Here is a 54,657-nt window from a genome sequence, read left to right as displayed (position 1 = left end):
TGGACGGCGTCGAGGTCCGGATCGATGGCGGAGGCCGCATCCTGCTGGGCGGCAGCACGGTCGCCGCCGGCTACCTCGACGCCCCCGACGCGGCCGACTTCTTCGAAGAAGACGACGTCCGCTGGTACCGCACCGGGGACCTCGGCGAGCTCTCCGCAGACAGCAAGCTCACCGTCCTGGGCCGGGCCGACGACGTCGTCATCACCGGCGGCGTCAAAGTTTCGGCCGCGTACGTGCAGGCCGAGCTGGAAAAGCTCGACGGCGTGAGGGCGGCCTTCGTCACCGGCGTGCCCTCCGCCGAATGGGGCCAGGCCGTGGCCGCCTACCTGGCGGTGGACGACCCGGCGGGCGGCCCGGAAGGACTCCTTGCGGCTGCCCACGCGGCCCTCGGAGCACTGGCGCCCAAGACCGTCATCACGGCATCCGCGTTGCCGATGCTGCCCAACGGCAAACCGGACCGGCTCGCCATGGGCGCGCTGCTCGGCGAGCGGCATCAGGCAGAATAGACAAGTTCACCGCATTTCATTGCCGGTCCCCTCCGGCTCCACCGCGAATCACACGAGGTACAACCGTGGCAACAGCTGCACAATGGATCCAAGGCGCCCGGCCGCGCACCCTGCCGGCGGCGATCGCCCCGGTGCTCATCGGCACCGCGGCGGCCTACGAACTGCAGTCGTTCCGCCTCGCCAACGCGATCCTGGCCGCGCTGGTGGCGCTGCTGCTGCAGATCGGCGTCAATTACGCCAACGACTACTCCGACGGGATCCGCGGAACCGACGAGGACCGCGTGGGCCCGTTGCGCCTGGTGGGCTCCGGGGCTGCCCGCGCCCAGCACGTGAAATGGGCTGCGTTCGGTGCGTTCGGCCTCGCCATGCTGGTGGGCTTGGTACTGGTGATCATCACGCAGGCTTGGTGGCTGATCCTGGTCGGCCTGGGCTGTGTGCTCTCCGCATGGGGCTACACGGGCGGTAAGAATCCCTATGGGTACATGGGCCTCGGCGACGTCTTCGTTTTCGTGTTCTTCGGCCTCGTGGCCACCCTCGGCACCACGTACACCCAGGCCGGGCAGGTCAGCCTTCCCGCGGTCATCGGCGCGATCGGCACCGGATTGATTGCCTGCGCCCTGCTGATGGCCAACAACGTGCGCGACATCCCCACGGACACCGTTGCCGGCAAGAAGACCCTGGCGGTCCGCCTGGGCGACCGGCACGCCCGCGAAAGCTACGTGCTGATGCTGGCCCTGGCCATCCTGCTGGTGGTGGTCCTGGCGCCCACCAAGCCCTGGATGCTCATTGTCCTGCTTCTGGTCCCGGCCTGTTTGACGCCTGCGTGGCTCATGGTCAACGGCAAGCGCAAGAACCTCATCCCTGTGCTCAAGCAGACCGGCCTGATCAACCTCGGCTACAGCCTGCTGTTCTCCCTTGGCCTGGTGCTGAGCGCCGGCTTGTGAGGACGGCTCCCCCGCCCGGACGCGCCGGCTTCTGAGGCACGGACGCGAAAAATCCCCGGTCAACGGAACTCTTCACCGCCGCGTTCGGCGGGTTCCGTTGGCCGGGGATTCTTGTGCGAGCTCAGCCTTCTTTCGGGCGCCGGTCGTTCTCGACCCGGACTGCAGGGTTCTCGTCAACCAGGCGGTCCTCGGCGTCGGCGTCGGCGACCTCGCCGGCCGAACGCAGCGGCTTGGCCCGCCCGGAGAAGCGTTCACGCATGGCTGCCGTGGCGGCGTCGCGCTGTTTCTGGAAGAAGAGGTAGCTGACGGCGAAGGCGATCAGCCCGGCGAAGACCACCGCCAGCAGGGCACCGGTCTGCAGGAAAAGGAACAGCACGAACAACGGCACGAACAGTGCCAGACGGATCAGTGAGTACTTGAGGAAGGCCACGCATCAAGTTTACCGTCCGGAGAAGGGCCGGCCGTCCCCGGGATCGGGGGCAGGGTCCCTGGGCGTTCCGGTGCCGGTACACGGTCCTTCCGCGGTGGCTAGACTGAAGGTATGCCCCGCGTAGTTGGAACCATCCTCGTCCTGCTGGTCTTCGTTTATGGCTTAGTGGATGTGATCCGCACGGACCGCCGTTACGTCCGGGGCATCTCCAAGCCGTCCTGGATCGTGGTCATGCTGGTGCTTCCCGTCCTTGGGGCCATCCTGTGGTTCATCTTCGGACGCCCGTACGGCGGGCGCGCCCCCCAGCAAGCCTTCCCTGCCCACCCGACGGCTCCCGACGACGACCCGGACTTCCTGCGCAACCTGGAGATCCGCCGCCGCAACCAGAGTGAAGCCGAGCGGCTGAAGAAGCTGCAGAAGGAACTCGAGGAGCGGGAACGCAGGCTCAGGGGCGAATCAACGTCCGACGGCACCGACGGCAACGCCTGAAGCAGCAGGGTGCCGGTTCCCCCGGAAGCCCCTAGCTCAGGCCAGAGTATGAGTGCAGGCCGTTGAAGAACTGGTTCACGATCGTGAAGTTGAAGATCACGCACAGGTAGCCCACGAGCGACAGCCAGGCTGCGCGGGTGCCGGTCCAGCCGCGGGTGGCGCGGGCGTGCAGGTAGCCTGCGTAGACCACCCAGATCACGAACGTCCAGACTTCCTTGGTGTCCCAGCCCCAGAAGCGGCCCCAGGCCTTCTCTGCCCAGATGGCACCGAACATCAGCGTGAAGGTCCAGCCCACGAAGGCCACGGTGTTGATCCGGTAGGACAGGTTCTCCAGGCTCAGGGCGTCCGGAACCAAGCGCATGAAGCCCAGCTTGTCGGCACCGCCGGCAGCGAGGGTCTTTTGCCGGTGCGACTGGACCAGCTGCAGGGCGGACATGGCGGACGTCAGCGTGAAGAGCGCCGAGGACAGCACCGCAATGGACACGTGGATCACCAGCCAGTAGCTCTGCAGTGCGGGCACCAGGTGGCCCACAGGGGTCCAGTAGGCCACGGAGGCCGCCACCAGCATGATCACGGCCAGGCCGATCACGAAGGTTCCCAGGAAGCGCAGGTCGCGGCGGATCAGGGCCAGCAGGAAGACCGCCACGGCAACAAAGGCACCGGTGGTGAGGAACTCGTACATGTTGCCCCACGGCACGCGGCCGGCGCCGAGGGCACGGGTGACCACGCCGGCGGCATGGATCAGGACACCGAGGATGGTCAGGGCCACCGCCACGCGGGCGGGTGCGCGCCGCTCGGCGGCGTAGCGCATGTCGGAGCCGGCCGTACGGCCTCCGGCGGGCTCAACTGCCGGGATGGTTTCCGAACCGGCCCTGCCGACGGCGACCGGAACCTTGGCAGCTGCGGCCGCCTTCAGGTCCACGGCACGCAGCGTCTTGCTGCTCTTGGCCAGGTCCCAGGCGAAGGCGACGAACGCCACCGTGTAGGTGCCTGCGGCCAGCAGCATGAAGAGCTCGCTGTACTGGCCCATGGTCTCGTTGATGGAGAACAACATTACTGGTCCTTAGTGGTTGTCGAAGCGACGGTGTCGGAAGTGTCTGATGAGTCCGGCGTCAGCTGCCATTCACGCTGCAGCAGTTCCCGGATGGCGGCGGATTCGCCGGCCAGGCGGTGGTCCTCGCCGCGGGCCAGCAGGCCGTACTCCACCATGGTGCGTCCGTCGTCGTGGGTTCCTGTGCGGACCCACACGCGGCGGCGGTTCAGGTAGAGGGAGACAACCAGGCCGGCGACGGCGAGCAGCGCGAAGAACAGGGCGCTCACCTGGCCCGGGTTGTGGTGGATGTCCACGCCCACGTACTTCTTGACGCCGTCGAAGCTGATGCTGCCCTTGCCGTCCGGCAGCGTGTAGCTCTTCCCCGGCACCAGGGTGATGCCCTTGGCGGGAAGGTCGCGGCCGTTGAGCTGTGTGAGGTTCTTGACGTCGAGCTCGAACACGTTCTGCGGGGAGCCCTTGTCCAGGCCGAGGTCGCCGTAGTACGAGTTCAGGCTGAGCTGCGGGTTGATGAGTTCGGGGTCACCGCTGAAGGACACCCCTTTGTCGGTGACGAACGCGGTGGGCAGGAAGAAGCCTGCAAAGCCCAGCTGATCGGGCTTGGCATCGGGAACCTTGATGACCACCGAGGAGTAGTAGTTATCGCCCTGCAGCTTGGCCACCACGGGGCCCTGCAAGGCGATGTTGCCCTTGCCGTCGCGGACGGTGACCACAGGGGCGTAGCCGTTCCCGGTGAGGTAGATGCTGGTGTCGCCCAGGGTCACGGGGTCGTTGACCTTCAGGATCTTCTTTTCGGCAGGCGCGCCGGGGTTTTCCTTGGTGGTGACCTGCGCAGTGAAGTCGATCGGCTGGCCGAAGTGGGCGGGCGATTCACGGTCGAACGTCGCATCGAACTTGTCCAGCTGGATTGAGTAGGGCTGCAGCCAGCTGCTCTGGAAGTTGGTGCCGGGGTTGAACTGGTCGTAGCCCACCAGGGTGTTCACGAAGGTGTCGCCCTCCACCAGGATGCGCTGTCCGCTGTAGCCGAACAGCCCGCCGATGGCCACGGAGACCAGCACGCCGATCAGCGAGGTGTGGAAGACCAGGTTGCCCACTTCCTTGACGAAGCCGCGCTCGGCACCCAGGGAGGGCCGCTCGCCGTCGGCGTCCCTGACCTCCACCCGGTAGCCGCGCTTCTTGAGCAGCGCGGCGGCATCGGTGATGGCGCGCGACGCCGGGACCCCGGCGTCGGCGGGAACTACCAGGGTGCCGTACTCGGGGAGGCGGGACAGCCGCTTGGGCGTACGCGGCGGCTGGGAGCGCATCGCCTTGTAATGCGCGGTGGCGCGCGGCACGACGCAGCCGATCAGCGAGATGAACAGCAGCAGGTAGATTGCCGAGAACCAGGCGGACGAGTAGACATCGTAGAGCTGGAGGGCATCCAGGATCTTGCCGTAGTCAGGGTGGTCCTTGATGTACTGCGTGACGACGGAAGGGTTGGCCGGGCGCTGCGGGAACAGCGAGCCCGGGACGGCGGCCACGGCCAGCAGGAGCAGCAGGAAGAGCGCGGTGCGCATGCTGGTCAGCTGCGTCCAGGCCCAGCGGAGCATGCCTTTGAGGCCAAGCGCGGGCAGGGCGGCCCCGGTCTTGGCTTCCTCGATCGTCTTGGGCTTGTTCTTCGATTCCACGGGCTCGCTCATCAGATTGGCAACTTCACATCGGTCTGGAACCAGTACTGCAACCCGGTGACCCAGGCACCCCACACTCCGCTGGCCATCAGGATTCCGAGGAGGATCAGGATGGCCCCGCCGGCCCGCTGGATCGCCAGGCGGTGCTTGCGGAAGAAGGACATGACGCCGGCACCCCGGCGCACGGCGAGGGCGATCAGCAGGAACGGCACCCCCAGGCCAAGGCTGTACACGAAGGCAAGCAGGGCCCCCTTGGCTGCGGAGGATCCGCCGGACAGGCTCAGCAGCTGGACGGCCGAGTAGGTGGGTCCGATGCAGGGCGCCCAGCCCAGGCCGAAGGTGATCCCCAGCAGCGGTGCGCCCCACAGCCCGGCCGGAGGCTTTGCATGGATCTTGGCGTCGCGCTGCAGCCAGCCGAAGCCGCCCATGAAGACGATGCCCATGACGATCACCAGGACGCCGAGCAGCTGGGTGATCCAGGCGTTCTGCGGGCCGGCCAGCAGCGTGCCCAGCTGGCCGAAGGCGCCGCCGAGCAGGACGAAAATCACCGAGAAGCCGAGCACGAACAGCCCGATTCCGGCGAACATGCGGCCACGCCGCTGCTTCTGCAGGTCGACGCCGGTCAGCCCGGTGACGTAGCCCAGGTACCCGGGTACGAGGGGCAGCACGCATGGCGACAGGAAGGAGACGAGTCCCGCCAGCAGGGCCACGGGGATGGCCAGCAGCAGGGAACCGTTGAGGATGGTTTCCGCGAAGGGACTGTTCACGTTCGTCGGGCCGCCTACTCGGCTGCCGCGGCTGTGATGAGGGCCTTCAAGGTGCCCTTCTCGATTTCGCCCAGGACGCGGGAGGCAACCCTGCCTTGCTTGTCCAGGACCAGCGTGGTGGGCACGGCGTTCGGCGGAACCAGGCCGGAAACGGAGAGCAGCACGGCGCCGTTCTTGTCGTTGAAGCTCGGGTACGTCAGCTTGAAGGATTTCTCGAAGGCCTCGGCGGTGGCTTTCTCATCCCGCAGGTTGACGCCGAAGAACTGTACGCCCTTGGCCTTGAAGTCCTGGTGCAGTTCCTCGAGGAGCGGCGCCTCGACCCGGCACGGAGCGCAGGCAGCGAACCAGAAGTTCAGCACCGTGACCTTGCCGCGGAGGTCCGCAGCCCTAACGGGGGTGCCGTCGAACAGGACCCCGTCAATCTGCAGCGGGGCCGAGCGGTCGGTCTTGGCGAATTCGGTGACCGAGCCGTCTCCCGCTATGTAGTTTTTGTTGTCGCCGACGTTCGCCTGCTTGGCGAGGTTGTCTTCCTGCGGGGCGCAGGCGGACAGGCCCACGGTCAGGGCGGCGAGCGCCGCTCCCCCGGTAGCGAGGAAGCGTCGGCGCGAGGTATTGCTGTACTTTTCCAATGTCATGCTCCGGGAGTGCTCGCGGCGCCGGGCAGCAGGGCTGCCGCGGGCTCGCTGTAGTCGACCCGCACGAGGGCGCCGTCGGCGTCGAACACCAGCGACGTCAGGGACGTCAGGGTGCATTCGCGCTTGCGCGGGTCATGCCACAGCCGGCGGCCTTCGGCGCTGCGGCGGGTGGCGTAGATGGGCAGCTGGTGGCTCACCAGGATCGCTTCGGCGCCGTCGCCCCCGAGCTCGACGGCGCGCTGCCGGGCGTCCTCAATGGCCGCGCGCATGCGCACAACCTGCTGGCTGTACGGCTCGCCCCAGGAGGGGCGGAGGGGGTTCCGGAACTGGATCCAATGCTTGGGCTTCAGGAACTCCGAGGGCCGGGCGTGCAGCCCCTCGAAGTGGTTCTCGGCCTCGATGATCCGGGGATCCGTGTGGATCTGAAGGCCCAGGGCCTCCGAGCTTGGCTGGGCGGTTTCCTGGGCGCGCGTAAGCGGCGAGGCCACCAGGTGGACGATCTTTGCCCCGGCCGCGGCGCGCGCTTCGAAGTGCTCGGCGAGCACGCGCGCCATCGCCTGTCCGCGCTCGGACAGGTGGAATTCGGGCAGTCTGCCATACAGGACGCCGTCGGGGTTGTATACCTCGCCATGGCGGAGCAGATGGACAGTTGCTTGGGGCATGTCTACCAGTTTCTCAAAGACGGGGGGCAATCAGAAATCTTCTACGCCATGTAGAACTGAGGCCCGGGAAAAAATGTTCCCGAAGATGGAACAAAAGATGCATTTGCATGTTTATACTGGATGCAAGATCGGTTGATGGTTCAAGTAACTGTCCTCCGAGCGGAGATTTCCACCCACACCTACTCCAAGGAGCACGCCATGACCCTCCCCGCCAACGTCACCACCGGTACCTGGACCCTCGACAGCTCGCACAGCGAAATCGGCTTCACCGTCCGCCACGCAGGAATCAGCAAGGTCCGCGGCCAGTTCACCGAGGCCGACGCGACCCTGGAACTGGCGGAGCACCTGGCTGACTCCAAGGTCAACGCCACCATCCAGACCGCCAGCTTCGACTCCGGCGACGTCAACCGCGACGGCCACGTCAAGGGTGAGGACTTCTTCGACGTCGAGAAGTTCCCTGAGATCAACTTCGTCTCCCGCCACATCAAGGCCAACGGCGACAGCTTCGACTTGGTGGGCGACCTCACCATCAAGGGCGTCACCAAGGAGGTCGCGATCGAGACCGAATTCAACGGCGTGGCAGTCGACCCCTTCGGCAACACCCGCGCCGGCCTCTCCGGTGAGACCACCATCAGCCGCAAGGAATTCGGCCTGACCTGGAACGCAGTGCTGGAAGCCGGCGGCGTGCTGGTCAGCGACAAGGTTGTCATCAACCTCGAACTCGCCTTCATCGCTCCCGCCGCCTGACGCGGCCGCAATTTGCGGAAGGGGCGCTTCCCGGAAGGTTTGCGGATTTCCGCGGCCACCGGGCGGCGCCGCTTTTCGTTTCCGCCCTCCAGGCGGGCATCCCTGCTGTGGATCCACCCGCTGGAGTATTCACCACGATGCCGCGCGGAGCCCGGGAATTCGCCGAAAATTTCCTAGGAAACCTTCAACCCCAGGTCTACAGTGATGCCATGAGTAACCCAAACGAAGTTCCTCAACAGCCAGGCTCACAGCCAGAACCGTCCGGCGATGTTCCTCCGGCCGGCTACCAGCCTCCACAGGGCGCACCGCAGCCGCCCAACTACCAGGCACCCGGGTATCAAGCCCCGCCCCCTGGTTACCAGGCGCCGGCACCCGGTTACCAGGCACCCGGCTATCAGGCACCGCCTCCGGGGTACGGCATGCCTGCTGCCGGAGCGAACAATGCTCCGCCGGCCGGCCTGGGTTACGCGGCTCCTGCCCGGAACACCTTCGGCCTCGATTTCAACAACATCGCCCAACGTTTCCGCGACACCACGGGTGTCCCACAGCAACTGACTTTGTCCTACTGGCTCTGGGTCGGCGCCGCCGCCCTTGGCGTTCTCGCAAGCCTGATCAACATCTTCCTTCTCCGCGGCTACTTCGGTGAACTCCTCATCGGTCCCGGCATCATTGGATTCGTCTTCAGCCTGATCTTCGCCGCCCTCTACATATTCATCGCGATCCGGCTCAAGGAAGGCGCCCGGTGGGCTCGCCTGGTGTTGAGCATTTTGGCCGGGCTTGCAGTGATTTCGCTGTTGCTCCAGCTCGTCACGCTGAACCTGGGCTTCATCGGCTCCGCCGTCGCGGTGGCGGCCGGTGTATTGATGTGGCTCCCGGAGTCGCAGAAGCATTTCGTATAGCCACAGCGCGGGTTCCTCAACGCGTAACAGGCGTCAGGAAAGTCTGGCCGAAGGCCGCGGTGTCCACCGGACACCGCGGCCTCTCCCTTGCTGGAAATCCGCGGGGAAATCGGGTCCCGCAGCCCAGCGCCGGGGTACGGTGGACATAAGCCAAGCTGGGGGCAGGGGTAATTGCTGGCCCGTCAGCCGAACCCGCAGTCGAACATGCAAAGGAATGCCATGAGCAACCTTCCGTACCCACCCGCCAACTCCGGCGAGAACGCCGGTTCCGGACAGGGCCAGCCCGAACAGCCCCAGTACGGGCAGCAGGCCCAGCCGCAGTACGGGCAGAACGCGCCCCAGTATGGTCAACAGCCTTCGGCGCCCCAGTACGGGCAGAATGCGCCCCAGTACGGGCAGAATGCGCCCCAGTACGGGCAATTCGGGCAACAGCCTTCGGCACCCCAGTACGGGCAGTCTCCCTATGGCCAGTCTCCGTACGGCCAGTCCCCGTATGGCCAAGCTCCATGGCCCAGCCAGCAGCCCTCCACGACGTCGGACGTTCCGCAGCTGGTGAACACGGCGTTCCTGATGATTGTGGGCGCCGGTATCCTCTCTGCCATCAGCAGCCTTGTCTTCGCGTTCACAGGGCAGGACTACATCATGACCGTGATGGAGCAGGCCGCCCGCCAACAGGGCCAGGCCCTGCCACCTGGGACGACCCAAAGCCTCAACGGGCTCCTGGCTGTCAGCGGCATCATCGGCGCGGTCATCAATCTTGGCTTGTATGCCCTGGTCGCGTTCCCGGTCCGCAAGGGAAAGAACTGGGCACGGATCCTTGGCACAGTGTTCGCCGCAGTGTCGATCTTCGGGCTCTTCGGGCTCTTCGAGCTGGGGCCGCTCTTCGGAATCCTTCAGCTCCTCACCATCCTGCTCGGCATCGCTGCGATCGTGATGCTCTACCTGCCGGCTTCGGCTCCGTACTTCCGCAAGGCACAGCCTTTCGCCAATCCCTACAGCCAGGGTCCGTACGGCCGCTAGGCAGGAACCGATCAACAACAGCGGGCGCAGTCCCGACCGCCGTCGGGCAATATCAGACGGCTTGGCCCGGGGTCTGCGCCCGTTGTGCGTGGTAGGCGAGGATCTGCAGCTCGGTGGCCATGTCCACCTTCCGCAAGTTGACGTGCGGAGGTACCTGCAGCAGCACAGGCGCGAAACTGAGGATGCTGCGGATCCCGGCCTTGATCACGCGGTCGCACACATCCTGTGCCACGGCAGCGGGCAGGGCCAGGACCACCATGTTGGTGCCGGTCCGTTGCAGGACCTGCTCGAGGTTCGCGGCATCGCTGACCCGCAGCCAGCCGACTTCGTTGCCGACCACCATGGGGTCGGCGTCGAGGATGGCCACCACGTCAAAGCCGCGCGACTGGAAACCGCCGTACCTGGCCAGTGCCTTGCCAAGGTTTCCGGCCCCGACAATCGCCACTTTCCAGTCGTGGGTCAGGCCCAGTGCGGCCGCGATATGGCGGCTCAGGTACTGGACTTCGTAACCCACGCCCCGGGTGCCGTAGGAACCGACATAGGAAAGGTCCTTGCGCAGGGTGGAGGAACTGACCCCTGAGGCCTCGGCCAGCGCTTCGGAGGAAACCCGCTCCACGCCTTCACCAAGGAGGGAGTTGAGCGCGCGCAGGTAGAGCGTCATCCGGGCCACGGCTGCGGGCGGGATCTGCTTGGCAGCAGAATCCTGCTCGCCCGGCGCGGGCTCGGCGGATGGTTCCAGCGCAGTCACGGTCTTCTCCATTGTGTTGCTTTGTTGTCCCACTCTATTGCGGGGTTCCCGGAGTCAACAAAGCCACCGGGGCCGCAGTCAGGACGCGATGGCCTTCTGCAGGACCCTGGTGAGCCGTGCTTCGTCGATCTTCCAGAAATCCCGCTGGATGCCGTCCACCAGGACCACCGGGATCTCCTCTGCGTAACGTTCGCGCAGTTCGGCATCGCCTTCGATGGACATTTCCCGCCACGGCAGCCCCAGCCCGGAGGCAACGCGCTCGACGGCGTCCCGCGCCGCAGCGCAGAGGTGGCAGTCGGATTTGGTGAGGAGGACGACGTCGGGAATCGGCATGTTCCAACGGTAGCCCGAGCCGCGGGGCGTCGTCGAAGCGCGCACGACGCGGGTTCACGCGGAAGGCGCGGCACGGCGTCCGGCAGGGCAATTGACTAGACTCATGGCATGCCCGACGAGAAGAACGCCGCTGTGGCCACCGCGCCGGCTGTGAAGCAGCAATACGGCGAAGCCGCATTCTTCGACGTCGACAACACCTTGATGCGGGGCGCAAGCCTCTTCCATGTGGCGCGGAAAATGTACGAACGCAAGGCCTTCACCCTGTCCCAGGCCGCGGGCTTCGCGTGGAAGCAGTTCAAGTTTGTGCTCCGCGGCGAAAACATGGATGACGTCCACGCAGTCCGCGATTCCGCCCTGACCCTGGCCGCAGGAATCAAGGTCTCCGAGGTCGAGGAACTGGGCGAAGAAGTCTACGACGAGATGATCGAGTCCCGGATCTGGCCCGGCACGAAGGCACTGGCCGAACAGCATCTGCGGGTCGGCCGGAAGGTCTGGCTGGTGACCGCGACGCCCGTCGAGGTCGCAAAAGTGATTGCTACCCGGCTGGGCCTGACCGGCGCACTGGGCACGGTGGGCGAAATCGAGGACGGCTCCTACACCGGCAGGCTCGTGGGTGACATCCTGCACGGACCGGCGAAAGCCGTTGCCGTTCAGCAGGTCGCTGACGAGGAAGGCCTGGACCTGCAACGCTGCTGGGCGTACAGCGACTCACACAACGACATCCCGCTGCTCACCCTGGTGGGCCATCCGGTGTGCATCAACCCCGACGCCTCCCTGCGCCGCCACGCCCGCGAAAACAACTGGCCGGTCTACGACTTCCGTTCCGGACGCCGCGCCGCCACCTTGGGCCTGAAGGCAGCCACGGTCGGCGGTGCCGTGTATGGCCTGTGGCGCGGCTTCAGCAAGTTCCGCGGCCCCCGGGTCTGACGCCTCCATATCTGACGCCTCCGGGCGCTGTGCTCCCCAGGGCGCAAAAATGCCCGCCGCCTCGAAAGGCAACGGGCATTCACGCACTGCGAAGTATTTCTACTTCTTATTGCGACGCTGGTGGCGGGTCTTGCGAAGCAACTTGCGGTGCTTCTTCTTGGCCATACGCTTGCGGCGCTTCTTGATAACTGAACCCACGAAAGTTCCTTACAAATAAGTGAAGTTCCCGCCTGCCGGACGGGGCCGGTGAAGGCCCCGCAACAGACGGATTCTTACAGTGACGTAAAACGTTCCTTAACAGGGTACCGCCTCGCAGCGGCACCCAATGACCGTGGACCCGCGAGGGCCCTTTGGCGTCAGGCGCTCTCCGAGCGGCCGTCCACCACGGCACCCTTGAGGTACTGGGCAACGGCTTCCTCGGGGACCCGGAATGACCGGCCGAACCGGACGGCCGGCATTTCACCGGAGTGGACCAGACGGTACACGGTCATTTTGGAAACCCGGAGAACCTCGGCCACTTCGGCCACGGTCATGAATCGCGCATTCGAGAAGTTGGTCTCTGCGGACATTCTCCATATTCCTTTGCTCTCAGCTGACAAGGACAACCCCAGCGCGCATGACTGCGGCGTTCCGATGCTGAGCCATCACAACCATGTGCTAGATACTTTAGAGGCTGCTGAGGCCAATGTGAAAGTCCCGGCCGCTACATTCATGTTCACACGGCGGCCGCCTGGCGGCGCTTGCGGGACGACGCCGCAAGCTGCTCCAGCACGGACGCCGTGACGTCCCATTCCATGCAGGCATCCGTGACGCTCTGGCCGTAGACCAGTTCCTGCTCCCCCGCCAGCTGAAGCCCGACATCCAGGTTCTGGGCGCCGCCCACCAGGAAGCTCTCCAGCATGACGCCGGCAACCGGCGAGGCGGGATCGGCCTCCAGCTGGGCGCCGATTTCCAGCGCAACCTCGGCCTGACGGTGGTGGCTCTTGCCGCTGTTGGCGTGGCTTGCATCGACGATCAGCCGCGGGTTCAGGCCTTTGGCTGACAGCTTTTCCGAGGCTGCCGCCACGTCGTCGGCAGAGTAGTTGGGCCCCTTGCGTCCGCCGCGCAGGATCACGTGCGTATCAGGGTTCCCCGCGGTCGCCACGAGTGCCGCGCGGCCGTCGCCGTCAATGCCGAGGAACGCCTGCCGGACGGCAGCTGCACCGCAGGCGTCGATGGCCACCTGGAGGTCGCCATCGGTGCCGTTCTTGAAGCCGATCGGCATGGAAAGGCCGGAAGCAAGCTGGCGGTGGATCTGGCTTTCGGTGGTGCGGGCGCCGATCGCGCCCCAGGCAACCAGGTCCGCCATGTACTGCGGGCTGATCGGCTCCAGGAATTCCGTAGCCGTGGGCAAGCCGAGCTCGGTGACCTGCTGCAGGAAGCCGCGGGCAGCGCGCAGGCCCGCCGCGATGTCGTGGCTGCCGTCCAGGTGCGGATCGTTGATGAGTCCCTTCCAGCCCACCGTGGTGCGCGGCTTTTCGAAGTAGGCCCGCATGACCACCAGGAGGTCTTCCTTGTGCTTTTCGGCCTGGCTGACCAGCCGGCGGGCGTATTCCAGCCCGGCCTTGGGGTCGTGGATGGAACAGGGACCGACGATCACCAGCAGGCGGTCGTCGACGCCGTCCATGATGGCCCGGATCTCGTCACGGCCGCGTTCGACGACGGCCGCGGCCTCCGCGCCGAGCGGCAGTTCCGCGATCACTTCCTGCGGGGCGGGCAGCGGTTCGAAGCGGCTGACCCGCAGGTTCGACGTCGAACGGCCGGACGGGATGCCGGCGCTGGAGCGGGAGTCCTGGCCGGCGTCGAGTGCGGCGGGGTTTTCGGCAATGCTGGTCATTTTTCGGGTCCTGTCCGGAAGCGGAGCGGGCCCTCAACAGAACCCGCCGGATATGGCGAAGGGCAGAGAATGATCTCTGCCCTGTTGGCTCTGAAGGTTAGTTGGATGCGTGTCAGTCAGACGCGGGCCCCTCCAGAGCCAACGAAAAATACGCATACCAACGCTTAGTCATGGACACACCATAGCCACGTAGGAGCTCCGGCCGCAAAACCGCGCCCGGTCTCATGCCGTAACAGTCACCGTCCGTATGGGCCTGCGCAATGGAAGGACATGCAGAGAAAGCGTTTCCCAAAAGTCGCTAGACTCAGCGCCAGGAGAACCAACCGGCCGCCGGGTGCGGCACGGCGGACAGGCAGCACCAAGAAGGAAGCCATGGCAGATCGGAGCAAACGGCGCCGCGTGGGAATCGGGGACGTCGCGGCAAAGGCGGGAGTTTCGCATGCCACCGTCTCGCGGGTCATGAACGGCAACACCACGGTCAATGCCGCCATCGCCGCGCGGGTCCAGGCTGCCGCTGCCGAGCTGAAGTACAAGCCGAATCCGGCTGGTCGCAGCCTCGCCTTGGGCAAAACCGAAACGATCGGCATCGTGGTGCCGGACTTGTCGAACCCCACGTTCCAATCCATCCTCCGGGATGTCAGCGTCGCCGCTGCCCGCGACGGCTACCGAGTGCTGATAGCGGACTCGTCCGAAGTCTCCAGCGAAGAAGCCATCCTCGCCGGAGAGGCACGGCGGCGATGCGACGGCGTCGTACTTTGTGCGCCCCGCATGAGCCAGGACGAACTCGAAGAGCTGGCTCCCACCCTCCATCCCCTGGTGCTGATCAACCGCACCACCGAATCCTCGTCGACCCCAAGCCTGGTGGTGGATTACGGTCACGGAATCCAGAAGCTCGGAGCACACCTGGTGGAACTGGGCCACCGCCGGATCGCCTATCTGACCGGCCCGGAGCGCAGCGCCTCCAACGTGCAGCGGCTGCGCGGGCTGGAAAAATTCGTCCAGGACTACCCCGAGGTCGAGCTGCAGTTCATCCCCGGGGGAAACACCTACGACGCCGGGAACGAAGCAAGCGACGCCGTCGCCTCATGCGGGGCCACCGGCATCCTGGTCTTCAACGATGTTGCGGCCATGGGCCTGCTGCACGGACTGAGCGAACGGGGTATCCGGGTGCCGGAAGACCTGTCGATCACGGGCTACGACGACATGCCGTTCGCGCGCTACACGATGCCGGGCCTGACCACCGCGGCTGTCCCGATCGCCCAGCTGGGCAGCCTTGCGTGGCGCCGGATGCGCGAACACATCAAGCACGCCGACGCCGAATCTCCGACCGACCACTTCGAGCCGCTCCTGGAAATCCGCGGCAGCACCGCACCCCCGAAGGCCTGACCATCCTCAGTGCGGCCAGGCCGGCTCGCTCAGTGCGGCCCAGTCGTCGAGGAAGCCCCGGCAACGCGCCAGGGCTACCGCATCCTGCTTCCGCAAGGCGGCCTCGCTGCCCAGATCTAGGCCGTCCTGGGCGTCGATGAACGGCTTGAGCGAGGCGCCCATGGCGGCCTGAAGGGCAGGGTACGCATCGCGGGCAAAATCGGTGGCGGTCCTGGTCAATACCTCCGGTCCGCTCCGGCTCAGGCCGTGGACCCCGTCGACCAATCCGGCCAGGTCCTGGTCCAAGGCCACCTCGAATGTGAATTCCGCCGGGAAGGCGATCTGCTTCAGGGGGCTGCGGGCCGTGGTTCGGGCGAAATCCCTGATGGCCTCGAAGCTCGAGGCGCGCGATGGGTGTTCGGGCAGCGCTTCGCCCCGGCTGGTGGCCGTTTTGACCGCGAGGAATGGCGTCCCGGCAAGGAAGCCATCCAGCTGCGGCCCGAGGGCGGCGTCACCGGCGACACCAAGGATCGGAATGCCGTCCAGCCACGCCCAGATGTGGCTCTCGGTGAGGGGCGCGCCGTCGGACGCGACCTTGAGTCCGGGCACCATCGTGTGGCTCATGAACCCGCCGGGCGTGCCCGCCCGGGCATGGAACCCCACTTGGAAGGCCGCGTCGAATCCCTTCGAGAAGGCTTCGTCGTCTGCCCGGGCAGCGCCGTCGGGAAGGTCCTCCCAAAGGATGTTCGGCCAGCCGAGTCCGTGGGCGTTGACGACGTAGACCTGGTTGCGTCCGCCGTCGATCAGGCCGGTGGCCGCGGCGATCACTTCGTCGGTGAAGTCCCGCCGGCCGGAGGTCCAATATTCTTCGAAGGCGGGCCAGCATTCATGGTGGTCCTGCACCCGGGACATGCCTTCCATGTCTGCCCACAATGCGATGCGCATGGTTGCCTCCTGCCTTTTGGGTTCGATCATAGGAGGACCGCAACCATTGGGGAATGCCCGGAAGCCGAGTTCCTCAGGCCGGGGCGTCGAGTCCGGCCTCGTGGTAGTAGCCCTCGATATGGGCGGCCACAAGCCCTGCCGCTTTGCCGCCGTCGCCGTCGTTGACGGCGTCCAGGATGGCGCGATGCTCGGCCCGGAGCCGGCGGGCGGTGGCGTCCCAGTCGGGCAGGTTCCCCGTCAGTTCGGCGGCGTACCCTTCGATGGCCTCGCGGAGGGATGCCATCATGGCGCTCACGACGGCGTTGCCGGCCGCCTCGGCCAGCGCAAGGTGGAATCGGACGTCCAGGGCCAGGAAGTCTCCGGTGCCCGGGCCGGCATCCATCTCCTCGAGGAGGGCGGCGGCCTCGGCCAGGGCGGGCGATTCCGGCCGTGCCTTGGACACGGCCCAGGATTCGAGGAGCACCCTGGTCTCCACGATGTCGGCCACCGGAAAGTGCCGGGTGGCGGCATGCAGCCGCAGTGCGGAACTGAGGGCAGTTGCCGGATCGGCGATGACCACGGTTCCGGCATCCTTTCCCGACCCGACGCCGGCCCGGACCACGCCCATCGCCTCCAGGATCCGGATCGCTTCGCGCACCGAGGTCCGCGAAACCGCGAGTTGTTCGGCAAGGGCGCGTTCAGCAGGCAGGCGGCCGCCGAGCAGGAGTTTGCCCTCGGAGAACTGCTTTTCGATCCAGCCCAGGACGAGTTCGTGGGTTCGCATGCCGGAATTCTACTTGATGTGGTCCAACCACATGGAATAGAGTGTGGTCCAACCACATCAGCGAGCCCGGAGACCCACCATGACGCAGACCGTCCAGCCCGCCACCAATGGCACCGCGGCACCGAAAAGCAGCGCCGCCGTCGTGATTCCGCCGGCCCTCAGGCGACGGATCCCCAAGTACGCGGATCTCGCTCCGCTGATGCAGTTCAAGAAACCGGAGTTCAGCAACGCTGCACGCCTCAAGCGTGCCTCCACCATCTGGGAGCTCCGGGACATCGCCAAGCGCCGCACCCCGCAGGCACCCTTCGATTACACGGACGGCGCTGCCGAAGCCGAAATCACCCTGCGCCGGGCACGGCAGGCTTTCCAGGACATCGAATTCCGGCCCGGCATCCTGCGCGATGTGTCCAGCATCGACCTCAGCACGGACATCCTGGGCAAGCCGTCCCGCCTCCCCTTAGGCATCGCCCCCACCGGTTTCACCCGGATGATGCAGTCCGAGGGCGAATACGCCGGATCGCAGGCGGCCCAGGCCGCGGGCATCCCCTACACCCTTTCCACCATGGGTACCGCCTCGATTGAGGACGTTGCGGCCGCGGCGCCGGGGGGCCGCAACTGGTTCCAGCTGTACCTGTGGACGGACCGGGAGCGTTCGCTCGAACTGATCGAACGCGCCGCCGCGGCCGGAAACGACACCCTGATGGTCACGGTGGACACCGCCGTCGCCGGAGCACGGCTGCGGGACGTACGCAACGGCATGACCATTCCCCCGGCCCTGACCCTGAAGACAGTGCTCGACGCCTCCTACCGGCCGGCCTGGTGGTTCAACTTCCTCACCCACGAACCGCTGACCTTCGCCTCACTCTCCCGTTACACCGGCACCGTGGCGGATCTGATCAACTCGATGTTCGATCCCACCCTGACCTTCGATGACCTCGACTGGCTCCGCGAAACCTGGAAGGGCAAGCTGGTGGTCAAGGGCATCCAGACCGTCGAGGACGCCGTGAAGGTGGTGGACCACGGGGCCGACGGCGTGGTGGTCTCCAACCACGGCGGCCGGCAGCTGGACCGCGCGCCGATTCCGCTGCACCTGCTGCCCGGGGTTTCCGCTGCCGTCAAGGAACGTAACCCGGAGGCCGCGGTCATCCTGGACACCGGCATCATGGGCGGGGCGGACATCATCGCAGCCCTGGCGCTGGGCGCGGACTTCACGCTGATCGGCCGGGCCTACCTCTACGGACTCATGGCCGGCGGGCGGGCCGGCGTGGACCGGACCATCGAGATCCTTGAGAAGGACATGGCCCGCACCATGGCCCTGCTGGGCGTCACGAAGGTCTCCGAACTGACCCCCGATCACGTGCGGCTGCTGCAGGACTGACGCACGCTTTCCACCCGGGCTGTTTCTTCCGGCCGAACTACCTCTTCCGGCCGAACTTCGGCAGGTTGGGCAGGTCCGGCAGCTTGGCCAGCAGGTCAGCGGCCTTCGTGGCGGCGCGGCCCACTGTGCGGCCGATCTGCTGGGGAACGGTATCGTCCGCCGCAGCCGGTGCAGGAACAACAGCGTCCTGTGCCGGCTGTGCTGCGTTAACGGGCCGCGCGGTTCCCACAGGAGCCTCGGACGTCCCGACGGCGGCCGGCTGGGCCGCCTGCCCCGCGCTCCGGGCGGTGGCCTCGCGGCGCTGGGCCGGCGCGGCGGCGGATGCAGACGCAGCGGGGCCGACGTCGAACGTTTCAAGCCAGCTGGCGATCCCGGCGAGGGGCTTCGGATTCAGGGCGTAATAGCGCTTCTGCCCCTGGGCGCGCATGCTGACGAGGTCCGCCTCGCGGAGCACTTTCAAATGCTTGGAAATGGTGGGTTGGCTGGCGTCGAGCTCCTGAACCAATTCCCCCACAGCTTTGTCCCCAGAGCGGAGGGAAACCAGGATGTCACGCCGGGTAGCCTCAGCAATGACGGCAAATACGTCGTCAGTCACCATGCCTCCCACCCTAGCGACATATACGTCAAAAGGCATCAACTATTTCACCATGACAGGGTCGGCAGGATCGTTGACCGGCCCCACCCCCGGTGGTACAACGAACTCACGGTCCAGGCGGCCATCCAGCCGCGGCCGGAGCGGGGCGGGGTGCGTGGCCATGACTGACTATCTCCGGCGGCAGATGTTCAACATCATCGCGGCAGTGTTCCTCATCTTGTTCGTTCTCGTGTGGCTGGCCGTCTTGCTGCGGGTGGGGACGTGGGTGCCGGTCGCCGGGCTCACTGCCCCGGCGCTGAACGGCGCCCTGGTGACCGCTGCCGGAGTCATGGCTACCTCGCTGGGTTCGCTGACGGCGTCGGCCCTGGGCTTCACGATCGCCGAGGTCAAACGCGAGCAGTCCGAAGCGCCGCCCGGCTCCCCGGGCGCTTCCTTCCGGCAGAGGTCGCCGCCCGGCTTTCCGGCCGGATCGTCGCCGCAATCATGGTCTACATGGCCGTGGGCCTGCTGGTCCTGATCATCTGGCTCGTGAAGGGATCTGCCTCGACCGACCTCATTGGGGCGTTCGCGCTGTCCCTGCTCGGCTGGCTGGTCGGCGCCGCCGGCGTCGTGTTCCAGACGGAGAAGACTTCGTAAAGTCAGTCGAACCAAGGATCCAGGCCGTGCAGCGGGAAGATCTCCTTGCGGGTGGCGATGATGCTGCGGTCCACGGCATCGCCCGGATCGTAGCCAACCTCCCAGGAACGCCACCAGATGTCCACGTCGTCGCCCATGCGTTCGGGGGCGTTGCGGCCGAACTTCTCACGGACGTATTCGAGCCAGTCCTCCGGCACCCGCGTGTTCAGGGGCACCGGGTTCTGCGCCACGATGCCGATCAGGTGGGACCAGGTCCGCGGGACCACCCCGGTAATGTCGTACCCGCCTCCGCCGGTGGCGATCCAACGATTGCCGCAGTATCTGGCAGCCAAGCCGGCGACGGCGGTGGCGGCCTCGCGCTGGCCGTCGACGCTGAGGTTGAGGTTCGTGAGGGGGTCGTTGGCGTGCGAGTCGCAGCCGTGCTGGCTGACGATCACCTCGGGTTCGAACGCGCCCACCAGCTGCGGCACGACCGCGTGGAAGGCGCGCAACCAGCCGGCGTCGCCCGTGTAGGCCGGCAGGGCGACGTTGACGGCGGTCCCCGGGGCGTGCGGCCCGCCGATCTCGTTGGCGAAGCCCGTTCCGGGGAACAAGGTCAGCCCCGACTCGTGCAGTGAAATGGTGAGGACCCTTGGGTCGTCCCAGAAGATGCTCTGCGTCCCGTCCCCGTGGTGGGCGTCGACATCGATGTACGCGATCTTCGCCACACCGCCGTCGAGCAAGCGCTGCACGGCCAGTGCCGCATCGTTGTAGATGCAGAAGCCGCTGGCGCGTTCCCGGGAGGCGTGGTGCAGTCCGCCGCCGAAATTCACCGCGCGCACCGCTTCGCCGGAGAGGACGGCCTCGGCGCAGAGCAGCGAGGCCGCGGCCAAGCGCGCGCTGGCCTCGTGCATTCCGGCGAAGGCGGGATCGTCGTCGGTTCCCAGCCCGCGTTCCGGGTCCGACGCCGTCGGGTCCTCGCTCGCGCGCCGTACCGCGGCAATATAGTCCGCACTGTGCACCTGCTGGAGTTCGACGTCGGACGCCACCCCAGGTGCCTCCAGCGAGACGTGCGGCAGCTCGAACAGACCGAGGGACTCTGCCAGCCGTGCCGTGAGTTCGAGGCGTGCCGGCGCCATGGGGTGGCCGGGGCCGAAGTCATACGCAGTCATGGCGGGACTCCACGCCACCGTCGTTGGCAGCGCGGACGGACGGAGGCCGGGCCGGGAAGTCATCAAAGACAGGCTAGCCTGTTCCCCCGGCTCCCGCGGGCGATTAGTGGTTTACTACTCAAGACAGCCGATCCGTCAACAAGAAGCGAAAAGCACTGCCATGACCCAGAGCCAGTCGAGGTCTCCGAGCCCGGCCAGCTGGCACCCCGACCAGCCCGAGCGGGAAGGCCTGTGGATCTTCACCGGCCTCCGGGACTTCATCGACAACATCGCCAACACCTCCCCGGCCCGGCTGGCGCTGACGGCGTTCTCCGTAGTGATCCTGCTCTTCACCGGCCTGCTGTCCCTTCCCGCAGCTTCAGCCGATGGGGTTGTCACTCCCCTTCATGACGCGATGTTCACGGCCGCCTCCGCGGTCTGCGTCACCGGACTCACGGTGGTCTCGACGGCGGCCCACTGGTCGTTCTTCGGGCAGCTGGTGATCCTGGTGGGCATCTTCGTGGGCGGCTTGGGAACGCTGACCCTGGCCTCGCTGCTCGCGCTCATGGTGAGCAAGCGACTGGGCGTGCGCGGAAAGCTCATCGCCCAGGAAGCCATGAACAACGCCGGGCGCCTCGGCGAGGTCGGAACCCTGCTGCGGATCGTCATCACCACCTCCGTGGTCATCGAAGGCACCTTGGCGCTGGCCATGATCCCGCGCTTCATGATCCTCGGAGAGGACTTCTGGCAGTCGGTCTGGCATGGCGTGTTCTACTCGATTTCGGCCTTCAACAACGCCGGGTTCACCCCGCACTCGGACGGCATCGTCCCCTATGAAACGGACCTCTGGATCCTCGTTCCGCTGATGCTGGGCGTTTTCCTGGGCAGCCTCGGCTTCCCCGTGGTGATGGTGCTGCAGCAGAACGGGCTCAACTGGCGGAAGTGGAACCTGCACACGAAGCTGACCATCCAGGTCTCCTTCATCCTGCTGGCAGCCGGTACCGTCCTCTGGGCCCTGATGGAGTGGGACAACACCCGGACGATCGCCCACATGAACCTTGGCGACAAGATCATCCACTCCCTTTTCGCCTCCGTGATGACCCGTTCCGGCGGTTTCAACCTGGTGGACCAGAACCACATGGAGTCCACCACCATGCTGCTCACCGACGCCCTGATGTTCGCCGGTGGCGGGTCGGCGTCGACGGCGGGCGGCATCAAGGTGACCACCATCGCCGTCATGTTCCTCGCCATCGCTGCCGAGGCCCGCGGTGACGCGGACGTGAAGGTGTACGGCCGCACCATCCCCCAAGGCACCATGCGCGTGGCCATCTCGGTGATCGTGGCAGGCGCCACGCTGGTGTCCGTGTCTTCGTTCCTGCTCCTGCAGATCAGCGGGGCCACCCTGGACCGGGTGCTCTTCGAAACGATCTCCGCCTTCGCCACGGTGGGGCTCAGCACCAACCTCAGTGCCGAGCTGCCGCCGTCGGGCGTCTATGTCCTCACCGCGCTCATGTTCATGGGGCGCGTCGGCACAGTCACCCTCGCCGCCGCACTGGCCCTGCGCCAGCGCAGCCAGCTGTACCACTACCCCGAAGAAAGGCCGATCATTGGCTAACACCTCAGGCGCCCCCAACCGTCCGGCGCACAATGCTCCCGTGCTGGTCATCGGCCTGGGCCGCTTCGGCTCCGCAACCGCCGAGCAGCTGGTCAAGCAGGGCCGCGAAGTCCTGGCGATCGAACGGGACCGGGCCCTCGTGCAGAAATGGGCCCCCGTCCTCACCCATGTGGTGGAGGCCGACGCCACGAACATCGATGCCCTCCGCCAGCTCGGCGCCCAGGAATTCAGCTCCGCCGTGGTGGGTGTGGGCACCTCGATCGAGTCCTCGGTGCTCATCACCGTGAACCTCGTGGACCTGGGCATCGAGCATCTCTGGGTCAAGGCCATCACGCCCTCGCACGGCAAGATCCTGAGCCGGATCGGCGCCAACCACGTGATCTATCCGGAGGCCGACGCCGGCGTCCGGGCCGCGCACCTGGTGTCAGGGCGCATGCTGGACTTCATCGAGTTCGACGACGACTACGCCATCGTGAAGATGTACCCGCCCAAGGAAACCGTGGGCTTCACCCTGGAGGAATCCAAGGTGCGCTCCAAGTACGGCATCACGATCGTGGGGGTGAAATCCCCCGGCGAGGACTTCACCTATGCCCGGCCCGAAACCAAGGTCTCAGGCCATGACATGCTCATCGTCTCCGGCCACGTGGACCTGCTGGAACGCTTCGCGGCCCGGCCGTAAGGTTCGGGCCGGCGGGGCCGCCGGCCCCTCCGTTGGGTGCGGTAACGTCAGTCGAGCTGCTGGGTGATTTCGGCGGCGCGGGCCGCCGCTGCACGGGCGCCGTCCGCGATGATCGCCGGGATCCCGCCGTCGTTGAACGCGGCGATCGCGCGCTCGGTGGTCCCGTTGGGGCTCGTCACGGCCACGCGCAGGGCGGTGGGGTCCGCACCGGGCTCGGCGAGCATGTAGCCCGCCCCGGCCACGGTTTCGCGGGAGATCCGCAGTGACAGTTCCGGATCCAGTCCGAGTTCGACGCCGGCGGCCGCCATGGCCTCGGCAAGGTAGAAAGCGTACGCCGGGCCCGAGCCGCTGATGGCCGAGAGCGCGTCCACCTGTTCTTCGGGGATTTCCACCACAGTGCCTGCGGCGGACAGGAGTGCGGTGACCAGCTGCTGCTGCTCGGGCGTGGCATTGCTGCCGGGCGAAACGGAGATCACGCCGCGGCCCAGCCTTGCGGGGGTGTTCGGCATGGTGCGGATGACCGGCTGGCCGGGCGGAAGGGCGGCTTCCAGCATCGCGATGGAGACGGCGGCGGCCACGCTGACCACGATCGTGTCCGGGGCCAGTACCGGCGAAATTTCGCGGGCGAGCTCGGTGACGCCGACCGGCTTGACGCCCAGAATGACAACCCCGGCCCCCTTGGCGGCGACTTTGTTGTTGTCCGGGTCTTCGGAACCGGCAATCGCCATGATGCCGTGGCGGTGGGCCAGTTCGTCCGCCCGTTCGGCGCGGCGCACGGTAGCGACAACATCGGATGGGTCGGTGCCGGCGGCGAGCAGGCCGGCCAAGATGGCCTCGTTCATGGATCCACAGCCAAGGAATGCGATTCGAGTCATGGCTCCATCATGCCAGTTCGCCGTTCCGCTGCCGAAGCTGCCAGGATTCCCAGCTAACTCCCAAGGTTATTGCAGCTTGCGCCCAACGTTGCTTCGTAACCTAGTAACTACCTCATTGAGGGTGCGAGTGATGAGGCGGGCATGGGGATGTCCGCCAAAAGCACCGGTGGCTTGAACGGGTTTCCCCCCATTTTCCCGATCAGCCGCCGGTGCTTTCTCGTTTAAGCCTGCTTCTCAAACCTCGTAGGCGCCCACAAGCGGCGCCCCCAGGTGCTGGCGGGCAAACTGCAAAGTTTCGGCAAGCCACTCTTCGCGCTCCCCCGCCACTTTGGCCTTGCGGGTGGAAATCTCGGCCACGATGCTTCCGCGGAATCCGTTGCCGGCCAGGTGCTGCAGCACCTCGGCGCACTGCTGCGTGCCGCGGCCGGGAATGAGGTGCTCATCCCTCCCGGAACCTGAGCCGTCGGTCAGGTGCACGTGCCGCAGCTTGCTTCCGAGCGCCTGGACAGCGTCCAGGCTGTTGACCCCGGCGGTGGCGGCGTGCGAGAAGTCCCAGGTGACGTCGTCGTAATCCTGGCCCACCGGGTCCCAGTGCGGCAGGTACGCCAGGGCTTCGCGGCCGCGGACCCGCCACGGGTACATGTTCTCGACCGCGATGTGCACCTGGTAGAGCGCCGCGATTTCCCGGACCCCGATGGCGAAACTCTCCGCATAGTTGGACTGCCAGCGGAACGGCGGATGGACCACCACCGTGCTGCAGCCCAAGTCGCGGGCCATCCTGCAGGACATTTCGATCTTGTTCCACGCCGATCCCCAGACCTGTTGGGTCAGCAGCAGCGTGGGGGCGTGGATGGAGACGATCGGCTGTGCGTATCGCTGGCTGAGCTGGTCGAGCGCGGCGGCGTCCTGGCTGGTGGCATTGTTGGTGACCATCACCTCGACGCCGTCGTAGCCCAGGTCCTGTGCCACCGCGAAGGCATCATGGACGCTCAGCGGATAGACGGAGGCGCTGGAGAGCGCCACCGGGATCGGCTGCGTTTCCTCCCCGGGCTGGCTCTCACTGGATTGCCCTGACTGCCCTGGTTCCCTGAACTGCCCGACGCCGTCGCCCATGTCAGCCTGCCTGCCCGCCTGCTGCGGCGGCCGGGACCGGGACGGCCGGGCCGCCGTCGTCCGCTGCCTTTTTCCTGGAAACGGACGCGGCTCCGACATGCGGTGCCGGCTGCAGCGGGCCGTCGAAGACCAGTTGGTCGAGCCGGCGCAGGATGAGGCCTTCCCGGAGGGCCCAGGGGCAGATCTCCATGCTCGGGAACTCGAAGAGTTCCAGCGCGGTCTCGGCCACCAGGGCACCGGCCAGGATCTGCCGCGCCCGGGCCTCGGAGACTCCGGGCAGGTAGAGCCGGTCCGCCACCGTCATGGCCGAGATCCGCTGCGCCCACAGGCCCAGGTCCGTTGCGTGCAGCTCGCGCTTGACGTACGGGCCGGCGCCGCTGGGGGCGGCACCGGCGATGCGGGCCAAGGAGCGGAAAGTCTTCGAGGTGCCGGCCACCAGGTTGGCCCGCCCCAGTGCCTTGAACTCCCGCACCACCGGCTTCAGCGTGGAGCGGATATATCGCCGCAGTTCCTTGACGCTCTTGGCCGTGGGCGGGTCGTCGTGCAGCCAGTCGCGGGTGAGGCGGCTGGCGCCGAGCGGCACGGACATGGCCAGCTCCGGGAGCTCGTCCTGGCCGAAGGCCATTTCGAAGGAGCCTCCGCCGATGTCCAGGTCCAGGATGGGCCCGGCGCCCCAGCCATACCAGCGGCGGACGGCGAAGAAGGTCATGGAGGCTTCTTCGTCGCCGGTAAGTTCCTGGAGGGTCACGGTGGTTTCGTGCTTGACCCTGGCCAGGACCTCCGGGCCGTTGGTGGCTTCGCGGATGGCGGAAGTACAGAAGGCCAGGAGGTCCTCGGCTTTGTGCTTGGCCGCGAACTCCCAGGCTTCGAGCACGAACTCGATCAGCTCGTGCTGCCCGGCCTCGTTGATGTTCCCCTCCGGATCCAGGAACTGGACCAAGGACAGCGGCCGCTTGTGTGACGCGAACGCCACGGGCCGTGCGCCCGGATGGGCATCCACCAGAAGCAAATGGACGGTGTTCGAACCGATGTCTAGGACGCCAAGACGCATGCTGACATTATTCCGCGTTTGGAACTGTGTGAAGCAACTGCGACGGCGGCCGGTTGCGTGCTACTCCCCGGCGCGCTTGAAGTCGCGGCGGACGTTGGCGATGCCCTCCGGGCCCATTTCGAAGCCGTGCTCGCTGCCCGGGTTGATGACCAGGCCGATCTCGTCGCCGATGCTGTCCAGGATGGCCGAGCCGTGCGTGGCCAGCACGTTGGGTGCGGCTTCGAGGAAGTGGGAGTCGACGCGGCTGGGGTGGCTGAAGACCGCGAGGACAGGCTGGCCGTCCACGTTGGCCAGGACGAGGGGTTCCACGGCGGCGTCGGGCGTGTCCAGGGCGTCGGTGCTGAGGATGTAGACCTCGTTGTTGAGGAAGGACAGGATGACCTCAACCGGGTTGGCATCGGCCTGCCCGGCCTTTGCGAGGTTTTCCTCAAGCTCGTTCAGGGGGCTGTTGTCAATGGTTCCGGGCTGCTCACTCATGTACCTAGCCGATCACATCCGGGGGCCCGCTGTCGAAATCGTGGGGTTTCATGGGTGCTCCGACGCCGGGCTCGCGGGTTCCGGCTCAGCTAGCGGTTTCCATTCCACGAGTCGGCGAGAAACCCGCGATCGCGCGAATTCACAGCTCCAACAAGCGCCTGACTCGCGCCCGCAGCTCCTGTTCACGAAACAGGTCCTTCCATTCGATCCTGAGAATCCGCCAACCAAGTTCCATGAGTGCCTTCTCTCTTTGGCGCTCCTCGAAGACGGCCTGTTCCGTCGGACGATAATCGAAGTACTTGGCCTTTCCGTCGAATTCCAAGGCGGCCTTGCGGTCCGGCCAGCCGAAATCGAGCCGTGCCAGACCCCGGGGTGTGCGCACTTCAAGCTGCAGCACGGGCTTGGGAACCCGAAGTTTCCGAAGCAGGTCTCTGGTCAAGGTCTCCCCCGGCGACTCGGACAGGGCGTCGGCTGCCGCCAATACTCTTCTCAGGTTCACGACCCCCTGTCGTCCAGCCATGGCAAGTTCATACTCACCGAGCCTGACAATGTTGGCGCCTTTTCGCAGTGCATGGTCGGCAAGTATCAATGACTGCTTGTAGTTCAGCAATCCACAACAATCCACCATCGTTCGTTCCAGCGACGTCACGGGGAGGCCATCGACGTGCACGAGTTCCTCGCCGGATACGGACTTGGTGTGTGCGGCTACATCTGCGGCATGGCCCCCTCCCGAGGGCAAGAACGGGACACTGACGTGGACCTGGTCATCAACTTTCCAGAGCTTGAGCCTGTGAAGCCGGGCAGCAGAAGTGTGGCTGAACGAATATCGGCCGGACGTCGTCAATGCAGCCCGGTGAGCGTACGCCTGCACTCGGAGCACGTCCTGATCTTCCGCCGACAGCGACGACCAAAGGTCTGCCGGGAAGTAGCATCCACGGCGGATTTTCAGGAGTGATCCGTTCGCGCATAAAGATCCGAGGAGTTTCGGGCCCACTCCCAGATCGAGAAGTTCCTCGGTACGCCACAGTTGGGCCCCAAAGCCGAGCAAGTCATCGAGGCGTTGATCTGACAGAGCCCAGGGAGCCTGGGCAGCGAGTCCACTCCGGACTGGCTGGCCTGTTCGGGGCCGGTCAGCGGCTGCAGGCACTTCAGTTTCCCTGCGTTCGTCTTGAAACCAGACTCCGGCGAGGGGATCCACCTGATCCGAAAGACGATTCATGCGATCAAGCATTGCCACAAGAGCCCACCACGGACAGTGCCGTAGTGGGCTATGTGGACAACCACTCCGCAAGGACCGTGGCTGCACGTTGGCTTCGCGGTTTCCGCTCCTGATCGCGGGTTCCTTCCCGCGAGCAGGAGTGGAAACCGCGAGTACGGCCCGGGGGTTACTTCTTGGCGGCTGCCTTCTTGGCCGGCGCCTTGCGCGTGGTCGTGGTGCGTTTGACCGGACCCTTGGCGCGCTTTTCGGCGAGCAGCTCAATGGCCTTTTCACGCGTCAGTTCCTCGAGCGAAGTGGCGCGTGGCACGGTGATGTTCGTGACGCCGTCGGTGATGTAGGGGCCGAAGCGGCCTTCCTTCACCACGATGTTCTTCTCGGAAACGGGGTCCGGTCCGAATTCGGCCAGCGGCGGCACGGCGGCGCGGGCACCGCGCTGCTTGGGCTGCGAGTAGATCTCCAGCGCCTCCTCCAGGGTGATCGTGAAGATCTCCTCTTCGCTGCCGATCGAGCGGGAGTCCGTGCCCTTCTTCAGGTATGGCCCGAAGCGTCCGTTCTGCACCGTGATCGGGGTGCCTTCGGCGTCCGCGCCCAGCACCCGGGGCAGGCTCATCAGGGCCAGGGCGTCGTCCAGGGTGACGGTTTCCACGGTCATGGACTTGAAGAGGGAACCGGTGCGCGGCTTGGCCTTGACGGGCTTCTTCGGCGGCTTCGGCTTGCCGTTCTTGTAGTACTCCACCGGCAGCGCGGCCAGCTGCTCGTCCGTCATTTCCGGGATGATCTCGGTGACGTAGGCGCCGTAGCGGCCGTTCTTGGCGACCACGGTGTGGCCGGTGTGCGGATCAGCACCGAGCACGCGCTCTTCCGGAGCGGAGGTTTCCATGAGCTCCACGGCCTTGGCCGGGGTGAGCTCGTCCGGGGCGAGGTCTTCGGGAACGTTGGCCCGCGCGGATTCGACGATCTCGCCGGTCTTGGGGTCCACGGTGGGCACGGAACTTTCCAAGTACGGGCCGAACTTGCCCACACGCAGAGTGATGCCCTCGGCGATCGGCACGGAGTTGATGTCCCGCGCGTCGATTTCGCCCAGGTTGTTCACAATGCTCAGCAGGCCGGGATCGCTGTCCTCGCCGTAGTAGAAGTGCTTGAGCCAGGCGGCCCCCACTGCCTGGCCGTTGGCGATCTTGTCCAGGTCGCCTTCCATGTCCGCAGTGAATTCGTAGTCCACGTAGTCGGTGAAATGCCGTTCGAGCAGGCGGATCACCGAGAAGGCGATCCAACTCGGGACCAGCGCGGAGCCCTGCTTCCGGACATAGCCGCGGTCCTGGATGGTGGAAATCGTGGAGGCGTAGGTGGACGGGCGGCCGATGCCGCGCTTTTCCAGTTCAGCGGTGAGCGAGGCTTCCGTGTACCTCGGCGGCGGGGACGTTTCGTGCCCGACGGCGACAATTTCCGAGGCCTTCAGGGCGTCGCCCTTCGCGACGTTCGGCAGACGGCGGCCTTCGTCCGAGTCGTCGTCGCCGCGGCTTTCGTCCTTCCCTTCCTCATAGGCGGCCAGGAAGCCGGGGAAGGTGATGACGGTACCGGAAGCCGAGAACTCGGCGTCGCGCCCGTCCGCGGAAACCGCACCCAGGCGAATGGTCGCCGTCGAACCCTTGGCGTCGGCCATCTGGGAGGCGACGGTGCGCTTCCAGATCAGCTCGTACAGGCGGAACTCGTCGCCGCTGAGCTGGCCTGCCACCTGGGCCGGGGTGCGGAAGGAGTCACCTGCGGGGCGGATGGCCTCGTGGGCTTCCTGGGCGTTGGCGGCCTTGTTGGCGTACACCCGGGCGCCCTGCGGGATGTATTCGGGCCCGTACAGCTCGGAGGCCTGGCGGCGGGCAGCAGTGACTGCTTCGTCGCTCAGCGCCGAGGAGTCGGTACGCATATAGGTGATGTAGCCGTTTTCATACAGGCGCTGGGCGACCTGCATGGTGCTCTTGGAGGAGAAGCGCAGCTTGCGCCCGGCTTCCTGCTGCAGCGTCGACGTCGTGAACGGTGCCGCGGGGCGGCGCGTGTACGGCTTGGTGTCGACCGAGCGGACCTGGAAGGCGGCCTTTTCCAGCCCGGCCGCCAAGGACGCGGCGAGCTGCTCGTCAAGGTGCACGGCGTTCGCGGAGACGAGGACGCCGTCGTCGTTGAAGTCACGGCCGCTGGCGACCTTGGCGCCGTCCACGGCGGCAAGCTTCGCTTTGAAGGAACCGCTGTCCGCACCGAACTGGCCGGTGAGGTCCCAGTAGGAGGCCGCCTTGAAGGCCATGCGTTCGCGTTCGCGGTCCACCACCATACGGGTCACCACGGACTGCACGCGGCCGGCGGACAGACCACGGGCCACCTTGCGCCACAGGACCGGGGAAATCTCGTAGCCGTAGAGCCGGTCCAGGATCCGGCGGGTTTCCTGGGCGTCCACCAGTGCGGTGTCCACATCGCGCAGGTTGTCCATGGCGCGGTGGATGGCTTCCTTGGTGATTTCGCCGAAGGTCATGCGGTAGACCGGGACCTTGGGCTTGAGCACTTCCAGCAGGTGCCACGCGATGGCTTCGCCTTCGCGGTCCCCATCGGTTGCGAGGTAGAGCGCGTCGGCGTCTTTCAGCTGGGCCTTGAGCTCGGCAACCTTCTTCTTCTTGTCCGGAGACACCACGTAGTACGGCTTGAAGTCGTTTTCGATGTCCACGGCGAACTTGCCCACCGAGGTCTTCTTCAGTTCAGCAGGAAGGTCCGAAGGCTGCGGGAGGTCCCGGATGTGGCCGATGGAGGCCTCGACAACAAAGCCTTCGCCAAGGTACTTGGCAATGGTCTTGCTCTTGGCCGGAGACTCCACGATCACGAGTTTCTTGCCGGATTTTGCCTTGCTGGGCACGGTGCTCCTACTGAAAAAGAATGGCTTGGGCTGGTGCCCATATTGGCTTAGTTCACCACAAATTGCAGAATCCTGCCTTTGCTAGGTGGATAAGCCCGGGCTCCGGTCGTCGGGGATCAGGGACCACATGGTGGCCATTCGCTCGGCGCCGGATGGGATGCTGGCCGGGTCCTCGAGTTCGTAGTCGCGCAGGATCTCATCAATCCTGCTGTTGAGTTCCACCCGCTGTTCCATGGTCAGGTACAGGAGTTTGCTCGCGAGGATCATCGCGGCCGAGGAGTCCGATGCCTCGCCCTTGGCCCGCTGTTCGTTCCTGGTCCGCGAATAGGCCAACGCCCGGCGGCGGAACACATCGAGTTCGAGGTCGACGACGGCGAGTTCCGGACTGGCGACGCTGCTGCCGGAGACGATGTTGAAATCGGTTCCCGCCGCCTTCCAGCGGCGCTCCCGCGCGTCGCCGGTGGTTTCGGCAGGCACGACGATCCCCCACTTCTGCAGGGCGCGCAAGTGGTAACTCATGGCGCTCGGAGTGAGTCCGGTCTGGGCCGCGAGCTCGGTGGCAGTGCGGCTGAGCTGTGATTCGTACAGCTCGGAAATCACTTCAAGCCTGGCAGCGTGCGCGAGGGCACGGATGGCCTTGGGATCGGTGATCTCGACCGTTTTTTCCGGCCGGCGCCGGCGTTTCGTGGGGACCTGTTCTGCGTTGGCCCCGTTCTCTGCATTCACCGGATCAGTGTAGCCGGAGCCGCTTTGCGTGCTGTCGTTCACCCGCGGGCTTGCCCTGCAGGTTCCTGCACTATGGCCGGATCCGCCGGCAGCAGGAAGCCGTCCCGGACCAGGTTTGCCACGTCGGACAGCAGGCCGGCACGGAAGGCGTTCTCATCGAAGTCCTCGGCGCCGCCCAGCAGTGCCGAAAGGGCAGCGATCAGTTGCCGGACGGAGAGTTCACCGTCGCAGGCCGAGACGAAACCGGCGAGTTCGGTGCTCAACAGGTTGGTCCGGCGCAGGCCCGCACCCTGCCGCAGCAGGATGACGCCGGGGTGTTGGGCTCCGGGCCGCTGGTGGCGTTCTTCCGTGACGTCATCTGCAACCAGCAGGCGGGCATCCTCCAGTGTGTGCCCTGCAAGCCAGTCAGCGCGTTCGACGGCGGCGCCCAGGTGGGGCCCGACCGGTTGCTCGATGGGATAGGTGATTTCCTCGAAGCGGCGGGTCCCGTCCGAAGCCGGGGCAGTTCCCCCCTGCGCAGTTCCCGCCTGCGCGGTCGTCCCAGGCCGGCGCAGCCAGATCATGCCGAAGCCGACCGCCGCGACGTCCCGCGACGCAAAGTCCGCCAGGTAGGCCGAGTAGCTTTCGCGGTACAAGGTCTTGTCGCGGCCTTCGGACGCGTCCTGCAGCCAGTTTTCCGCGTACACCTCCGGCACCACCTGCTCGCGCTGTATGAACCAGGCTTCCGTATCTGTTCCGTCCAGCCACGAAGCGGGCCGCTCGCTCCATCGCGCACCGGTGGCGATCTCCCAGTTGCCGAGCATCTGCGCGGTTCCGCCGGGAACCAGTATCTCCGGAACGGCGCGGACCAGGCTCGAGACGATCTGGTCCCCCGGCAGGCCGCCGTCGCGGTACGTGAACTGCCCGGAAGCCTCCTCGCCGTTGCTGCGCGGAGTGATGACAAAGGGCGGGTTGGACACCACGAGGTCGAACCGCTCACCGGCCACGGGGTCCAGCAACGAGCCCAGGCGCAGGCTGACCCGGTCCTCAGGACGTGCGGGGTCCAGACCCAGGGCCGCTGCGTTCAGGAGCAGGTTGAAGCGGGTGAAGGCCAGCGCCCGTTCCGAAATGTCCGTGGCGGTGACGTGCGCGCAATGCTCCAGGAGGTGGAAGGTCTGGATGCCGCATCCCGTGCCGAGGTCGAGGGCGCGGGCCGCCGGCCGCCGGATGGTGCTCTGGACCAGGGTGGTCGAGGCCTGTCCGATCCCGAGCACATGGTCATGCCGCAGGACCCCGGGCCGCTGGTGCGCCGCAAGGTCGCTGGCAACCCACAGTTCGATGGTCCGGCCGTCTCCGGCGTCCCAGCCGTAGGGGCGCAGATCCACCTTGGCTGCGAGAGCACCGCCGTCGTGCATCTCTGCGAGTCCCAGCTCAAGCAGCCCTGCCGTACCGGTTCCCGGCAAGGCGGCGTCGACGTCTTCCACGGATTGCGGATCGGCGAGCAGCCACAGCCGCGTGACGACGGCGAGCGCGGCGGCTGCATCCGGCTTGCCTTCCAGCGCGGCCGGCTCGGTGGCGAGCAGCGCGGGGACAAGCTGGTCCCGGCCGAGGGCGTCGTGGGCGGCGGCACCGAGAAGCTCCGCCACCCCGTCCAGCGTGAAGTCCGCGGCACGCAGATCCCCGGCGAGGGAGGCGAGCAGCTCCGGAAGGTCGCTCCGGGGTGCGTCAGGAGTGTTGCCGGCGGTGAAGTGCGTTGCGGAATCGGTCACCTTGAAAGTCTAGGGCGACTGTTTACCAGCCGGCCGCCGGGTGGGCGCTATGTGGAAAAAGGCACCCCCGGATACGGGTAGCGTGGAATCATGGCTTTCCTTCCCTCCACAGCACGTGCCGTCATGCGCTGCGCGGCACTGGGCCTCGTCGCCGCTTCGACCCTGGCCGTGGCTTCCTGCTCCGCCGCTCCTTCCGTGGAGGACGCCGACATTCCGGCCTGGAAGGCCAAGGTGCTGCCGTCCGCCGCGGGCATTGTCATGGAAGACTCGGGCAAGATCCTCAAGCGCGAGCCTTTGGTCAAGTCGGCGGCCGTTCCCGCCGGCGACTACACCCTGACCGTGGCGTGCGACGGCGGCGGCAAGGCCTTCTTCGCCGTGTCCTCCGACGGGCGGGACATCACCGAAGCCGGGGCCGCCTGCAACGGCAGCTACGAAACCTCGAAGGTGGACCTGCCGTCCGGCGGAACTGTCAAGATCACCACAAGCAGCGTGGACGTGCCCCTCATTTACGCCTACCAGCTGGTCCCGGCCAGGTAACGCTCCTTCGGCTAGGCTCTTCTTGGGCCACAGCCCCCGGATTTCGTTTTCGGTGCGACGGGGGTGATCGGGGATTCCCGCGATGCCGGACTTGGAACGGCCCGGCGTCCCCGCTCAATCGGGGGAAGTAATACGACGGTGGAGGCCGGAGACTACGTGATCCGGGTCGCCTGCCCCGGAGCTTCGGGGGGTAGACCTCACCGTCGAAGGCGAAAAAGGCCTGACGCTGCGCCGTCTGTATTCTTGCGGCACCGTATCGGAGCTGAAACCGTCCATGGCTGCTGGCACCATGGGCGTTTTTCTCGAAGGCGAGACTCGTGGAAGGGATGCAGTAGGCACCGTGCAGGTGATCAAAGCCCCGGACAAGGCCGCCCCTAAGCCGTAAGACCCCACCTCTGACGGCGCCTGGGGTGCGGGCGTAGAGTCGGAACATGGGCCGGTACCGAGCCCCCACGGTGCCCCGGAAATGGCGGCTGCAGGCCGCCGTCGCGCTCTTCTGCGGTCTGGCGACCGCCGGGTTGGCCGCCTGCGAATACAGCTACGACGACGACCGCGCACCGCTGCCCTCATACTCCGTCCCGGTGATCACCGACCCGGCGCTGCCTGTGGACCCAGACCTGGACCGCCCGGTTTCGGGAGAGGCTTTGAAGGCCTGGGCCCAGGAGGTACTGCCGGACAACAACGGCCAGGTGTTCTTCACCAGCTATGGCTTCCTGGGCTCGGGGGAATCCCGGACGGAGCGGACTGTCCAGCTACCAGCTGGAACGTACGCCGTCACGCTCGCGTGCCGGGGCGCGCACCAGGCGTCCTACGCAGTCCGGGACGGCAGCGCCGCGCCCATCGAACTCAGGATGGATTGCGACCAGATCCGCGTGAACGTAGTCGAACTGCCGAAGTCCACGGTGCTTGCGATCACGGTCGAAGCCGTCAAGCGCGCAAACTTCGCCTACCGGGTGACCAGGATCTGAACCGGCTCGAGGACGCCCTTCTAGGGCGGCCGGTTCAGGGAGCGCGGTTCAGGGCGGCCGGTTCAGGGTGCGCGGTTCAGGGAGCGCGGTTCAGGCCGCGCGGTTCAGGCCGCGCACCCTTGCGGGCAGCGCAGGGTTTCCGGGCTGGCTGCGCATTCGGCGCAGTAGAGCGTGAGGTTGCGGCAGCTGGGGTTGGAACAGTTCTCGAACTTGTTGGTCGGGGCTTCGCAGCGGACGCATTCTCCGATTGTCTTGGCGTCCTCGCTGAACTCCACGTGCATCCGCTTGTCGAAAACGTAAAGCGAACCCTCCCACAGGCCCTCGTCCTTGTACTTTTCGCCGTAGCGGACGATCCCGCCGTCCAGCTGGTACACCTCTTTGAATCCGCGGTTCACCATGAGGCTGGAAAGGACCTCGCAGCGGATGCCGCCCGTGCAATAGGTGACGACAGGCTGGTCCTTGAGCTCGTCGTACTTTCCGGACTCAAGTTCCTTGACGAAGTCGTGGGTGGTTGCCACGTCGGGAACGATGGCGTCCTTGAACTTGCCGATCTGTGCTTCGAAGGCGTTGCGGCCGTCGAAGAACTTCACTTCCTGACCGGTGGCCTTCTTCTTTTCGAGCATGGCGTGCAGTTCTTCGGGTTTCAGGTGGACGCCGCCGCCAACCACGCCGTTCCCGTCGACTTTCAGCTCGCCGGGCGCGCCGAAGGAGACGATTTCCTCGCGGACTTTGACGCTGAGCCGCGGGAAGTCTTCAGCGCCGCCGTCCGACCACTTGAAGTCGATGTCCCGGAAGCCTTTGTACTCCCGGGTGGTCTTCACGTACTGCTTGACGTTGCCGATTTCGCCGCCGACTGTTGCGTTGATTCCGTCCTTCGAGATCAGGATGCGCCCGGTCAGCCGGAGCTTCTCACAGAGTGCGCGCTGCCACAGGCGCACGGCTTCCGGGTCCGCGATCGGGGTAAAGCCATAGAAGAGCACAATTCGGTTTAAAGCCACGCATTTAAGGTTACCGGGCCGCGGCAAACCGGCGGTTCCGGAGGGACCGGAACCCCCGCCGGGCGGCCCGGAGTGTTAACGCAGCTGTTACTGCATGCCCCTGTTGCATCCCCGCCCGCTGGGAATACTCTCTCTACATGAGTCCAGACGCTTTGGTTGAAGACATCACGCATCTGCTGGAGGTCTGGGTGGCCGGTTGGGCCGGCTGCCGGGGCTATGAGACGCGCAAGGAAGGCCGGTTCCCTGCCGCACTGCGCGCTGACAAGACCGGGGACTGGGAATACTTCGCCCACGACCCCTCGGACGCGGAATTCGCCGAGCTTGCGGCCCGGACGTCAGAGTCCCCGGCACGCATCCTGACCATCTTGAGCAACGATCTGGCTCGCTTTACCTTCCTTGCCAACGAGCACCGCCTGAAGATCACCTCCGCGTCCCAGACGATGATGATCGTGGACATGGAGACCCAGGACGCCGAGGACCCCTGGCTCTCCGACGAGTCCCTGAAACTCTCGACCTCCAAGAGCGAAGGCGTCCACTACGCCGAGGTGCGTGCGGGTGAAGAACTCGCCGCCAGCGGACGCGTGTGCGTTGTGGGCACCACGGCGGTCTTCGACAGGATCGTTACCGAGCCGGCTTTCCAGCGCCGCGGCCTGGGCAGTTTCATCATGAAGGCCCTCGCCGCCCAGGCGTTCGAGCACGACGTCGAGAACGGCCTGCTGCTGGCATCCCTGGACGGCCAGAAGCTGTATTCGCACCTGGGATGGCGGAGCGTCAGCGGCGTCCTGATGCTTTCGACGTCTTCCGCACAGGACGGCGACCTCTCCGTCGACTGACCTCCGCCTTGCTCCCCGGGCCGCAGGTTCCGGCCCCTTGACCTTGCCCCCTGCCGCCGGTGACAGAATGTTCTGGTGGACAACTCCGAATCGCTGATCTCCCTTCTGGGCCGGAGCCCGGATCCGGAGCAGCTTCGCCATGTCCGCACGATCCCGGCCCGCAAGGCAGTCCATGAACCGTGGCCCGGCTGGGTTCACCCCGACATCGTGGAAGCCTACGGCTCGCTGGGCATCCTGGAGCCGTACCGGCATCAGATTGAGGCGGCTGATCTCGCCCACTCGGGCGAACACGTGGTGATCGCTACGGGCACGGCTTCCGGCAAGTCCCTTGCCTACCAGCTGCCGGCCTTGGATGCGATACACCGCTCGGAACTGCGGGTGCTGTCCGAGCCCGGACGGATCCACGACGACGGCGCCGTGGCCCTCTACCTTGCACCCACCAAAGCCCTGGCCGCCGACCAGCTCGCGGCACTGCGGGCCCTTGGCCTGCCCACCCTCCGCGCGGAAAGTTACGACGGCGACACCGACGTTTCTGCACGACGCTGGATCCGCGACCACGCGAATTTCATACTGGCCAACCCGGATATGCTGCACTTCGGCATCCTCCCGAATCATCAGTGGTGGGCGCGGTTCTTCCGCCGCCTCCGCTACGTGATCGTGGACGAGGCCCACAGCTACCGTGGTGTGTTCGGCTCCCATGTGGCCAACCTGATGCGCCGGCTGCGCCGTATCTGCGCTTACTACGGGGCCGGCACCTCCTTCCCTGAGCCTGTCTTCATCGCGGCGTCGGCCACCGCGTCCGATCCGGGAACATCCTTCTCCCGCCTCATCGGGGCCCCGGTCCGCGAAGTGTCCCGCGACAGCTCCCCGCACGGTGCCACCACCGTGGCGCTATGGGAACCTGCCTTGACCGAACTGAAGGGCGAGAACGGGGCCCGGACCCGGCGGACAGCGGTGGCGGAAACCGCCGACATCATGGCCAATCTGGTGTCCTCGAGGGTGCGGACCATTGCATTCATCAAGTCCCGCCGCGGGGCCGAAAGCATCTCATCCATCACCAAGAGGCTGCTGGACGAGGTGGATCCCAGCTTGCCGCGGCGGGTGGCAGCCTACCGCTCCGGTTACCTCCCCGAGGAGCGCCGCGCCCTCGAAAAGGCGCTGCGCACGGGCGAACTCCTGGGAGTTTCCAGCACCTCGGCCCTTGAACTCGGGATCGACATCTCCGGGCTCGACGCCGTGATCGTGGCCGGCTGGCCCGGAACCAGGGCGTCCCTGTTCCAACAGATCGGACGGGCGGGGCGGGCCGGCCAGGACGCCATCGCGGCCTTCGTGGCCAGTGATGACCCCTTGGACACATATCTGGTCAACCATCCCGAGGCGATCTTCGATGTCTCGGTGGAGGCCACAGTGTTCGACCCCGGCAATCCCTACGTGCTGGGACCCCACCTTTGCGCGGCGGCAGCCGAGTTGCCCATCGGGAGCACCGAGCACGGCCTGTTCGGCCCCACCGCAGAGGCCCTGCTCGGCCAACTCGTCGCCCAGGGCTACCTCCGGAGGCGGCCTGCTGGGTGGTTCTGGACGCATCCCGAGAGCGCGGCGGGGATGGTGAACCTGCGCAGCGACGGCGGTGGACCCGTGAGCATTGTTGATGCGGATTCCGGATCCCTCCTGGGAACAATGGATTCGCCGCAAACCCACTACCAGGCGCACACCGGTGCGATCTATGTGCACCAAGGCGACAGTTACCTGGTTGAGGAACTGAACGAACAGGACCACTGTGTGGTGGTGCGGCGGGCTAATCCCGATTACTACACCACCGCCCGTGACGTGACGCAGATCGAAGTGCTCCAGACGTTGCGGACCATGGAATGGGGGGACATCGCTGTCTACTTCGGCGAGGTGAAAGTGACGACCCAAGTGGTCTCCTTCCAACGAAAGGCTTTGGTTTCCAATGAGGTGCTGGGCGAGGAACCGCTGGAATTAGGGGCCCGCGATCTTTTCACCAAAGCGGTCTGGTTCGTGGTGCATGGCCGTTCCCTCCGGGGTGCCGGCCTGATCGAAGCCCAGTTCCCCGGGGCCCTCCATGCCGCAGAACATGCCGCGATCGGGCTGTTGCCCCTCGTCGCTTCGAGCGACCGCTGGGACATCGGTGGCGTCTCCACCGCGCTCCATGCCGATACCGGGGTGCCCACGATCTTCGTGTACGACGGCCACCCCGGCGGAGCAGGATTCGCCGAACGCGGCTACGAGAAGGCCAGGGTCTGGCTGACTGCCACACGCGACGCGATCAAAGCCTGTGAGTGCGAAAGCGGTTGCCCCTCGTGCGTCCAGTCGCCCAAATGCGGAAACAAGAACAATCCCTTGGACAAGGACGCCGCCGTGACCCTTCTTGACGTGTTGCTGAAAGACGCGGTTTAGCGGCACAGGCCGCGGCGCTAAGGTGGCGGTCCGGCCTTCGAATGGCCGGTGGCGGTCCCGAGGGCCGACCCCTGCAGCAGGCTGGTGCGGACTTCCACGATTCCTCCACCCAAGAACAGGCAGGAGGTCAACGCTGCCCTGTTCTGTGACGCCACCTCCGCCGCCACCGTGCAAGGAACCCCCGGTTTCAGACCACGCGCGGCATCCGCACCGGCGAGCGCAGCCAGGTCTGCGGCCGCCGCGGCCCTTTGAGCGTGCACCGCGGCCTGGGCCAGGAGAAAAGCAGCCGACAGGAGGATGATGACGAGCATCCCCAGGCTGACCGCAAGGATCGTTCCCGAACCCCGCTCCGTCCGGCGCCCGCTAGAGCACCCCGGCCGCGTCTTCCGAGCGCCGCGCGTCATGCCACGGCCCCGCCGGATCGCTGCTGTGCAGGACCGCCATCCCGCCAACCGTCGCATTCTCCGCCCGGCAGGGGCTCCCCGAGGGCCAGGAAGTCCACACTTCCCTTCAAGAAAGGGGTCCGCGGATGCGGGGCGGCGGTCCGGTCCGGCATCTCGGTCCGTGCCGATGCCTTCGCCGTGAGAGTCCATGGAATGACCGACCCGAATGGACCGCCGACACGGGCAGATACCGTGACGTCCAGCCATTCCCCTTGCGCTGAAACCGCAGCCGTGGCGGTGCCACCGGCAAGGCGCCGGGCGATACCTTCAACCGTTGAGGTTCCTTCGCCGCGGGCCAGGGCGCGCGCACCCGCCCTGGCGGCTTCTTCGATCCGGAGTTGGGTGATCCCTGCCGCAGCCCCGGCCAGCAAGATGGCGAGAAGCAGTAGCACCGCGGGCAGCGTGACCGCGAACTCGGCCGTGACCGCGCCACGTGCCCTCCCCGGACGGACATGCTGCCGTTTCCGCCGGTGGCGGGCCGTTGCCGCCGGGCGCCGCAACAGCAGGCCAGCTGGTGCGTAGCCAGGGCGCGGACTCATGGCAGGGCGAGGGCGGTGCGGATGAGGTTCAGCAGGAAACTCCTGACTTCCTCGCTCCGGAGGAGGACGACCAGGACACCGGCAAAACCGACTGCGGCCAGGGTGGCGATGGCATACTCCGCTGTAGCCATTCCCAGTTCCGACGCCGTGATCCGGCGCCGGCGCTTGCCCTGCGGGGCACCGGCGGGATCGGACCAGCCCGGGAACAGTTGCACGACGTCGGCGATGCCCTGCCTTTCAGTTCCAGGCTGGAAGTCCCGGATCCCCGCCGTCGTTCCCCTGCCCCGGACCCCTTCCTGACCCTTGGCCCCTTCCCGGTCCGGCCCATTCCGGTCCGGGGTCCCGGCGGGAACGCCGCCGCTCAGGTGATGATCTTGGTTGGCTGTGGGGCGGGTGATGGTTTGGACTTTCATTTTCTTTTCCTTTCTGCGTGCCAGGCCGTGTTGCCGGCTGGTTCTGACTCTTCCCTGTGCGGGTTTTCGCGGTAAGAAGCGGGTTTCCGTAAGTGGAAAAACCCCTTCACCATTTCCGTGTGGAGGAGAACTGACGGGGATTTTCATATGCCGTCCGGGAGCATGGCGAGGAGCACCGGAACCACGCCGAGACAGATGAATGCCGGCAGCGAGCACAGGCCCAGGGGAACCACAAGCTTCACGCCCAGGGCCGCGGCCCGGCGTTCAGCCGCGCGGAACTCCTCCCGTCGCAGACGCGCGGCCTGGGCATAGAGGACTGCAGACGAGGGAGCCCCGGTGAGGGCGGCAAAGGCAAGGGAGTCCCGCAGCCGGAGCGCCACCGGGTTCTGGACGGCGGAACTTCGCCAGGCCGTTCCCCAATCGGCTCCGATGGCCAATGCGGCCACCACCGGCCGCAGGGAATCACGGACCGCGGGAGCGGTGCAGGATGCCAGCAGTTCCAATGCGCGGCCAAGCCCGGCTCCGGAGTCTAGGGTTGCAGCGACGAGTTCAAGCATGATTGCGGTGCTTTCCAAGCCCGCGTACCCCGATCCTCCGCGGCCGGTTCCGCCCCTTCCGAACACGCGCCGGCCGAACACCTGCCTGCCAAACACGCCGCCGCCGGTGCCCGTTGGGGCATCCCGTCTGCCCGGACCCGGAATCGAGCCCTGGTTTGAGCCGGCGCCCGGGTTTAGGTCAGGCCTTCGGAGCTGGCGGACGACGGCCCGACGCCTGCGCCTTCCGGGGTCAGGAAAAGCCATCACCGCCGCAATGAACAGGACCGCCATGACCATGGCGGCAGGCAGCAGCCCGCCCATCAGCTTGCACCTCCGGATGCGCCGGCTTCCCCGGTCGCCGCCCGGACCAGCCGCATCGACCACGCCCGCCCGGCCACCGTCAAGATGATTCCCGCTCCGAGTGCGACCTGTCCGAAGGGGTTTCCGAGCAGGATCCCGAGGGGATCGACGCCAAGCGCCGTGCCGAGGGCAAGCCCGAACAATGGGAGCCAGCCCAGCAGGCGGACGGTAGCCTTCGGCCCGGCGAGAGCTGTCAGTCGGGCGGCCTCGGCATCGTCTTCGGCCTCCAGGTGCGCTGCATAGCGTCCGAGGATCTCCGCAAGGGGGCAACCACTCGCCTCTGCGATGTCCAGGCAGTCCGCGAGCTCGCCCCAGACCCGCCGTTCCCTCGGGCGGACCCGGGTCGATGCGGAGGCCGTACGGATCGCTGCCGCCGCGGAAACGCCCAGCATCGATGCGGAACGGGCCGCGGAAATCACGGCCACGGATCCGTCCGAGAGACGCTGCGTGCGACGGCCCGGTCCTTCATCCCCGCCGTGATCCTGCAGCGCCTGAACGGACCGCCCGTGCACGATCCACGCTTCTTCCCAGAGTCGGGATGCAGAGCGCCCTCCGCGCAGGAGCGCGGCCAACTGTTGGACCAGGATTGCCAGCGGCAAGTCCTCCTCCTTCGCGCGCCGGCGCCAACGCTGTGCCGCCCGGGGCTTGTTCCGGCCCATCAGCCGCTCCATCCGGCGGCCGGGGCCGGGCAGGTGGCCGATGGCCAGCCATGCGGCCACGGCAAGTGCAAGGAGCAGGAGGATGGTCATGCCGCCCGCTCCAAACCCGGGAACGGTTCCAGCCCCGTCGTCGGTTCCATCGCTTCGAGCCCCAGTCGCGTGGCGAGTTGAGGCCACGCCGGGCCTGCCGCCGTCCGTCCGCTCTGCGTCTCAAGCGCGGGCACCACCGACTGGCCGGAGGTTGTCTCCTGCAGCAGGCCGATGCAGCTGATGCCCCTGCCCGCCGGGGTTCGCTCCACGTGGATGACAACATCCATGGCGCTTGCCATCTGGAGCCGGACCGCCTCCTGGCTGAGACCCGCCAGCGCTCCAAGGGCAACAATCCGGGCTGGAACGGCCGACGCGGTGTTGGCATGGATGGTGCCGCCACCCCCGGTGTGCCCGGTGTTGAGTGCCGTCAGCAGTTCGCGGACCTCGGCACCGCGGCATTCGCCCACGATGAGACGGTCAGGCCGCATGCGAAGAGCCTGCCGGACCAGTTCGCCGAGATCCAGGACTCCGCCGCCTTCAAGGTTCCCGTGCCGGGATTCGAGGGAAACCACATGCGGATGGACGGGGTTCAGTTCGGCGGCGTCTTCGATTAGCACGAGCCTGTCGCCGGCTGCGCAAAGTCCCAGCAAGGTGGAAAGCAGCGTGGTCTTGCCGGACCCCGTGGCACCACTGATCAGGAAGCTCAGCCGACGTTCCACGATCGACTCGAGCACCCGCTGCATGCCGGCGTCGAACATGCCGCCTGACCGCAGTTCGTCGAGGGTGAACACGTCCTCCCTGCGGATCCGCACGGACAGCAAGGTACCGGCCGTCGAAATCGGCGGCAGCACGGCGTGCACGCGGTATCCGCCCTTGAGCCTGACGTCCACGCAGGGCGAGCCGTCGTCAAGCCGACGTCCGCCGGCAGCCACCAGGCGTGAGGCCAGGGCACGGATCTGCTCTTCGCCTTCGAAGCGGACGCGGGATCGTTCAAGTCCCCTGCCGCGGTCGAACCACACGGAGTCCGGGCCGTTCACGAAGATGTCCGTGACCGCAGGATCACGCACCAACTGCTGGAGCGGACCCAGCCCGCTCAGCTCGGCATTGATGGTGTCGACGGCGGCCAGTGCACCCGCGGCACCCAACAGCCGGCCGGTGGCGTGGACGGCTGCAGCCACCCGGGTGGGAGTGAGGGGGCCGGCGTCGGACATGACTGTTTCCCGCACGCTCTCCAGGAGTGCGGCGTCGAGGCGCCTGTCCAGGCTGGTGCGGCCACCCCTGCGGTCCGGGCTCATTCCGTCCCTTCCTCAAGGAGATCGAGGACCGGGGCCGCGAAGCGCCGCACCGAGCGGCGCTTGCCGAAGTCCAGCAGCCTGCCGGTATCCGCAGCTGCCGCCGTGCCCCGCAGCTCAGGAAACACGGCATGCAGCCGGAGGCCCAGCGATTCGGCAATGATGCTTCCGTCCAAGGCAGTACCCTTGCCTCCGCGCACCACCAGTGCTGCTTCCACCGGCGGGAGGTCCTGGAGGAGCCGGGCGGCTGCGACGGCTGCGCGAAGCTGCGCCGGGGCAAGCACGAGGATCCGGTCGCAGTCCCACGCAAAGCCCCGCAGGGATTCCGTCCCGCGGCCGATGTCCACGATGACGAGTTCGAAAGCCCGCCGTGCGGCGTCCATGACGGCGGCAACGGCCATGGCGTCGGGTTGTGCCACCGTGTCCCGTTTCCCCGGCCAGGACAGAAAGGCGAAGCCGCCCGCCGCCGGCAGGGACCCGGCCAGCTGCTCGGGATCGATGCTGCCCTTGGCGTCGGCGAGGTCTGGCCAGCGCAGCCCGGGATTGTCCTCGGCAGCAAGGCTCAGTTCCAGTCCCCCTCCCCGGGAGTCACCGTCAATGAGCAGGGTCCGGGCTCCTTGCGCGGAGGCCTCCTGTGCCAGCCAGATGGCCGCGGTCGAAGCCCCGGCGCCGCCGCACGCCCCGGTGAGGCCAAGAACCAGTCCGCCCGGGTCCGGCGCCTGGGATCTGCTCAGATGTTCGGCGAGCCAGGCTGCGCCCTCCGGCAGGACGGCGACGCGTTCGGCTCCCAACCCGGCGGCAATCTGCCACAGGCCGTCCCCTTCCCCGGCGAGTCCCAGCAGGATGGCGGGAGCCCGGCGCCGGGGCGGGAGTTCGCGGATGTCGCTGCCGAGGAGGACCGTCCCCGCGGAGTCCCAGAACGGCAAAGCTTCCTCCGCGGTGCCCGCCGTCCGCAGCCCTGCTCCGAGGGCAGCCACGATCCTTTCGGTTTCAGCCTGGAGCCTGTGGTTGCCCGTGACCAGCAGGACATCCACCCCTTCCGCAGGCAGCCATGGCGGCTCCGGAGAGCCGTCATTGGGTTCCCGTCGTTTGCCCCTCCGTGTCACCACGGCCTCCACTGACGGCAGTCCCGCTTCCCCTCGCAAGGGGTTCGCCTGGTAGCTGCCGGGGCTTGTCTCTTCCTGGATGTGCTGCCTGCCCATGAAGCCACTCTCAGCACCGAAGTCCTGCGCCGGAAGCGCTGCACTCCCCTATGTGGACAACATCCCGGAAGCGTTCCTGTGGGGGAAGAGTGGCGATCAGGACAGAATTTGTCCTGAATGCACAAGATGGCCCCGAAGGACAGGGCAAAATTGTCATCATGTATCTGCTGCTCGCCGCCCACCCGCAGGGGGCAGCCATCCAGGAAACCAGCGCCGAAGGAACTGCCCTTTCCGAACCCCGGATCATCGGCACAACGGAACTTCCCGCCGTCGTGCGCGAAATGGAAAACGGGCGGCCGCGCTGGATCTGGAACCGCACCCAGGACTGGTACCCGGCCCTGCTCGCGGCCGGGGTGCGGCTGGAGCGCTGCCACGACCTCGGACTGTGCCGCACCATCCTCGCTTTGTCGACGTTCACCGCACACACCGAATACGCCCGAAACGCCGCCCGGCCCGCCGTCGACGAGGAAAGCGGCATGGTGAAGGCCTTCGCCCCGCCCCCGCCGCCTGCCGACCAGGGAGCGCTCTTCGACGCACCCGCCGGCCACGGCCGGGCGCCAGGGCCGGAGGAACTCTTGGCGGAGTTTGCCCCCCAGCAGCTGGCCGTGAAAAGCGTGCCGGACGGGCACCGCCAACGCCTCCAACTCCTCCTCGCCGCCGAGTCGGCCGGGGCCATGATCGCCGCGGAAATGCAGCACAACGGTGTTCCCTGGCGGGAGTCGCTGCACGAGGACATCCTGCGCGGCTACCTCGGGCCCCGCCCGGCACCCGGCCAACGTCCGGCCGCCCTGGAAGCGTTGTGCACCGAACTTCGGGGGCTCCTCAACTCCCCCAAGCTGAACCCGGATTCCCCGCAGGAACTGATCCGCGCCCTGCACCGCAACGGCATCGAAGTCAGCTCGACCAGGCAGTGGGAGCTCAAGGAATCCACGCATCCGGCGATCGGGCCGCTGCTGGAGTACAAGAAGCTCTCGCGCCTCTTCACGGCGAACGGCTGGGCTTGGCTGGACGCCTGGGTCAGCGGCGGCCGTTTCCGGCCCGAATACGTGGTGGGCGGCGTAGTTTCGGGCCGCTGGGCTTCCCGGGGCGGAGGCGCGCTGCAGATCCCGAAGCAAATCCGCGGTGCCGTGTACGCGGATCCGGGGCACAAGCTGATCGTCGCCGACGCCGCGCAGCTCGAACCCCGCGTCCTCGCCGCCCTCGCACAGGATCCGCGCCTGGCCGAGGCCGCGCGCGGCAAGGACCTGTACGCCGGCATCGCAGCCCAGGGTTTCGGCGGCGACCGGTCGAAGGCCAAGATCGCCATGCTCGGGGCAATGTACGGCGCCACCACGGGCGAGTCCGGCCGCCTCATGCCCCAGCTCACCCGCACCTACCCGCGGGCAGTGGGCTTCGTTGAGCAAGCAGCGCGCGACGGCGAAGCGGGCCGGACGGTGACCTCCCGCCTCGGGCGCAGCAGCCCGCCGCCCTCGGAACGGTGGTTGCGCAGCCAGCGTTCGACGACGGCGGAAGAGCAGCGCCGCGCAGACACCATCGCGCGCTCCCGCGGCCGTTTCACCCGGAATTTCGTGGTCCAGGGTTCCGCCGCGGACTGGGCGTCGTGCTGGCTCGCGGAACTGCGACGGCGGCTCCGGGCCTTGGCTGCGGACGGTTCACCGGCTGGTGAGCTCGTCTTCTTCCTGCACGACGAGGTCATGGTTCATGCCCCTGAAGCGGCAGTTCCGGCCTGTGTCCGGGCGGTGGAAGAGGCGGCGGCTGCCGCGACGGAGCTGCTGTTCGGAGCGGTTCCCCTGGAGTTCCCGGTGAGCGTCGCCGTCGTCGATTCCTACGACCAGGCCAAGTAGTCCCTCCCCTTGTTCCCGGCGGTCGGCCGGAGGACGATGGCCCCGTGGGAAAGAAGGCCCGAGCAGCGTTGGAAGCCTACCTGGCCGCCCAGCTCAACGAGTTGGACAACGCATTGCCCCTGCTTGCCTCAACGGACCACGAAGCCGTCCACCGCTGCCGGCTGGCGATCCGCCGGCTCCGTTCCGTCCTCGCCTGCTACAGCGGGCTGGTGCCAAGGCTGCCGAAGCCGCTCCGCAAGGACGTCCGCTGGCTGGCGACGTCGTTGGGTGAAGCTCGCGATGCCCATGTGCTGGCACAGCGGATGCGCCTGTCCATCGATGCGCAGGAGTCCTGGGAATCCGCGGAAGCGCTCTACGGCTCGGTCGGGATGCTTGATACGGCTGCGGGTCGGGCCGCCGCCAGGCTCGGCCGGAAGAACCGGAGCCGCCGCGTGGTCCACGCCGTCCGGACCTCCCTCGCCGCCGGCCAGGCGCAGAAGGTCAGGAAAGCGGCGTTGGCCTACCCCATGCAGGAGCAGTGGAACAGGATCCGGGAGAAACTGACCGGGGACGCGGCGAGCATCGACCCGGCGGTCCGCAATACCGGGCTGCATGAGGCCCGCAAGGACATCAAGCGGTTGCGCTACGCCGCCGAAGCGGTCACCGATGTCTTCGGCCCCGACGCCACAGCGATCATCCAGCCGGCAATTACGCTGCAGCGGCTGCTGGGCGAACAGCATGATGCCGTGGTTGCGGGCGAATGGCTTGCCTCCTTATCGGCGGAGTCCGGCGTTTCTGCGCAGGACGTGCAGTTCCTGCTGGAGGTGGAGATGCGCCGGAAGAGCCGCGCGGAAGAGGAGTTCCGCGCGGCTGCCCTCGAATATCCGATCCCTGCGCCCCGCCGGGTCTTGAACTTCCACGCGGTGTCCCCGGACGCGACGCCCGTAAAGTAGCCCCGGCACGCGGGCGGATGCCAGTCAAAGACGCGTCATGACCTGAACCATGCCCTCGAACATAGGCTACGTCACAGTAACTTTCGGGCCAGCCGGTCTCTCGTTAGCCTCGAAGGATGCATGTCGGGCGAAACTGCCCGCAGGCATGCGATGACGCATTCAAGGGGGAACAGCATCGTGGCTGGAAGATTCGAAATTCTCATGGATAACAACGGTGCCTACCGTTTCAGGCTTACTGCGGCGGACGGAACGCTGGTGGCCGAATCCCCGCAGTTCAAGCACCTGAGCGCAGCTGTGGCCGGCATCAACGCCTGCCGTGAAAACGCGGCAACGGGCATCATCGTGGACCGCACCTAACCGGCCAGCGTACGCCGGCACGCTGCGGCCGGGCTGCTCACAGTTGGATCTGGTGCATCCGTTCCTCGTCCCAGGGAATGGTCCAGCCCAAGGCATCGAACAGCCCGTTGAGCACCATCGCGGTGAAGCCCCAGACCACCACGCCATTCACCAGGAACACCGGGCTGGTGAAGGTCCGTCCGCCGCGGCTGAGGGTGCCCATGTAGCGGTTGGCCGGGTCCAGCAGGTCCCGCACGGGGACCCGGAACACCTGGGCGGATTCGGCATAGTCAACCACCCGGACCGGCGACGGCGACGCCCACCACGCGAGCACCGGCGTCACCACGAAATTGCTCCGGCTCAGCCCGACGTCGGGCATGGTGCCCAGCACCTGCACTCCGCCGACGTCGAGGCCGGTTTCTTCGACCGCTTCGCGCAGCGCCGCAGCAACGGCCGATTCATCCCCGGGGTCGATCCCGCCGCCGGGGAACGCCACCTGCCCCGGATGGTCGCCGAGGGTGTGGGCCCGCTCCAGGAGAAGGACATCCAAGTCGGCGGGCACCACGGCCTTGGAAGACTTCGCCGGGACGTCGTCGAGCACTCCGAACAGCATGAGGATCGCGGCTTTCCGGGCCGCACCTGCATCGACCTCACCGACCGCGATGCGCGGATCGGACGCGGGATGGTCCCCGGATTCGATCCTGGAAGCGAGGTACAGCAGATCCCCGAGCGCAGTCACTTGCGCGCCCTCCTGAGCTCCAATTGGGACTCCATGCGGATCTCGGCGGCCCGGGCGGTCTCGGCCAGGAGTTTTTCAAGCAGCGCTTCCTGGCCCGGAGCTAGCTCGTACTTGAGCAGCTTGGCGGCCTTGGCCGGATCGGTTTCGCCGGCGCCGTAGCTGGGACACCAGTTCGCCACCGGGCAGGCACCGCAGGCGGGCCTGCGGGCATGGCAGATCCTGCGCCCGTGGAAGACCACGCGGTGGGAGAGCATCGTCCAATCCTTGGGCTCGAACAGTTCCGCGACGTCGAACTCGATCTTCACAGGGTCCTCGGAGTCCGTCCATCCGAACCTGCGTGCGAGCCGGCCGAAATGGGTGTCCACCGTGATGCCGGGGACGCCGAAGGCGTTGCCCAGCACCACGTTTGCCGTCTTGCGCCCGACGCCGGGGAGTGTTACCAGGTCCTCCAGCCTGCCGGGCACCTCGCCGTCGAACTCGTCCACCAAGCGGGTGCTCAGGGCCAGCACGTTCTTCGCCTTGGGCCGGTAGAAACCCGTGGGCTGCAGGATGGCCTCCAGTTCGGCGGGATCCGCTTCGGACATCGCCCGGGCATCCGGGTACTTGGCGAAGAGGATCTTGGTGACCTGGTTGACCAGCACGTCGGTGGTCTGCGCGGAGAGGACTGTGGCGATGACCAGTTCAAACGGGTTGCGGAAATCCAGTTCCGCATGGGCATACGGGTATTTCTCCGCGAGTTCCTTGTTGATCCTGCGGGCGCGGCGTTTGAGGGCCAGCGGTGTTTCGACGACGGCGGCGGGCACGGCAGTCCTGTTCAGCCGCGTTCGATGTGGCTGAGGTCGCGCAGGACGCCGAGCCTTCCGTCGGTGTTCTGGACGAGGAATTCTCCGCCCCTGTCTTCGAGCGCGAGGACCCAGCCGCCCGGTTCGAGCGTGAAGGCCGGGGCGCCGGAATGCTCGTCCACGGCAACGCGCGGCTGCGGCACGGCGAACCAGAAGGCCTCGTAGGCCGGTTCCTGGGATTCCTCGGGACGGCTTGCGGGATCAACGGTAGCGCCGATCGATTCCACCGGGCGCCACTCCTGGGCGGTCGCATCCGGCGTGCGGTCGACGACGGGGTGGGCCATCGTGGCCGGAATGCCCTGTGGGGCAGCCGGAGCGGCCGCGGGGGCTTCCGTGCCGGCGGCAGGGGTGCCTCCTTCAGGGGATTCAGTTCGGCTTTCCCCGGACGCAGCGGACGCTGCCGACGACGGAGCGGACACCGGCGACGGAACGGAAGTTGACGGAGCGGACACCGGCGACGGAACGGAAGTTACCGGCGTCGGAACTGCGAAGGGACCGCCCGGGGCGGGTGCTCCGGCCGCGGGGCCGGCCGCTGCCGGGACGGCTGAAGCCGGACCGGCGGGCTTCGCCGCTGCAGGCTTGGGCGCTGCGGGCTTCGGTGCGGCCGGTTTCCGGACGGGTGCGACGGCGTCGCGCGCCACCGGGTGGGCTGCCGACACGGCGCGGTCCTTGAAGTCATCACGCAGGAGCGGGATGTGCGGGGCGAGCACTGTGGCGGCCAGCAGGGCGAGCGCCCCGACGAAGCCCAGCAACAGGTAACCGCTGAAGGCCACGGCAACGCTCAGGAAGTAGAAGGCAACGGCGAAGGAAGCCACCACCGAGGCGAACTGGTCAACGGACAACGACCCGATCCGCAGTGAGTTCTCCGGCTGCAGGCGCCGGGCAACGAACAACGCCGCGACGATCAGGGGCAGCACGATGCCAAGACCCAGGAAAAAGAGGTTGCTCAAGTTCCAGAGATTGTAACGGCCGAACATCGGAAGCAGGGAAGCCAGGAACAAGAGCAGCACGGCGGCAAAAACAAGGAGATCGCGAGCCGTGAACGGACCGGCCACAGCCTGAACCCGGGCCGTCTGTGTCGGGGCGGGGGCGGCTCCGGCCGGGGAGGCATGCCCGGCATCGGGGGTGGGTGCCCCTTGGTTCGCCGCACCGTTTCCGGGTGCGGGGTTCATCTGGGTCATGACAAGTTCTCCTTTGCACTGCGGTGCCGGTACGGCAGTGTTCCGGCCGCTCGCGACGGCACTGGCCGGACACGCGGCTGAAGCCGGCGGTCCACGCCCCGGAACCCTTTCAGCCTATGCCACGGCCCCGACAGCCCCTAGCCGCTCGGCGCTAAATCCGCACCGCTCACGGCCACAATGTGACCGGGCGCACTTCCTGTCCGTGCTAGGCGATAGTGTGTATGGCGGAAAGCATTCTGCGGAATTTCCGCGGGAACGCACAGCGACGTGATCTGCCGCCGTGCGTCCCGGCGGCAGCCTCCCCGCAGCGAAAAGATCGACGAAGATGAGGTCCCACATGTCCCAGGACGCCAAGGAATCAACGGCCACCGCTTCCCCCGCTGCTAACGACACCGTCGCCGGCCCCGGAAACGGCGATGCCCTGGAGAACCTGCTGCACGAGAACCGGAAGTTCGCGCCGTCGTCGGAGTTCGCGGCGAATGCGGTGGTCAGTGCGGATGAGTACACGGAAGCCGCCGCGGACCGCCCGGCGTTCTGGGCGAAGCAGGCCCGGGAACTGCTGAGCTGGTCCAAGGACTTCGGCCAGGCCCTTGACTGGTCCAATCCGCCGTTCGCGAAGTGGTTCGTAGGCGGGGAAGTCAACGCCGCGTACAACGCCCTGGACCGGCACGTGGAGAACGGCCTCGGGGACCGCGTGGCCATCCATTTCGAGGGGGAACCCGGCGACACCCGCAGCTACACCTACGCGGAACTGACCGAGGAGGTCAAGAAGGCCGCCAACGCGTTCGAAGCCCTGGGCGTGGCGAAGGGTGACCGGGTGGCCGTGTACCTTCCCATGATCCCCGAAGCCGTGATCACGCTGCTGGCCTGCGCCCGGATCGGTGCCGTGCACTCGGTGGTGTTCGGCGGCTTCTCCGCGGACGCCCTGCGCTCCCGGATCGACGACGCCGAGGCCAAGCTTGTGGTCACCGCAGACGGCACCTACCGCCGCGGCAAGCCCAGCCCGCTCAAGCCGGCCGTGGACCAAGCCCTTTCCGCACCAGGCCACTCCGTTGAACATGTCGTGGTGGTCAAGCGCAACGGCGAGTCCGTGAACTGGGTCGAGGGGCGGGACAGCTGGTGGGCCGATACGGTGGGGGCCGCTCCGGCGGAGCACACCGCCGTCGGGCATGACTCCGAGCACCCGCTGTTCATCCTCTACACCTCCGGCACCACCGGAAAGCCCAAGGGCATCCTGCACACCACCGGCGGCTACCTCACCCAGACCGCCTACACCCACCGGGCCGTGTTCGACCTGCACCCAGAGACCGACGTCTTCTGGTGCACGGCCGACGTCGGCTGGGTCACCGGCCACTCCTACGTCGCCTACGCCCCCCTCGTCAACGGCGCCACCCAGGTCATGTACGAAGGCACCCCGGACTCCCCGCACCAGGGCCGCTGGTGGGAAATCGTGGAGAAGTACAAGGTCTCCATCCTCTACACCGCCCCCACCGCGATCCGCACCTTCATGAAGTGGGGCAAGGACATCCCGGCCAAGTACGATCTGTCCTCCATCCGGGTGCTCGGCTCCGTGGGCGAACCCATCAACCCCGAAGCGTGGATGTGGTACCGCGACGTCATCGGCGCCAACGCCGGCAGGAACGGCGAGAAGAAGGACAACCCGGCACCGATCGTGGACACCTGGTGGCAGACCGAAACCGGCGCCCAGATGATCGCACCCCTGCCCGGGGTCACGGCCACCAAGCCCGGTTCCGCGCAGGTCCCGCTGCCAGGCATCGCCATCGACGTGGTGGACGAGCTCGGCGAATCCGTGCCGGACGGGCACGGCGGCTACCTCGTGGTCCGCGAACCCTGGCCCGCCATGCTGCGCGGCATCTGGGGCGACCCGGAACGCTTCAAGGACACCTACTGGTCCCGCTTCGAGGACATGTACTTCGCCGGTGACGGCGCCAAGAAGGACGAGGACGGCGACATCTGGCTGCTCGGCCGCGTGGACGACGTCATGAACGTCTCCGGCCACCGCCTCTCGACGACGGAAATCGAGTCCGCACTGGTCTCCCACCCTTCCGTGGCGGAGGCCGCCGTCGTGGGCGCCGCGGACGAGACCACCGGCCAGGCCGTCGTGGCGTTCGTGATCCTGCGGGGCGATGCCGTCAACAACGGCGACGCCACGGTCCAGGAACTGCGCAACCATGTTGGCAAGGAAATCGGCCCCATCGCCAAGCCCAAGCACATCCTGGTGGTTCCCGAACTGCCCAAGACACGCTCCGGCAAGATCATGCGCCGCCTGCTCAAGGACGTGGCCGAAGGCCGCGAAGTCGGCGACGCCACCACCCTCTCGGACCCCACAATCATGTCCCAGATCGCCGAATCCCTCAGGAAGTAAGCCCGGCCCACACCACGCAAAGGCGGCGGTTTCCTCGCGAAGGAGACCGCCGCCTTTGGCATGGGGTAGACGGGAATGCGCTTGCCCGATAATGTTATATTTAGTTCTTTCATGTTCTCTTTTGAGCGTCTATAGTCGATGCATAGTGAGATAACTCACAGGCACCACGCTTTCAAGGGAGAGAACATGGCAGCGCAGATTGACCCGTTCCTGGCGGCCCAAAACGCCCAACCGGGACGCCGCACCATCCTGAAGACGCTCGGTATCGGCGCTGCCGGGCTCGCCGGAATTCCGTTGCTTGCCGCCTGCACCGGCGGATCCGGACCCGCCCCGGGAGCCACCTCCAACAGCCTGACCTTCGGCTCCGGGTCGTCGGACGAGGTTCCCAAGAACGCCTACAAGGCGGTCACCGACGCGTTCACCAAGAAGACCGGCGTCACCGTGGCCACCAACGTCGTCCCGCACAACGATTTCCAGAACAAGATCAACTCCTACCTCCAGGGCAGCCCGGACGACGCGTTCACCTGGTTCGCCGGCTACCGCATGCAGTACTACGCGGGCAAGGGCCTGCTGGCTCCCGTGGACGATGTCTGGGAGAAGATCGGCGGCAACTTCTCGGACGCCATGAAGAAGGCCTCCACGGGCCCCGACGGCAAGATGTACCTGGTCCCCAACTACAACTACCCGTGGGGCTTCTTCTACCGGAAGAGCTTCTGGGCCGCCAAGGGCTACGCGGTCCCGAAGACCTTCGACGAGCTGAAAACCCTCGCTGCCAAGATGAAGACCGACGGCATCATCCCGATCGGCTTCGCGGACAAGGACGGCTGGCCGGCCATGGGCACGTTCGACTACATCAACATGCGCCTGAACGGCTACCAGTTCCACGTGGACCTCACCGCCCACAAGGAAAGCTGGGACCAGAAGAAGGTCAGCGACGTCTTCGACACCTGGAAGGCGCTGCTCCCGTACCAGGATCCCGCCGCCCTCGGCCAGACCTGGCAGGATGCGGCCAAGGCCCTCGAAGCCAAGAAGACCGGCATGTACCTCCTGGGCTCCTTCGTGACCCAGCAGTTCACCGATCCCGCAGTGCTCGCGGACATCGATTTCTTCCCGTTCCCGGAAATCGCGGTGGAAGGCACGGACGCCGTCGAAGCCCCCATCGACGGCCTGCTCCTGTCCAAGAAGGGCGGCGACAACAAGGCAGCCCACGACTTCCTGGAATTCATGGGGACCGCGGACGGCCAGAACGCCTACGCGGCAGTGGACACCTCCAACATCGCCACCGTCAAGGGCGCCGACACCTCCAAGTTCAGCCCGCTGAACAAGAAGTGCGCGGACACCATCGCCAACGCCAAGTACATCAGCCAGTTCCTGGACCGCGACGCCCTCCCCGCCATGGCCAACAACGTGATGATCCCCGCGCTGCAGTCCTTCATCAAGGACGGCACCGTGGACGTCAAGAACCTCGAAGCGCAGGCCAAGACCCTCTACGCCGCCCAGTAACTGCCGCGTTCCACGCGGGTCACCCCGCGCACCGGCATCCCAAGGAGAGGCCCGACGACGGCGCCCCCGCCCGCCGTCGGCGGGCCCCCTACCGCAAACTGAAGGAATCCCCATGAGCACTACCGCCGAAAAGCCGGCCGCCCCGGACAGCGAACCCGGCGAAGCGGGCCAGAACCTGGCCGCATTGGGACGCCGCGGCGTCGGACGGCGGACCATCAGGACAGGCAGGGTCCGCCGACTAACGCGGCGGGACAAACTGGTCCTCGCGATCATGGTGGGCCTGCCCACCCTGATCCAACTGTTGCTGGTCTGGCTGCCCACCCTCTTCTCGGTCGCACTGAGCTTCACCCGCTGGAACGGCCTGGACCTGAAGGACATCAAGCCCGCCGGGACCGACAACTACCGCTTCGTGGTCGAGGACTACCCGCCGTTCTGGCCCGCCATGCAGCACAACATCCTGTGGCTCGTCTTCCTCGCACTGATCGCCACCCCGCTCGGCCTGCTGCTGGCCGTGCTGCTGGACCAGAAGATCCGCGGCAGCAAGATCTACCAGAGCATCTTCTTCACACCCGTCATGCTGTCCCTGGCACTGATCGGCATCATCTGGCAGCTGTTCTACAACCGCGACAGCGGGCTGTTGAACTTCCTCCTGGGCACTGCCGGCACGCCGCGGGCGGTGGACTGGTTCGGCGACTCCAACGTCAATATCTGGGCGGCCATGGTTGCAGCCACTTGGCGCCACGCCGGTTACGTCATG

General features: G+C 66.6%; 57 protein-coding genes (2 of these 57 running past the window's edge). 23 read left to right on the top strand and 34 right to left on the bottom strand.

All coding sequences use genetic code 11. The features are described from left to right. Both ACNQPB_RS01610 and ACNQPB_RS01605 read left to right on the top strand, forming a co-directional pair. Positions 1–506 carry the 3' end of an AMP-binding protein gene (locus ACNQPB_RS01610; RefSeq protein WP_498748552.1) on the top strand. Its footprint begins 613 nt before the window's first position, so the window shows 506 of its 1,119 coding nt (coding positions 614–1,119); its start codon lies off the left edge, out of view; its stop codon occupies positions 504–506. Between the two features lie 65 nt (positions 507–571). Continuing rightward, positions 572–1,450, top strand: a complete 879-nt coding sequence (locus ACNQPB_RS01605) for a 1,4-dihydroxy-2-naphthoate polyprenyltransferase (protein WP_498748550.1) — start codon at positions 572–574, stop codon at positions 1,448–1,450. Positions 1,451–1,571: 121 nt separating this feature from the next. Here the strand turns inward: ACNQPB_RS01605 and ACNQPB_RS01600 are convergent, their stop codons facing one another. Further along, positions 1,572–1,880, bottom strand: coding sequence for a DUF4229 domain-containing protein (locus ACNQPB_RS01600; RefSeq protein ID WP_498748548.1), 309 nt, complete (start codon positions 1,878–1,880; stop codon positions 1,572–1,574). A gap of 111 nt (positions 1,881–1,991) precedes the next feature. Between ACNQPB_RS01600 and ACNQPB_RS01595 the strand changes: the two genes are divergently transcribed. Next, positions 1,992–2,369 carry a PLD nuclease N-terminal domain-containing protein gene (locus ACNQPB_RS01595; protein WP_498748546.1) on the top strand — a complete coding sequence of 126 codons (378 nt, stop codon included), beginning with the start codon at positions 1,992–1,994 and terminating at the stop codon, positions 2,367–2,369. A 31-nt stretch (positions 2,370–2,400) separates the two neighbouring features. On the opposite strand, the gene ccsB is transcribed toward ACNQPB_RS01595, so the two are convergent. The 5 genes from ccsB to ACNQPB_RS01570 are packed head-to-tail and all read right to left on the bottom strand — an operon-like array spanning position 2,401 to position 7,151. Continuing rightward, positions 2,401–3,423 (bottom strand): c-type cytochrome biogenesis protein CcsB, encoded by a 1,023-nt coding sequence (gene ccsB, locus ACNQPB_RS01590; RefSeq protein ID WP_498748545.1) that lies wholly within the window; start codon positions 3,421–3,423, stop codon positions 2,401–2,403. After that, on the bottom strand, positions 3,423–5,099 hold the full coding sequence (resB, locus tag ACNQPB_RS01585) for a cytochrome c biogenesis protein ResB (protein ID WP_498748543.1): 1,677 nt from the start codon (positions 5,097–5,099) through the stop codon (positions 3,423–3,425). The genes ccsB and resB overlap by 1 nt, the downstream gene beginning before the upstream one ends. Then, positions 5,099–5,854, bottom strand: coding sequence for a cytochrome c biogenesis CcdA family protein (locus ACNQPB_RS01580; protein ID WP_498748541.1), 756 nt, complete (start codon positions 5,852–5,854; stop codon positions 5,099–5,101). The genes resB and ACNQPB_RS01580 overlap by 1 nt, the downstream gene beginning before the upstream one ends. A gap of 14 nt (positions 5,855–5,868) precedes the next feature. Beyond that, a complete protein-coding gene (locus ACNQPB_RS01575) occupies positions 5,869–6,489 on the bottom strand; it encodes a TlpA family protein disulfide reductase (RefSeq protein WP_498748540.1) in 621 nt (206 codons plus the stop codon). After that, complete coding sequence (locus ACNQPB_RS01570; RefSeq protein WP_498748538.1) at positions 6,486–7,151, bottom strand: histidine phosphatase family protein; 666 nt, start codon at positions 7,149–7,151, stop codon at positions 6,486–6,488. The genes ACNQPB_RS01575 and ACNQPB_RS01570 overlap by 4 nt, the downstream gene beginning before the upstream one ends. 198 nt (positions 7,152–7,349) lie before the next feature. Here ACNQPB_RS01570 and ACNQPB_RS01565 point away from each other — a divergent pair, with 198 nt between their 5' ends. From ACNQPB_RS01565 to ACNQPB_RS01555, 3 genes are all read left to right on the top strand, one after another. Further along, positions 7,350–7,898, top strand: coding sequence for a YceI family protein (locus ACNQPB_RS01565; protein ID WP_498749066.1), 549 nt, complete (start codon positions 7,350–7,352; stop codon positions 7,896–7,898). A 209-nt stretch (positions 7,899–8,107) separates the two neighbouring features. After that, positions 8,108–8,797 carry a hypothetical protein gene (locus ACNQPB_RS01560; protein ID WP_498748536.1) on the top strand — a complete coding sequence of 230 codons (690 nt, stop codon included), beginning with the start codon at positions 8,108–8,110 and terminating at the stop codon, positions 8,795–8,797. A gap of 219 nt (positions 8,798–9,016) precedes the next feature. Continuing rightward, complete coding sequence (locus tag ACNQPB_RS01555; protein ID WP_498748534.1) at positions 9,017–9,817, top strand: tetraspanin family protein; 801 nt, start codon at positions 9,017–9,019, stop codon at positions 9,815–9,817. A gap of 52 nt (positions 9,818–9,869) precedes the next feature. Here ACNQPB_RS01555 and ACNQPB_RS01550 read toward each other — a convergent pair whose 3' ends face one another. Both ACNQPB_RS01550 and ACNQPB_RS01545 read right to left on the bottom strand, forming a co-directional pair. Beyond that, the gene (locus ACNQPB_RS01550) at positions 9,870–10,577 is read right to left on the bottom strand and encodes a redox-sensing transcriptional repressor Rex (RefSeq protein ID WP_498748532.1); all 708 of its coding nucleotides are present in this window, start codon (positions 10,575–10,577) and stop codon (positions 9,870–9,872) included. A gap of 66 nt (positions 10,578–10,643) precedes the next feature. Further along, entirely contained in the window at positions 10,644–10,898 is a 255-nt protein-coding gene (locus ACNQPB_RS01545; RefSeq protein WP_498748530.1) for a glutaredoxin family protein, read from the bottom strand. A 108-nt stretch (positions 10,899–11,006) separates the two neighbouring features. Between ACNQPB_RS01545 and ACNQPB_RS01540 the strand changes: the two genes are divergently transcribed. After that, on the top strand, positions 11,007–11,825 hold the full coding sequence (locus ACNQPB_RS01540) for an HAD family hydrolase (protein ID WP_498748529.1): 819 nt from the start codon (positions 11,007–11,009) through the stop codon (positions 11,823–11,825). A gap of 99 nt (positions 11,826–11,924) precedes the next feature. Here the strand turns inward: ACNQPB_RS01540 and ACNQPB_RS01535 are convergent, their stop codons facing one another. From ACNQPB_RS01535 to ACNQPB_RS01525, 3 genes are all read right to left on the bottom strand, one after another. Continuing rightward, positions 11,925–12,023 (bottom strand): 30S ribosomal protein bS22, encoded by a 99-nt coding sequence (locus ACNQPB_RS01535; RefSeq protein WP_003792170.1) that lies wholly within the window; start codon positions 12,021–12,023, stop codon positions 11,925–11,927. A gap of 158 nt (positions 12,024–12,181) precedes the next feature. Next, complete coding sequence (locus ACNQPB_RS01530) at positions 12,182–12,394, bottom strand: helix-turn-helix domain-containing protein (protein WP_074586973.1); 213 nt, start codon at positions 12,392–12,394, stop codon at positions 12,182–12,184. Positions 12,395–12,540: 146 nt separating this feature from the next. Continuing rightward, complete coding sequence (locus ACNQPB_RS01525) at positions 12,541–13,701, bottom strand: 3-deoxy-7-phosphoheptulonate synthase (RefSeq protein ID WP_498748526.1); 1,161 nt, start codon at positions 13,699–13,701, stop codon at positions 12,541–12,543. A 372-nt stretch (positions 13,702–14,073) separates the two neighbouring features. Between ACNQPB_RS01525 and ACNQPB_RS01520 the strand changes: the two genes are divergently transcribed. Further along, positions 14,074–15,087 (top strand): LacI family DNA-binding transcriptional regulator, encoded by a 1,014-nt coding sequence (locus ACNQPB_RS01520; RefSeq protein WP_498748524.1) that lies wholly within the window; start codon positions 14,074–14,076, stop codon positions 15,085–15,087. A gap of 6 nt (positions 15,088–15,093) precedes the next feature. Here the strand turns inward: ACNQPB_RS01520 and ACNQPB_RS01515 are convergent, their stop codons facing one another. Together ACNQPB_RS01515 and ACNQPB_RS01510 are read right to left on the bottom strand one after the other, a co-directional pair. After that, positions 15,094–16,011 carry a M55 family metallopeptidase gene (locus ACNQPB_RS01515; protein ID WP_498748522.1) on the bottom strand — a complete coding sequence of 306 codons (918 nt, stop codon included), beginning with the start codon at positions 16,009–16,011 and terminating at the stop codon, positions 15,094–15,096. A gap of 73 nt (positions 16,012–16,084) precedes the next feature. After that, complete coding sequence (locus ACNQPB_RS01510) at positions 16,085–16,774, bottom strand: FadR/GntR family transcriptional regulator (RefSeq protein WP_498748520.1); 690 nt, start codon at positions 16,772–16,774, stop codon at positions 16,085–16,087. A 79-nt stretch (positions 16,775–16,853) separates the two neighbouring features. Here ACNQPB_RS01510 and ACNQPB_RS01505 point away from each other — a divergent pair, with 79 nt between their 5' ends. Further along, positions 16,854–18,152 carry an alpha-hydroxy acid oxidase gene (locus tag ACNQPB_RS01505; RefSeq protein WP_498748518.1) on the top strand — a complete coding sequence of 433 codons (1,299 nt, stop codon included), beginning with the start codon at positions 16,854–16,856 and terminating at the stop codon, positions 18,150–18,152. 37 nt (positions 18,153–18,189) lie between these two features. On the opposite strand, the gene ACNQPB_RS01500 is transcribed toward ACNQPB_RS01505, so the two are convergent. Next, on the bottom strand, positions 18,190–18,750 hold the full coding sequence (locus tag ACNQPB_RS01500; protein ID WP_498748516.1) for an ArsR/SmtB family transcription factor: 561 nt from the start codon (positions 18,748–18,750) through the stop codon (positions 18,190–18,192). Between the two features lie 157 nt (positions 18,751–18,907). Here ACNQPB_RS01500 and ACNQPB_RS01495 point away from each other — a divergent pair, with 157 nt between their 5' ends. Both ACNQPB_RS01495 and ACNQPB_RS01490 read left to right on the top strand, forming a co-directional pair. After that, the gene (locus tag ACNQPB_RS01495) at positions 18,908–19,264 is read left to right on the top strand and encodes a hypothetical protein (protein ID WP_498748515.1); all 357 of its coding nucleotides are present in this window, start codon (positions 18,908–18,910) and stop codon (positions 19,262–19,264) included. Beyond that, positions 19,231–19,383: a hypothetical protein gene (locus ACNQPB_RS01490; RefSeq protein WP_498748513.1), complete on the top strand. Its 153-nt coding sequence runs from the start codon at positions 19,231–19,233 to the stop codon at positions 19,381–19,383. Before ACNQPB_RS01495 ends, ACNQPB_RS01490 begins: the two co-directional genes overlap by 34 nt. A 2-nt stretch (positions 19,384–19,385) precedes the next feature. On the opposite strand, the gene ACNQPB_RS01485 is transcribed toward ACNQPB_RS01490, so the two are convergent. Then, positions 19,386–20,597: an acetoin utilization protein AcuC gene (locus tag ACNQPB_RS01485; RefSeq protein WP_498748511.1), complete on the bottom strand. Its 1,212-nt coding sequence runs from the start codon at positions 20,595–20,597 to the stop codon at positions 19,386–19,388. Between the two features lie 97 nt (positions 20,598–20,694). Here ACNQPB_RS01485 and ACNQPB_RS01480 point away from each other — a divergent pair, with 97 nt between their 5' ends. Together ACNQPB_RS01480 and ACNQPB_RS01475 are read left to right on the top strand one after the other, a co-directional pair. Then, positions 20,695–22,128 (top strand): TrkH family potassium uptake protein, encoded by a 1,434-nt coding sequence (locus ACNQPB_RS01480; RefSeq protein ID WP_498748509.1) that lies wholly within the window; start codon positions 20,695–20,697, stop codon positions 22,126–22,128. A gap of 40 nt (positions 22,129–22,168) precedes the next feature. Beyond that, positions 22,169–22,807, top strand: coding sequence for a potassium channel family protein (locus tag ACNQPB_RS01475; RefSeq protein WP_498749065.1), 639 nt, complete (start codon positions 22,169–22,171; stop codon positions 22,805–22,807). 47 nt (positions 22,808–22,854) lie between these two features. On the opposite strand, the gene proC is transcribed toward ACNQPB_RS01475, so the two are convergent. The 8 genes from proC to ACNQPB_RS01435 form a co-directional block, all read right to left on the bottom strand. Beyond that, a complete protein-coding gene (gene proC, locus ACNQPB_RS01470; protein ID WP_498748508.1) occupies positions 22,855–23,682 on the bottom strand; it encodes a pyrroline-5-carboxylate reductase in 828 nt (275 codons plus the stop codon). A 234-nt stretch (positions 23,683–23,916) separates the two neighbouring features. Continuing rightward, positions 23,917–24,795, bottom strand: coding sequence for a sugar phosphate isomerase/epimerase family protein (locus tag ACNQPB_RS01465; RefSeq protein ID WP_498748506.1), 879 nt, complete (start codon positions 24,793–24,795; stop codon positions 23,917–23,919). A 1-nt stretch (position 24,796) separates the two neighbouring features. Further along, a complete protein-coding gene (locus tag ACNQPB_RS01460) occupies positions 24,797–25,846 on the bottom strand; it encodes a Ppx/GppA phosphatase family protein (RefSeq protein WP_498748504.1) in 1,050 nt (349 codons plus the stop codon). 60 nt (positions 25,847–25,906) lie between these two features. Beyond that, positions 25,907–26,323 carry an SseB family protein gene (locus ACNQPB_RS01455; RefSeq protein WP_498748503.1) on the bottom strand — a complete coding sequence of 139 codons (417 nt, stop codon included), beginning with the start codon at positions 26,321–26,323 and terminating at the stop codon, positions 25,907–25,909. 139 nt (positions 26,324–26,462) lie between these two features. After that, positions 26,463–27,542, bottom strand: a complete 1,080-nt coding sequence (locus ACNQPB_RS01450; RefSeq protein ID WP_498748501.1) for a type IV toxin-antitoxin system AbiEi family antitoxin domain-containing protein — start codon at positions 27,540–27,542, stop codon at positions 26,463–26,465. Positions 27,543–27,708: 166 nt separating this feature from the next. After that, a complete protein-coding gene (gene topA, locus ACNQPB_RS01445; protein WP_498748499.1) occupies positions 27,709–30,435 on the bottom strand; it encodes a type I DNA topoisomerase in 2,727 nt (908 codons plus the stop codon). An 81-nt stretch (positions 30,436–30,516) separates the two neighbouring features. Then, positions 30,517–31,161 (bottom strand): ArsR/SmtB family transcription factor, encoded by a 645-nt coding sequence (locus tag ACNQPB_RS01440; protein ID WP_498748498.1) that lies wholly within the window; start codon positions 31,159–31,161, stop codon positions 30,517–30,519. Between the two features lie 38 nt (positions 31,162–31,199). Beyond that, a complete protein-coding gene (locus ACNQPB_RS01435) occupies positions 31,200–32,909 on the bottom strand; it encodes a DUF7059 domain-containing protein (protein ID WP_498748496.1) in 1,710 nt (569 codons plus the stop codon). A 90-nt stretch (positions 32,910–32,999) separates the two neighbouring features. Between ACNQPB_RS01435 and ACNQPB_RS01430 the strand changes: the two genes are divergently transcribed. Together ACNQPB_RS01430 and ACNQPB_RS01425 are read left to right on the top strand one after the other, a co-directional pair. Then, positions 33,000–33,446 (top strand): DUF6023 family protein, encoded by a 447-nt coding sequence (locus ACNQPB_RS01430; protein WP_498748494.1) that lies wholly within the window; start codon positions 33,000–33,002, stop codon positions 33,444–33,446. Positions 33,447–33,877: 431 nt separating this feature from the next. Continuing rightward, positions 33,878–34,414, top strand: a complete 537-nt coding sequence (locus ACNQPB_RS01425; RefSeq protein ID WP_498748492.1) for a DUF6023 family protein — start codon at positions 33,878–33,880, stop codon at positions 34,412–34,414. A 104-nt stretch (positions 34,415–34,518) separates the two neighbouring features. Here ACNQPB_RS01425 and trhO read toward each other — a convergent pair whose 3' ends face one another. Beyond that, positions 34,519–35,412 (bottom strand): oxygen-dependent tRNA uridine(34) hydroxylase TrhO, encoded by an 894-nt coding sequence (gene trhO, locus ACNQPB_RS01420; protein ID WP_498748490.1) that lies wholly within the window; start codon positions 35,410–35,412, stop codon positions 34,519–34,521. A 137-nt stretch (positions 35,413–35,549) separates the two neighbouring features. Between trhO and ACNQPB_RS01415 the strand changes: the two genes are divergently transcribed. Next, positions 35,550–36,245 carry a GNAT family N-acetyltransferase gene (locus ACNQPB_RS01415; RefSeq protein WP_498748488.1) on the top strand — a complete coding sequence of 232 codons (696 nt, stop codon included), beginning with the start codon at positions 35,550–35,552 and terminating at the stop codon, positions 36,243–36,245. Between the two features lie 75 nt (positions 36,246–36,320). After that, the gene (locus ACNQPB_RS01410; protein ID WP_498748486.1) at positions 36,321–38,663 is read left to right on the top strand and encodes a DEAD/DEAH box helicase; all 2,343 of its coding nucleotides are present in this window, start codon (positions 36,321–36,323) and stop codon (positions 38,661–38,663) included. A 17-nt stretch (positions 38,664–38,680) separates the two neighbouring features. Here ACNQPB_RS01410 and ACNQPB_RS01405 read toward each other — a convergent pair whose 3' ends face one another. The 7 genes from ACNQPB_RS01405 to ssd all read right to left on the bottom strand — a co-directional run bounded on the left by ACNQPB_RS01405 (position 38,681) and on the right by ssd (position 44,137). Further along, the gene (locus ACNQPB_RS01405) at positions 38,681–39,067 is read right to left on the bottom strand and encodes an Rv3654c family TadE-like protein (protein ID WP_498748484.1); all 387 of its coding nucleotides are present in this window, start codon (positions 39,065–39,067) and stop codon (positions 38,681–38,683) included. Beyond that, entirely contained in the window at positions 39,064–39,645 is a 582-nt protein-coding gene (locus ACNQPB_RS01400; RefSeq protein WP_498748483.1) for a TadE family type IV pilus minor pilin, read from the bottom strand. Before ACNQPB_RS01400 ends, ACNQPB_RS01405 begins: the two co-directional genes overlap by 4 nt. Next, on the bottom strand, positions 39,642–40,058 hold the full coding sequence (locus tag ACNQPB_RS01395) for a DUF4244 domain-containing protein (RefSeq protein WP_498748481.1): 417 nt from the start codon (positions 40,056–40,058) through the stop codon (positions 39,642–39,644). The genes ACNQPB_RS01400 and ACNQPB_RS01395 overlap by 4 nt, the downstream gene beginning before the upstream one ends. Positions 40,059–40,201: 143 nt before the next feature. Beyond that, positions 40,202–40,915 carry a type II secretion system F family protein gene (locus ACNQPB_RS01390; RefSeq protein WP_498748479.1) on the bottom strand — a complete coding sequence of 238 codons (714 nt, stop codon included), beginning with the start codon at positions 40,913–40,915 and terminating at the stop codon, positions 40,202–40,204. After that, the gene (locus ACNQPB_RS01385) at positions 40,915–41,703 is read right to left on the bottom strand and encodes a type II secretion system F family protein (protein ID WP_498748477.1); all 789 of its coding nucleotides are present in this window, start codon (positions 41,701–41,703) and stop codon (positions 40,915–40,917) included. The genes ACNQPB_RS01390 and ACNQPB_RS01385 overlap by 1 nt, the downstream gene beginning before the upstream one ends. Further along, on the bottom strand, positions 41,700–42,938 hold the full coding sequence (locus ACNQPB_RS01380; protein ID WP_498748475.1) for a TadA family conjugal transfer-associated ATPase: 1,239 nt from the start codon (positions 42,936–42,938) through the stop codon (positions 41,700–41,702). The genes ACNQPB_RS01385 and ACNQPB_RS01380 overlap by 4 nt, the downstream gene beginning before the upstream one ends. Beyond that, complete coding sequence (gene ssd / locus ACNQPB_RS01375) at positions 42,935–44,137, bottom strand: septum site-determining protein Ssd (protein WP_498748473.1); 1,203 nt, start codon at positions 44,135–44,137, stop codon at positions 42,935–42,937. Before ssd ends, ACNQPB_RS01380 begins: the two co-directional genes overlap by 4 nt. Before the next feature lie 158 nt (positions 44,138–44,295). Here ssd and ACNQPB_RS01370 point away from each other — a divergent pair, with 158 nt between their 5' ends. The 3 genes from ACNQPB_RS01370 (at position 44,296) to ACNQPB_RS01360 (ending at position 47,270) form a co-directional block, all read left to right on the top strand. Next, on the top strand, positions 44,296–45,981 hold the full coding sequence (locus ACNQPB_RS01370; protein ID WP_498748471.1) for a bifunctional 3'-5' exonuclease/DNA polymerase: 1,686 nt from the start codon (positions 44,296–44,298) through the stop codon (positions 45,979–45,981). A gap of 44 nt (positions 45,982–46,025) precedes the next feature. Next, on the top strand, positions 46,026–46,913 hold the full coding sequence (locus ACNQPB_RS01365) for a CHAD domain-containing protein (RefSeq protein ID WP_498748469.1): 888 nt from the start codon (positions 46,026–46,028) through the stop codon (positions 46,911–46,913). A 201-nt stretch (positions 46,914–47,114) separates the two neighbouring features. Continuing rightward, the gene (locus tag ACNQPB_RS01360; protein ID WP_498748467.1) at positions 47,115–47,270 is read left to right on the top strand and encodes a YegP family protein; all 156 of its coding nucleotides are present in this window, start codon (positions 47,115–47,117) and stop codon (positions 47,268–47,270) included. Positions 47,271–47,307: 37 nt separating this feature from the next. Here ACNQPB_RS01360 and ACNQPB_RS01355 read toward each other — a convergent pair whose 3' ends face one another. The 3 genes from ACNQPB_RS01355 to ACNQPB_RS01345 are packed head-to-tail and all read right to left on the bottom strand — an operon-like array spanning position 47,308 to position 50,011. Then, positions 47,308–47,988, bottom strand: coding sequence for an NUDIX hydrolase (locus ACNQPB_RS01355; RefSeq protein WP_498748465.1), 681 nt, complete (start codon positions 47,986–47,988; stop codon positions 47,308–47,310). Continuing rightward, the gene (nth, locus tag ACNQPB_RS01350) at positions 47,985–48,791 is read right to left on the bottom strand and encodes an endonuclease III (RefSeq protein WP_498748463.1); all 807 of its coding nucleotides are present in this window, start codon (positions 48,789–48,791) and stop codon (positions 47,985–47,987) included. The genes ACNQPB_RS01355 and nth overlap by 4 nt, the downstream gene beginning before the upstream one ends. Positions 48,792–48,802: 11 nt before the next feature. Continuing rightward, complete coding sequence (locus ACNQPB_RS01345; protein ID WP_498748461.1) at positions 48,803–50,011, bottom strand: hypothetical protein; 1,209 nt, start codon at positions 50,009–50,011, stop codon at positions 48,803–48,805. A 337-nt stretch (positions 50,012–50,348) separates the two neighbouring features. On the opposite strand from ACNQPB_RS01345, the gene acs reads away from it, so the two are divergent. From acs to ACNQPB_RS01330, 3 genes are all read left to right on the top strand, one after another. Then, on the top strand, positions 50,349–52,397 hold the full coding sequence (gene acs, locus ACNQPB_RS01340) for an acetate--CoA ligase (protein WP_498749063.1): 2,049 nt from the start codon (positions 50,349–50,351) through the stop codon (positions 52,395–52,397). Between the two features lie 186 nt (positions 52,398–52,583). Continuing rightward, the gene (locus ACNQPB_RS01335; RefSeq protein ID WP_498748459.1) at positions 52,584–53,900 is read left to right on the top strand and encodes an ABC transporter substrate-binding protein; all 1,317 of its coding nucleotides are present in this window, start codon (positions 52,584–52,586) and stop codon (positions 53,898–53,900) included. 112 nt (positions 53,901–54,012) lie between these two features. Further along, a protein-coding gene (locus ACNQPB_RS01330) for a carbohydrate ABC transporter permease (protein ID WP_498748458.1) crosses the window boundary here: on the top strand, positions 54,013–54,657 show its 5' portion. It continues 360 nt past the right edge of the window; 645 of the gene's 1,005 nt are visible here — the first part of the coding sequence; the start codon lies at positions 54,013–54,015; its stop codon lies beyond the right edge, outside the window.

This window comes from Curtobacterium sp. LFS079 (assembly GCF_047977865.1).
GTDB lineage: Bacteria > Actinomycetota > Actinomycetes > Actinomycetales > Micrococcaceae > Arthrobacter.
This window is presented reverse-complemented; position numbering and strand designations above follow the sequence as displayed.

Excerpts from the sequence above, each read along its gene's own strand:
- ACNQPB_RS01575 (WP_498748540.1), bottom strand. The coding sequence starts at position 6,489 with ATGACATTGGAAAAGTACAGCAATACCTCGCGCCGACGCTTCCTCGCT.
- ACNQPB_RS01345 (WP_498748461.1), bottom strand. The coding sequence starts at position 50,011 with ATGACCCAGATGAACCCCGCACCCGGAAACGGTGCGGCGAACCAAGGG.
- ACNQPB_RS01530 (WP_074586973.1), bottom strand. The coding sequence starts at position 12,394 with ATGTCCGCAGAGACCAACTTCTCGAATGCGCGATTCATGACCGTGGCC.
- acs (WP_498749063.1), top strand. The coding sequence starts at position 50,349 with ATGTCCCAGGACGCCAAGGAATCAACGGCCACCGCTTCCCCCGCTGCT.
- ACNQPB_RS01495 (WP_498748515.1), top strand. The coding sequence starts at position 18,908 with ATGACTGACTATCTCCGGCGGCAGATGTTCAACATCATCGCGGCAGTG.
- ACNQPB_RS01455 (WP_498748503.1), bottom strand. The coding sequence starts at position 26,323 with ATGAGTGAGCAGCCCGGAACCATTGACAACAGCCCCCTGAACGAGCTT.
- ssd (WP_498748473.1), bottom strand. The coding sequence starts at position 44,137 with ATGGGCAGGCAGCACATCCAGGAAGAGACAAGCCCCGGCAGCTACCAG.
- ACNQPB_RS01405 (WP_498748484.1), bottom strand. The coding sequence starts at position 39,067 with ATGACGCGCGGCGCTCGGAAGACGCGGCCGGGGTGCTCTAGCGGGCGC.
- ACNQPB_RS01385 (WP_498748477.1), bottom strand. The coding sequence starts at position 41,703 with ATGACCATCCTCCTGCTCCTTGCACTTGCCGTGGCCGCATGGCTGGCC.
- ACNQPB_RS01430 (WP_498748494.1), top strand. The coding sequence starts at position 33,000 with ATGGCTTTCCTTCCCTCCACAGCACGTGCCGTCATGCGCTGCGCGGCA.
- ACNQPB_RS01425 (WP_498748492.1), top strand. The coding sequence starts at position 33,878 with ATGGGCCGGTACCGAGCCCCCACGGTGCCCCGGAAATGGCGGCTGCAG.
- ACNQPB_RS01490 (WP_498748513.1), top strand. The coding sequence starts at position 19,231 with ATGGTCTACATGGCCGTGGGCCTGCTGGTCCTGATCATCTGGCTCGTG.
- ACNQPB_RS01370 (WP_498748471.1), top strand. The coding sequence starts at position 44,296 with ATGTATCTGCTGCTCGCCGCCCACCCGCAGGGGGCAGCCATCCAGGAA.
- ACNQPB_RS01540 (WP_498748529.1), top strand. The coding sequence starts at position 11,007 with ATGCCCGACGAGAAGAACGCCGCTGTGGCCACCGCGCCGGCTGTGAAG.
- ACNQPB_RS01505 (WP_498748518.1), top strand. The coding sequence starts at position 16,854 with ATGACGCAGACCGTCCAGCCCGCCACCAATGGCACCGCGGCACCGAAA.
- ACNQPB_RS01550 (WP_498748532.1), bottom strand. The coding sequence starts at position 10,577 with ATGGAGAAGACCGTGACTGCGCTGGAACCATCCGCCGAGCCCGCGCCG.
- ACNQPB_RS01500 (WP_498748516.1), bottom strand. The coding sequence starts at position 18,750 with ATGGTGACTGACGACGTATTTGCCGTCATTGCTGAGGCTACCCGGCGT.
- ccsB (WP_498748545.1), bottom strand. The coding sequence starts at position 3,423 with ATGTTGTTCTCCATCAACGAGACCATGGGCCAGTACAGCGAGCTCTTC.
- ACNQPB_RS01565 (WP_498749066.1), top strand. The coding sequence starts at position 7,350 with ATGACCCTCCCCGCCAACGTCACCACCGGTACCTGGACCCTCGACAGC.
- ACNQPB_RS01480 (WP_498748509.1), top strand. The coding sequence starts at position 20,695 with ATGACCCAGAGCCAGTCGAGGTCTCCGAGCCCGGCCAGCTGGCACCCC.
- ACNQPB_RS01595 (WP_498748546.1), top strand. The coding sequence starts at position 1,992 with ATGCCCCGCGTAGTTGGAACCATCCTCGTCCTGCTGGTCTTCGTTTAT.
- ACNQPB_RS01450 (WP_498748501.1), bottom strand. The coding sequence starts at position 27,542 with ATGAATCGTCTTTCGGATCAGGTGGATCCCCTCGCCGGAGTCTGGTTT.
- ACNQPB_RS01360 (WP_498748467.1), top strand. The coding sequence starts at position 47,115 with ATGGATAACAACGGTGCCTACCGTTTCAGGCTTACTGCGGCGGACGGA.
- ACNQPB_RS01395 (WP_498748481.1), bottom strand. The coding sequence starts at position 40,058 with ATGAAAGTCCAAACCATCACCCGCCCCACAGCCAACCAAGATCATCAC.
- ACNQPB_RS01380 (WP_498748475.1), bottom strand. The coding sequence starts at position 42,938 with ATGAGCCCGGACCGCAGGGGTGGCCGCACCAGCCTGGACAGGCGCCTC.
- ACNQPB_RS01525 (WP_498748526.1), bottom strand. The coding sequence starts at position 13,701 with ATGACCAGCATTGCCGAAAACCCCGCCGCACTCGACGCCGGCCAGGAC.
- ACNQPB_RS01515 (WP_498748522.1), bottom strand. The coding sequence starts at position 16,011 with ATGCGCATCGCATTGTGGGCAGACATGGAAGGCATGTCCCGGGTGCAG.
- ACNQPB_RS01465 (WP_498748506.1), bottom strand. The coding sequence starts at position 24,795 with ATGGGCGACGGCGTCGGGCAGTTCAGGGAACCAGGGCAGTCAGGGCAA.
- ACNQPB_RS01390 (WP_498748479.1), bottom strand. The coding sequence starts at position 40,915 with ATGGGCGGGCTGCTGCCTGCCGCCATGGTCATGGCGGTCCTGTTCATT.
- ACNQPB_RS01510 (WP_498748520.1), bottom strand. The coding sequence starts at position 16,774 with ATGCGAACCCACGAACTCGTCCTGGGCTGGATCGAAAAGCAGTTCTCC.
- ACNQPB_RS01520 (WP_498748524.1), top strand. The coding sequence starts at position 14,074 with ATGGCAGATCGGAGCAAACGGCGCCGCGTGGGAATCGGGGACGTCGCG.
- ACNQPB_RS01460 (WP_498748504.1), bottom strand. The coding sequence starts at position 25,846 with ATGCGTCTTGGCGTCCTAGACATCGGTTCGAACACCGTCCATTTGCTT.
- ACNQPB_RS01555 (WP_498748534.1), top strand. The coding sequence starts at position 9,017 with ATGAGCAACCTTCCGTACCCACCCGCCAACTCCGGCGAGAACGCCGGT.
- ACNQPB_RS01400 (WP_498748483.1), bottom strand. The coding sequence starts at position 39,645 with ATGAGTCCGCGCCCTGGCTACGCACCAGCTGGCCTGCTGTTGCGGCGC.
- ACNQPB_RS01560 (WP_498748536.1), top strand. The coding sequence starts at position 8,108 with ATGAGTAACCCAAACGAAGTTCCTCAACAGCCAGGCTCACAGCCAGAA.
- ACNQPB_RS01415 (WP_498748488.1), top strand. The coding sequence starts at position 35,550 with ATGAGTCCAGACGCTTTGGTTGAAGACATCACGCATCTGCTGGAGGTC.
- ACNQPB_RS01570 (WP_498748538.1), bottom strand. The coding sequence starts at position 7,151 with ATGCCCCAAGCAACTGTCCATCTGCTCCGCCATGGCGAGGTATACAAC.
- proC (WP_498748508.1), bottom strand. The coding sequence starts at position 23,682 with ATGACTCGAATCGCATTCCTTGGCTGTGGATCCATGAACGAGGCCATC.
- ACNQPB_RS01485 (WP_498748511.1), bottom strand. The coding sequence starts at position 20,597 with ATGACTTCCCGGCCCGGCCTCCGTCCGTCCGCGCTGCCAACGACGGTG.
- resB (WP_498748543.1), bottom strand. The coding sequence starts at position 5,099 with ATGAGCGAGCCCGTGGAATCGAAGAACAAGCCCAAGACGATCGAGGAA.
- ACNQPB_RS01545 (WP_498748530.1), bottom strand. The coding sequence starts at position 10,898 with ATGCCGATTCCCGACGTCGTCCTCCTCACCAAATCCGACTGCCACCTC.
- ACNQPB_RS01335 (WP_498748459.1), top strand. The coding sequence starts at position 52,584 with ATGGCAGCGCAGATTGACCCGTTCCTGGCGGCCCAAAACGCCCAACCG.